The 57,671-nt window shown below is 65.6% G+C and carries 45 protein-coding genes and 1 pseudogene (1 of these 46 running past the window's edge); 33 read left to right on the top strand and 13 right to left on the bottom strand.

Going from position 1 to position 57,671, the window contains the following annotated elements; genetic code table 11:
• Nucleotides 1-139 precede the first annotated feature (139 nt).
• On the bottom strand, nucleotides 140-604 hold the full coding sequence (locus GW587_RS13815; protein ID WP_166103843.1) for a hypothetical protein: 465 nt from the start codon (nucleotides 602-604) through the stop codon (nucleotides 140-142).
• A gap of 291 nt (nucleotides 605-895) precedes the next feature.
• On the opposite strand from GW587_RS13815, the gene GW587_RS31290 reads away from it, so the two are divergent.
• The 3 genes from GW587_RS31290 to GW587_RS13825 are packed head-to-tail and all read left to right on the top strand — an operon-like array spanning nucleotide 896 to nucleotide 2,617.
• The gene (locus tag GW587_RS31290) at nucleotides 896-1,138 is read left to right on the top strand and encodes an oleate hydratase (protein WP_229259445.1); all 243 of its coding nucleotides are present in this window, start codon (nucleotides 896-898) and stop codon (nucleotides 1,136-1,138) included.
• Nucleotides 1,139-1,145: 7 nt separating this feature from the next.
• Nucleotides 1,146-1,943, top strand: a complete 798-nt coding sequence (locus GW587_RS31295) for an oleate hydratase (RefSeq protein ID WP_371875592.1) — start codon at nucleotides 1,146-1,148, stop codon at nucleotides 1,941-1,943.
• A gap of 50 nt (nucleotides 1,944-1,993) precedes the next feature.
• The gene (locus GW587_RS13825) at nucleotides 1,994-2,617 is read left to right on the top strand and encodes a 2OG-Fe(II) oxygenase (protein WP_166103847.1); all 624 of its coding nucleotides are present in this window, start codon (nucleotides 1,994-1,996) and stop codon (nucleotides 2,615-2,617) included.
• 1 nt (nucleotide 2,618) lies between these two features.
• Here the strand turns inward: GW587_RS13825 and GW587_RS13830 are convergent, their stop codons facing one another.
• Nucleotides 2,619-3,089, bottom strand: a complete 471-nt coding sequence (locus GW587_RS13830) for a cyanophycin metabolism-associated DUF1854 family protein (RefSeq protein ID WP_166103850.1) — start codon at nucleotides 3,087-3,089, stop codon at nucleotides 2,619-2,621.
• Nucleotides 3,090-3,101: 12 nt separating this feature from the next.
• On the bottom strand, nucleotides 3,102-5,375 hold the full coding sequence (locus tag GW587_RS13835; protein WP_166103853.1) for a cyanophycin metabolism-associated ABC transporter: 2,274 nt from the start codon (nucleotides 5,373-5,375) through the stop codon (nucleotides 3,102-3,104).
• A gap of 260 nt (nucleotides 5,376-5,635) precedes the next feature.
• Here GW587_RS13835 and GW587_RS13840 point away from each other — a divergent pair, with 260 nt between their 5' ends.
• The 9 genes and pseudogenes from GW587_RS13840 to GW587_RS13880 all read left to right on the top strand — a co-directional run bounded on the left by GW587_RS13840 (nucleotide 5,636) and on the right by GW587_RS13880 (nucleotide 19,217).
• Entirely contained in the window at nucleotides 5,636-7,813 is a 2,178-nt protein-coding gene (locus GW587_RS13840) for a cyanophycin synthetase (protein WP_166103856.1), read from the top strand.
• A gap of 38 nt (nucleotides 7,814-7,851) precedes the next feature.
• The gene (cphA, locus tag GW587_RS13845) at nucleotides 7,852-10,422 is read left to right on the top strand and encodes a cyanophycin synthetase (RefSeq protein ID WP_166103859.1); all 2,571 of its coding nucleotides are present in this window, start codon (nucleotides 7,852-7,854) and stop codon (nucleotides 10,420-10,422) included.
• A gap of 121 nt (nucleotides 10,423-10,543) precedes the next feature.
• Nucleotides 10,544-11,197 carry a DUF3304 domain-containing protein gene (locus GW587_RS13850; protein WP_166103862.1) on the top strand — a complete coding sequence of 218 codons (654 nt, stop codon included), beginning with the start codon at nucleotides 10,544-10,546 and terminating at the stop codon, nucleotides 11,195-11,197.
• Between the two features lie 176 nt (nucleotides 11,198-11,373).
• A pseudogene (locus GW587_RS31300) lies at nucleotides 11,374-11,493 on the top strand (patatin-like phospholipase family protein); the annotation flags it as partial.
• Nucleotides 11,494-11,564: 71 nt separating this feature from the next.
• Nucleotides 11,565-14,426 carry a type VI secretion system Vgr family protein gene (locus GW587_RS13860; RefSeq protein WP_166103865.1) on the top strand — a complete coding sequence of 954 codons (2,862 nt, stop codon included), beginning with the start codon at nucleotides 11,565-11,567 and terminating at the stop codon, nucleotides 14,424-14,426.
• A gap of 10 nt (nucleotides 14,427-14,436) precedes the next feature.
• Nucleotides 14,437-15,285, top strand: a complete 849-nt coding sequence (locus GW587_RS13865) for a DUF4123 domain-containing protein (RefSeq protein WP_166103868.1) — start codon at nucleotides 14,437-14,439, stop codon at nucleotides 15,283-15,285.
• Between the two features lie 30 nt (nucleotides 15,286-15,315).
• Nucleotides 15,316-15,966, top strand: a complete 651-nt coding sequence (locus GW587_RS13870) for a DUF3304 domain-containing protein (RefSeq protein ID WP_166103872.1) — start codon at nucleotides 15,316-15,318, stop codon at nucleotides 15,964-15,966.
• A complete protein-coding gene (locus GW587_RS13875; protein ID WP_166103874.1) occupies nucleotides 15,963-18,008 on the top strand; it encodes a T6SS phospholipase effector Tle1-like catalytic domain-containing protein in 2,046 nt (681 codons plus the stop codon). The genes GW587_RS13870 and GW587_RS13875 overlap by 4 nt, the downstream gene beginning before the upstream one ends.
• 138 nt (nucleotides 18,009-18,146) lie before the next feature.
• Nucleotides 18,147-19,217: a patatin-like phospholipase family protein gene (locus GW587_RS13880; RefSeq protein ID WP_166104850.1), complete on the top strand. Its 1,071-nt coding sequence runs from the start codon at nucleotides 18,147-18,149 to the stop codon at nucleotides 19,215-19,217.
• On the opposite strand, the gene GW587_RS13885 is transcribed toward GW587_RS13880, so the two are convergent.
• The gene (locus GW587_RS13885; RefSeq protein ID WP_166103877.1) at nucleotides 19,177-20,097 is read right to left on the bottom strand and encodes a LysR substrate-binding domain-containing protein; all 921 of its coding nucleotides are present in this window, start codon (nucleotides 20,095-20,097) and stop codon (nucleotides 19,177-19,179) included. The two genes, GW587_RS13880 and GW587_RS13885, sit on opposite strands and share 41 nt — an antisense overlap.
• An 87-nt stretch (nucleotides 20,098-20,184) precedes the next feature.
• On the opposite strand from GW587_RS13885, the gene scpC reads away from it, so the two are divergent.
• Genes scpC through GW587_RS13905 form a run of 4 tightly spaced genes read left to right on the top strand, consistent with a single transcriptional unit; the run spans nucleotide 20,185 to nucleotide 23,622 of the window.
• A complete protein-coding gene (scpC, locus tag GW587_RS13890) occupies nucleotides 20,185-21,678 on the top strand; it encodes a succinyl-CoA:acetate CoA-transferase ScpC (RefSeq protein ID WP_166103879.1) in 1,494 nt (497 codons plus the stop codon).
• 33 nt (nucleotides 21,679-21,711) lie between these two features.
• Complete coding sequence (locus GW587_RS13895; RefSeq protein WP_166103882.1) at nucleotides 21,712-22,839, top strand: M14 family metallopeptidase; 1,128 nt, start codon at nucleotides 21,712-21,714, stop codon at nucleotides 22,837-22,839.
• A 2-nt stretch (nucleotides 22,840-22,841) separates the two neighbouring features.
• Complete coding sequence (locus tag GW587_RS13900; protein WP_166103884.1) at nucleotides 22,842-23,306, top strand: CYTH domain-containing protein; 465 nt, start codon at nucleotides 22,842-22,844, stop codon at nucleotides 23,304-23,306.
• Between the two features lie 28 nt (nucleotides 23,307-23,334).
• Nucleotides 23,335-23,622: a hypothetical protein gene (locus GW587_RS13905; protein ID WP_166103886.1), complete on the top strand. Its 288-nt coding sequence runs from the start codon at nucleotides 23,335-23,337 to the stop codon at nucleotides 23,620-23,622.
• 28 nt (nucleotides 23,623-23,650) lie between these two features.
• On the opposite strand, the gene GW587_RS13910 is transcribed toward GW587_RS13905, so the two are convergent.
• Complete coding sequence (locus tag GW587_RS13910; protein WP_166103889.1) at nucleotides 23,651-24,922, bottom strand: DUF2863 family protein; 1,272 nt, start codon at nucleotides 24,920-24,922, stop codon at nucleotides 23,651-23,653.
• Nucleotides 24,923-25,025: 103 nt separating this feature from the next.
• Nucleotides 25,026-25,901 (bottom strand): LysR family transcriptional regulator, encoded by an 876-nt coding sequence (locus GW587_RS13915; protein WP_166103892.1) that lies wholly within the window; start codon nucleotides 25,899-25,901, stop codon nucleotides 25,026-25,028.
• Between the two features lie 105 nt (nucleotides 25,902-26,006).
• Here GW587_RS13915 and GW587_RS13920 point away from each other — a divergent pair, with 105 nt between their 5' ends.
• Nucleotides 26,007-27,821 carry a M61 family metallopeptidase gene (locus GW587_RS13920; RefSeq protein ID WP_166103895.1) on the top strand — a complete coding sequence of 605 codons (1,815 nt, stop codon included), beginning with the start codon at nucleotides 26,007-26,009 and terminating at the stop codon, nucleotides 27,819-27,821.
• A 53-nt stretch (nucleotides 27,822-27,874) separates the two neighbouring features.
• Here the strand turns inward: GW587_RS13920 and acnA are convergent, their stop codons facing one another.
• The 4 genes from acnA to GW587_RS13940 form a co-directional block, all read right to left on the bottom strand.
• Entirely contained in the window at nucleotides 27,875-30,583 is a 2,709-nt protein-coding gene (acnA, locus tag GW587_RS13925; protein WP_166103897.1) for an aconitate hydratase AcnA, read from the bottom strand.
• Between the two features lie 95 nt (nucleotides 30,584-30,678).
• Nucleotides 30,679-31,197: a lysozyme inhibitor gene (locus GW587_RS13930; protein ID WP_166103900.1), complete on the bottom strand. Its 519-nt coding sequence runs from the start codon at nucleotides 31,195-31,197 to the stop codon at nucleotides 30,679-30,681.
• A complete protein-coding gene (locus GW587_RS13935) occupies nucleotides 31,197-32,201 on the bottom strand; it encodes an HpcH/HpaI aldolase/citrate lyase family protein (RefSeq protein ID WP_166103903.1) in 1,005 nt (334 codons plus the stop codon). Before GW587_RS13935 ends, GW587_RS13930 begins: the two co-directional genes overlap by 1 nt.
• Nucleotides 32,202-32,303: 102 nt before the next feature.
• Nucleotides 32,304-33,293: a malate dehydrogenase gene (locus tag GW587_RS13940; RefSeq protein ID WP_166103905.1), complete on the bottom strand. Its 990-nt coding sequence runs from the start codon at nucleotides 33,291-33,293 to the stop codon at nucleotides 32,304-32,306.
• Nucleotides 33,294-33,528: 235 nt separating this feature from the next.
• Here GW587_RS13940 and GW587_RS13945 point away from each other — a divergent pair, with 235 nt between their 5' ends.
• From GW587_RS13945 to gltA, 7 genes are all read left to right on the top strand, one after another.
• The gene (locus tag GW587_RS13945; RefSeq protein ID WP_166103908.1) at nucleotides 33,529-34,338 is read left to right on the top strand and encodes a GntR family transcriptional regulator; all 810 of its coding nucleotides are present in this window, start codon (nucleotides 33,529-33,531) and stop codon (nucleotides 34,336-34,338) included.
• Between the two features lie 219 nt (nucleotides 34,339-34,557).
• Nucleotides 34,558-34,980, top strand: coding sequence for a succinate dehydrogenase, cytochrome b556 subunit (sdhC, locus tag GW587_RS13950; RefSeq protein WP_166103911.1), 423 nt, complete (start codon nucleotides 34,558-34,560; stop codon nucleotides 34,978-34,980).
• Nucleotide 34,981: 1 nt separating this feature from the next.
• Nucleotides 34,982-35,350, top strand: coding sequence for a succinate dehydrogenase, hydrophobic membrane anchor protein (gene sdhD, locus GW587_RS13955; RefSeq protein WP_166103913.1), 369 nt, complete (start codon nucleotides 34,982-34,984; stop codon nucleotides 35,348-35,350).
• Nucleotides 35,351-35,352: 2 nt separating this feature from the next.
• Nucleotides 35,353-37,131, top strand: a complete 1,779-nt coding sequence (sdhA, locus tag GW587_RS13960; protein ID WP_166103916.1) for a succinate dehydrogenase flavoprotein subunit — start codon at nucleotides 35,353-35,355, stop codon at nucleotides 37,129-37,131.
• A 10-nt stretch (nucleotides 37,132-37,141) separates the two neighbouring features.
• Entirely contained in the window at nucleotides 37,142-37,852 is a 711-nt protein-coding gene (locus GW587_RS13965; protein ID WP_166103919.1) for a succinate dehydrogenase iron-sulfur subunit, read from the top strand.
• Between the two features lie 58 nt (nucleotides 37,853-37,910).
• Nucleotides 37,911-38,192: an FAD assembly factor SdhE gene (locus GW587_RS13970; RefSeq protein WP_166103922.1), complete on the top strand. Its 282-nt coding sequence runs from the start codon at nucleotides 37,911-37,913 to the stop codon at nucleotides 38,190-38,192.
• A gap of 68 nt (nucleotides 38,193-38,260) precedes the next feature.
• Nucleotides 38,261-39,562, top strand: coding sequence for a citrate synthase (gene gltA, locus GW587_RS13975; RefSeq protein WP_166103924.1), 1,302 nt, complete (start codon nucleotides 38,261-38,263; stop codon nucleotides 39,560-39,562).
• Nucleotides 39,563-39,612: 50 nt separating this feature from the next.
• On the opposite strand, the gene GW587_RS13980 is transcribed toward gltA, so the two are convergent.
• The 3 genes from GW587_RS13980 to GW587_RS13990 form a co-directional block, all read right to left on the bottom strand.
• Nucleotides 39,613-39,942 (bottom strand): PilZ domain-containing protein, encoded by a 330-nt coding sequence (locus tag GW587_RS13980; protein ID WP_166103927.1) that lies wholly within the window; start codon nucleotides 39,940-39,942, stop codon nucleotides 39,613-39,615.
• Nucleotides 39,943-40,004: 62 nt separating this feature from the next.
• On the bottom strand, nucleotides 40,005-40,412 hold the full coding sequence (locus GW587_RS13985) for a hypothetical protein (RefSeq protein WP_166103930.1): 408 nt from the start codon (nucleotides 40,410-40,412) through the stop codon (nucleotides 40,005-40,007).
• Between the two features lie 61 nt (nucleotides 40,413-40,473).
• The gene (locus GW587_RS13990) at nucleotides 40,474-40,854 is read right to left on the bottom strand and encodes a BlaI/MecI/CopY family transcriptional regulator (RefSeq protein WP_166103932.1); all 381 of its coding nucleotides are present in this window, start codon (nucleotides 40,852-40,854) and stop codon (nucleotides 40,474-40,476) included.
• A 440-nt stretch (nucleotides 40,855-41,294) separates the two neighbouring features.
• Here GW587_RS13990 and GW587_RS13995 point away from each other — a divergent pair, with 440 nt between their 5' ends.
• The 9 genes in view from GW587_RS13995 to GW587_RS14035 are tightly spaced (at most 42 nt apart) and all read left to right on the top strand, a layout consistent with a single transcriptional unit that may run on beyond the window.
• A complete protein-coding gene (locus GW587_RS13995; RefSeq protein ID WP_166103935.1) occupies nucleotides 41,295-42,302 on the top strand; it encodes an AMP-binding protein in 1,008 nt (335 codons plus the stop codon).
• 22 nt (nucleotides 42,303-42,324) lie between these two features.
• A complete protein-coding gene (locus GW587_RS14000) occupies nucleotides 42,325-50,139 on the top strand; it encodes a type I polyketide synthase (protein ID WP_166103938.1) in 7,815 nt (2,604 codons plus the stop codon).
• 42 nt (nucleotides 50,140-50,181) lie between these two features.
• Nucleotides 50,182-51,405 (top strand): 3-oxoacyl-[acyl-carrier-protein] synthase III C-terminal domain-containing protein, encoded by a 1,224-nt coding sequence (locus GW587_RS14005; RefSeq protein ID WP_166103941.1) that lies wholly within the window; start codon nucleotides 50,182-50,184, stop codon nucleotides 51,403-51,405.
• Complete coding sequence (locus tag GW587_RS14010) at nucleotides 51,402-53,345, top strand: 4'-phosphopantetheinyl transferase superfamily protein (protein WP_166103943.1); 1,944 nt, start codon at nucleotides 51,402-51,404, stop codon at nucleotides 53,343-53,345. Before GW587_RS14005 ends, GW587_RS14010 begins: the two co-directional genes overlap by 4 nt.
• A 9-nt stretch (nucleotides 53,346-53,354) precedes the next feature.
• Entirely contained in the window at nucleotides 53,355-54,095 is a 741-nt protein-coding gene (locus GW587_RS14015) for an ABC transporter ATP-binding protein (protein ID WP_166103946.1), read from the top strand.
• The gene (locus GW587_RS14020) at nucleotides 54,095-55,345 is read left to right on the top strand and encodes an ABC transporter permease (protein ID WP_166103949.1); all 1,251 of its coding nucleotides are present in this window, start codon (nucleotides 54,095-54,097) and stop codon (nucleotides 55,343-55,345) included. Before GW587_RS14015 ends, GW587_RS14020 begins: the two co-directional genes overlap by 1 nt.
• A gap of 20 nt (nucleotides 55,346-55,365) precedes the next feature.
• A complete protein-coding gene (locus tag GW587_RS14025; protein WP_166103952.1) occupies nucleotides 55,366-56,121 on the top strand; it encodes an outer membrane lipoprotein-sorting protein in 756 nt (251 codons plus the stop codon).
• A complete protein-coding gene (locus GW587_RS14030; protein WP_166103955.1) occupies nucleotides 56,118-57,419 on the top strand; it encodes a hypothetical protein in 1,302 nt (433 codons plus the stop codon). The genes GW587_RS14025 and GW587_RS14030 overlap by 4 nt, the downstream gene beginning before the upstream one ends.
• Before the next feature lie 10 nt (nucleotides 57,420-57,429).
• A protein-coding gene (locus tag GW587_RS14035; RefSeq protein ID WP_166103959.1) for a glycosyltransferase family 4 protein crosses the window boundary here: on the top strand, nucleotides 57,430-57,671 show its 5' end (the start). 1,117 nt of this gene lie beyond the right edge of the window; only the first 242 of its 1,359 coding nucleotides appear in the window; the start codon lies at nucleotides 57,430-57,432; the stop codon falls past the right edge of the window.

Genomic DNA, 57,671 nt, shown 5'->3' on the forward strand with positions numbered 1-57,671 from the left:
AGGTTGGTTAGCCTTCTGAATGAAGAACGGCCCGGTCGAAGCTTCGACCGGGCCGTCAAGGGCAGACCTAGAAAATATGACGTTCGCGTACTAAAAAAATCTCCTTAACTGAACGGCATTACCCTGCGGGGAGCTTTTTTTACGCCAGCGCGCCGATCAGCTTTTGCATCGGCGTGAGTTTGATCAGCGCCTCCGGTTCGTCGATTTCAAGCACGATGTCGTTGTAGGCGACGGCGCGCAAGGGCTCGACCTCGGCGGCGTCCGATTGCTGCGCTTCATTGAACTGCTGCTGCAAGGTCTTTGCATCCAAAGCGTGTGACTTGGCAAGCAGCGCGCCGTATTTCCGGATGTCGGCCTCGTTCGCGGCGATTTTTTCGGCTGGGCGAATCGCGAGGTTGATACAGCTAAATATGGCGAACACGGCCATCAGCGATGCGGATGGGACAGGTAACTGCGCGGCGAGCGTGGCCACCGCGCTGCTGCCGGCCAGCAAGGTTATAAAGGTGAGCGTGGTCTGCACACGCCGGTAGAGGCGGGCGGTTCTCTGGCACAGGCGTTGGGCGTAGCGCAAGTTGAACTGCACTTCTTCGAGTTCGTCAGTCATTGCGGGGCTCCTTCTTTGCCGGTTGTGGCGTCGGGGCCGGGGGCTTGGCCGGCGCGGGGCGGCGGCGTTCGCGTTTGCGCTTCGGCGCCGGTCTAACAGGGAAGTGTGTTTTCGGCTCTGTGGGTTTCATTTTATGCCTTTCCGGGGCCCCTTGATCGCGTGCCGATTCAATCATGCCGACCTTTTTTCGGCGCTCCGTGCAGTGCGTCAACGGCGCGTGGCGGAACAGTCCGTGTCGTAACGTACGGCGGCGGCAACGCCGACAGCGGCTACACGCTGCGCGGCGGCCGCATGCTCACCACCGATAACTACGAATGCACCTGGGACCTGTTCAAGAGCATCCCGTCGCTGGAACATCCGGGCCGCACCGTCTACGACGAGACCATCGCCTTCAATGAGGTCAACGTCTCGAATTCGAAGGCGCGGCTGGTGGACCGCAACCGCTTCAAGGTCGATGTCGGCTCGATGGGCCTCAGCATGATGGACCGCATCGAGCTGGTGCGGCTGTCGCATCCACTACACGCGCGACGGTGAAATCGGCGTGCAGCGCGTGCGGCCCGAGGACCTGGTGTTGTTCCAGAACGGTTCGATGACCGACGCCTCCAGCTACGGCAGCATGTACGCCGCGCCGCCCAAGCTCGACAAGCATGATAGCCAGGGCTGGGCCTTGTGGGAAAAGCTGGCCGCCGGCCGTCCGCAATTCGGCAATCCGGCGGCGTTCAACCGCAGCATTCCGGAATCGTGGTGGGAGTCGTTCACGGTGACCTTGAAGAGTCCCGCCTTCTTCAACCGCATGCAGCAGTTCAGCGGCAACGTGGCCGGCACCGGCGGGCTGGTGACGTTCAAGGATTCGCGCTGGCTGCTGTCGGTGGTGCTGGCGCATCAGCCGCACTTCGTGAACCAGCCAGAGGGCGTGCAGGTGTTCTGGGGCTATGCGCTGCATCCGGACCGCATCGGCGATTTCGTCGCCAAGCCGATGGCCGATTGCAGCGGCGAGGAGATCCTGCGCGAACTATGCGGCCACCTGAACTTCGACTACGAGGTGATGGCCACCGCCAATTGCATCCCTTGCCGCATGCCCTACATCACCAGCATGTTCATGCCGCGCCATAAGAGCGACCGTCCGCTGCCGGTGCCGCAAGGCTCGCGCAACCTGGCCTTCGTCAGCCAGTTCGTCGAGGTGGCGGACGATGTGGTGTTCACCGTCGAATACTCGGTGCGGGCGGCGCAGATGGCGGTCTACCAATTGCTGGAGGTGAAGCGCGAGGTGCCGCCGGTCAGCCATCACGACGAGTCGCTGAAGGTGAAGTTCGATGCCGTGGTCAAAGCCTTCAAATAAGCCGCCGCCGGCGGGGATGGGTGTTACCATGGACTTTCACCTGGAGTCCTATGCCCAATGAACTCCCCGCCGTCAGCAGCCTGCACCAGCTGACGATGAACGGACTAGCCCTGCACGGCTGGTCCCAGCAAAACCTCTTCCTGTCCGATGAACTGACGCTGGCGCTGGCGGTCGAATGCCGCGACGAGGCGGCCACCGGCGCGCTTGCCGCCGCAGCGGTGGGACGCGGCGCCGCGCGCGCGGTGCATTCGGCGATACGCGGCGACCGCATCCTGTGGCTGCAAGCCGGACGCTCCGAGGCCTGCGACAGCTATCTGCTGATCATGGAAACAGTGCGTGTGGCGCTGAACCGGGAATTCTTCCTTGGACTGGACAGCTACGAAAGCCACTTCGCCCACTACGCGCCGGGCGCCGCGTACCAAGTCCATCTGGACCGCTTTCGCGACGACGACCTGCGCACCGTGTCGGTGGTGATTTATCTGAATCCGGATTGGCCGGTGGAGCAGGGCGGCGCGCTGCGCCTGCATCCCTTGGATGCGCCGGCCAGCGACGTCAGTCCGCTGGGCGGGCGCCTGGTGGTGTTCCTGTCGGCCGACATGCCGCACGAGGTGCTGCCGGCGACGCACGACCGCCTGTCGCTGGCCGGCTGGTTCCGCCGCCGGCCGCCGAACTAGATCACAGGAAGCGGTCGAGGATCTTCTTGCTGTGCTTGTCCAGTTCGCGCACGTCGCGGATCAGGTAGTGGATGCCGTGGATGTCGGAGATCAGCAAGGTGTCCACCGTCAGGCGGCGGATGTCTTCCTCGCCGCGCAGCACGAACTCGGTGTCGCCGCGATCGGTGGCCACCGACCAGGTGCACGGCGTGGCGAAACTGGTCACGCTGTTGATGCGCGAGATCTCCGGCATGAACTCGCGTCCACCCAGCTCCTCGCGCACCAGCGCGCCAATCGCCGCCGGCAGGTCTTCGATGCGGTCGATCCAGCCGACTTCCTTGCCGTCGGTGCTGACCAGCGCGATGCCGTCGTCCGGCGCCTGCACCGGAAAGGCGCGCACCGGCGCCACGCCTTCGTGCACATGGCCTTCGGTGGTGGTCAACACCAGCCGGCCGAAGGGATTGCGGACCAATTCAAATTTACTCGTCGTCATGTGCTTGTTCTCTTATTCTTTGCTGGCGGTGTCATCGAGGTCGGTGTCGACGTTGCGGGCCTGCGCCTGGTACAGGCGGTAGTAGGCGCCTTCGCGCGCCATCAGCTCATCGTGGCCGCCTTCCTCCACCACCACGCCGCGATCCAGCACCACCAGGCGGTCGGCCTTCTGCAAGGTCGACAAGCGGTGGGCGATGGCGATCGTGGTGCGGCCCTTGACCAGGTTTTCCAGCGCGCGCTGGATTTCCTTCTCGGTCTCGGAGTCGACCGATGACGTGGCTTCGTCAAGGATCAGGATCTTCGGATCGATCAGCAGCGCGCGCGCGATCGAGATGCGCTGGCGCTCGCCGCCGGACAGGCCTTGCCCGCGCTCGCCGACCATCGAGTCGTAACCCTGCGGCAGGCGCAGGATGAATTCGTGGGCGTGCGCGGCGCGGGCGGCGGCGATGATTTCCTCGCGCGTCGCATCCGGTTTGCCGTAGGCCAGATTCTCGGCGATGGTGCCGAAGAACAGGAACGGCTCCTGCAGCACCAGGCCGATGTTGCGGCGGTAGTCCGACACCGCGAACGAGCGGATGTCGACGCCGTCGAGCATGATCGCGCCTTCCGACACGTCGTAGAAGCGGCAGATCAGATTGACCAGCGTCGATTTGCCGGAGCCTGAGTGGCCGACCAGGCCGACCATCTCGCCGGCCTTGATATCCAGGCTGATGCCGCGGTTGACCGCGCGGTTCCCGTAACGGAAGCCGACCTCGCGCAAGGTGATGTTGCCGTCCACCTTGGCCAGCTTGACCGGGTTGGTCGGCTCGGGCACCGACGACACGTGATCCAGGATGTCGAAGATGCGCTTGGCGGCCGACGCCGATTTCTGCGTCACCGAGACGATGCGGCTCATCGAATCCAGCCGGCCGTAGAAGCGGCTCGAATACGCGATGAAGGCCGACAGCACACCGACCGTGATGTGGCCCTTGGAGACCTGGTAGATGCCGAACACCCAGATCACCAGCAGTCCCAACTCGGTCAGGAACGAGACCGTCGGCGAGAACAGCGACCACACTTTGTTCAACTTGTCGTTGACGGCCAGGTTATGCTTGTTGGCGGTGCGGAAGCGCGACGCTTCGCGCGACTCCTGCGCGAACGCCTTCACCACGCGGATGCCGGGAATGGTATCGGCCAGCACGTTGGTGACTTCGCCCCAGACGCGGTCGATCTTTTCGAAGCCGGTGCGCAGGCGGTCGCGCACGATGTGGATCAGCCATGCGATGAACGGCAGCGGCAGCAGCGTGAACAAGGCCAGCCACGGGTCGATGCTGAACAGGATCACACCGGTCATGATGATCATCAGGCAGTCGGACGCGAAGTCCAGCAGGTGCAGCGACAGGAACACGCAAATGCGGTCGCTCTCGGAGCCGATGCGCGACATCAGGTCGCCGGTACGCTTGCCGCCGAAGTATTCGAGCGAGAGACGCAGCAGATGGTCGTAGGTCTCGGTGCGCAGGTCGGCGCCGATGCGCTCCGACACCAGCGCCAGCACATAGGTCTTGCCCCAGCCGAGGATCCAGGCCAGCACCGCCGACGCCACCAGGCCGGACATGTACAAGGTCACCAGCGAGGAATCGACCGGCTTGCCGCTCTGGTACGGGATCAGCACATTGTCCATCAGCGGGATGGTCAGGTACGGCGGGATCATGTGCGCGCCGGTCGACAGCAGCATCAGCGCGAAGCCGAAGCCCAGCTGGAACTTGTACGGCTTGGCGAAGCGCCACAGGCGGAACAGGGTCCAGGTCGACGGCGGCGTGTACACCACCTTGGTGCAGATCGGGCATTCCTCCTGATCGGGCTCCAGCGGCGCCTTGCAGCTCGGGCAGACGTTTTTATCGTCGCGCAGCACCGGCTGGCCGGTGGCGTGGCTGTCGAGGTGGGCGTCGAATTGTTCGACCAGGCGGATCGCGGCCAGATTCTGGCCCAGCGTGAAGCGCCAGGCGCCGAGACGGCCGGCGCCGCCGACCAGCTCCAGGTGGCCGACACCGGCGTGGTCGTGGTGTTTCAGCGTCAAGTCCTTGGCGAACGGCCAGGCCTGCCACTGCGATTCGCCCGGCGCGCGCGCCAGCAATCGGCCTTCCGTGACTAAAATTATGCCCTTCGAGAAACGAAGTTGCTGATCCAAGTCAACCTCCAGGGCACTTACAACGTTTTCCCCTTGGGAAAGTTGTGCCTGTATCTCGGAACGCCAACGCTCAGGGAGCTCGCTCAGGCTGGATACGGTGGAAAGTTGTTCGGTTGTCATCGTGCGGCATACTCCTGCGGGGAAAAAGGGCGGAACTTGCACCCGGACTCTAAATAAACGTTTTGCCAGTAAGGTGTTGCGGCTGGTATAAAAGCTTATTTACGGTATTCTGTCAGTTATTAAACATTTGACAGAGATCAAGATTGGTTCGGTGTTTTGTGTTGGCGGCAAGTATAACGCACAGCAGCATGCAGCACTACAGGGTTTAAAATACGGCGCGGGTTGGCTAAGGCCGATAACAAAGTTATAAGAATTGATACATGACCAAGAAGAAAGACATTGAAGTTCTCCGCGTAACCCATTTGCGCGGCCCTAACATCTGGACCTATCGCCCGGTGATCGAGGCGTGGCTGGATATCGGCGAACTGGAGAGCTTCCCCTCGAATTTGTTGCCTGGTTTGTATGAGCGCCTGACGGCGATCCTGCCGGGCTTGATCGTGCACCGTTGCGGTGTGGGCGAACACGGCGGCTTCCTCGAGCGCCTGCGCGACGGCACCTACGCCGGCCACATCCTGGAACACGTGGTGCTCGAACTGCAAAACCTGGCCGGCATGAAGACCGGCTTCGGCAAGACCCGTCAGATCGGCGAAGACACCGGCTTGTACAAGATGGCCTTCCGCACCCGCCAGGAGCAGGTCGGCCGCGCCGCGTTGGCGCACGGCCGCGATCTGCTGATGGCGATGATCGACGACCAGCCCTACGACCTGGAGGCCGTGGTCGCCGAGCTGACCGACATGGTCGAGTCGCTGTGCCTCGGCCCGAGCACCGCCAACATCGTCGACGCCGCCGGCGTGCGCCAGATCCCCTTCATTCGTCTTACCGACGGCAACCTGGTCCAGCTGGGCCATGGCGCCGCGCAGCGCCGCATCTGGACCGCCGAAACCGAAGAGACCAGCGCCATCGCCGAAGGCATCGCCAGCGACAAGGACCTGACCAAAAGCCTGCTGTCCTCGTGCGGCGTGCCGGTGCCGGAAGGTGAACTGGTCACCAGCGCCGAAGCGGCGTGGGAAGCGGCGCGGGACATCGGCGTGCCGGTGGTGGTCAAGCCGTACGACGGCAATCACGGCCGCGGCGTGTCGCTGAACCTGATGACGGAATCGGACGTCACGGCGGCGTACGCGCTGGCCGCGCGCAAGGGCGAAAGCAAGAGCGTCATCGTCGAGCGTTTCATCCCGGGCGACGAGCATCGCCTGCTGGTGGTCGGCAAGCGCCTGATCGCGGCGGCCGCCGGCGAATCGCTGTGGGTCACCGGCGACGGCAAGTCGACCGTGTTGGAACTGTGCGACATCCAGATTAACGTCGATCCGCGTCGCGGCGAGACCGAGGACTTCCCGCTGGGCCGCATCAAGCCGCACGAATCGGCCGAGATCATCCTGGAACTGCAACGCCAGAACATGACGCATGCCTCGGTGCCGGCGGACGGCCAGAAAGTCCTGATCCAGCCGAACGGCAACGTCGCCACCGATGTCACCGACAAGGTGCACCCGCAAGTGGCCGCGATGGCGACGCTGGCGGCGCGCATTGTCGGCCTGGACATCGCCGGCATCGACCTGGTGACCTCGGACATCAGCCGTCCGCTGCACGAGCAGGGCGGGGCGGTGATCGAAGTCAACGCCAGCCCGGGCCTGCTGGCCCACCTGAAGCCGGCCAGCGGCGAGCCGCGCAACGTCGGCGAAGCCATCGTCGATCATCTGTTCGCGCCGGAGCACAGCGGCCGCATGCCGATCGTCGGCATCACCGGCAAGCACGGCACCACCATGGCTTCGCGCCTGATCGCCTGGCTGCTGCAAATCAGCGGCAAGAAGGTCGGCCTGACCTGCGCCGACGGCTTGTTCGTCAACGGTCGCCTGCTGCCGAAGGACGGCTTCAGCGACTGGGAAACCGGCGAACGGCTGCTGCTGAATAAAAATGTCGAAGCCGGCGTGTTCGAAGCCAGCGCGCGCATGATCCTGACCGAAGGCCTGGCCTACGACAAATGCGCGGTCGGCGTGGTCACCGACGTCAGCGACTTCGACGATCTGGGCGAGTTTTACATCGACAGCGCCGACAAGCTGTACGGCGTGCTGCGCACCCAGGTCGACGTGATCCTGCCGAGCGGCGTGGCGGTGCTGAACGCCGCCGATCCGCAAGTGGTGGACATGGCGCGCCTGTGCGACGGCGAAGTGATCTTCTACGGCGTCGACGAGCACAGCGCCGCCATTGCCGAGCACCGCCAGGACGGCAAGCGCGTGGTATTCCAGCGCACCGACGCGCAATCGAGCCGCATCGTGCTGGCCATCGGCCACGACCAGGTGGCGAACCTGCCGCTGTCGCCGCTGGTGCCGCCGGAAGCCGTGCTGGCCGCGATCGCCGCCGGCTGGGCGCTGGGCCTGACGCCGGAGCTGATCGGCGCCGGTCTGCGCACCTTCGACGCGAATCCGAAAAAAACACATCATTGATTCATCACTGACTCATATCACTGAGAGCTAACAGATTTATGGAAGTTATCCGCACCCGCGCCCTTCGCGGCCCGAATCTTTGGAGCCACCACACCGCGGTGGAGGTCATCGTCTCGTGCCCGCCCGAGGAGCAGTCGATCGCGACGCTGCCTGGTTTCGAACAGCGCCTGCACGCGCGCTTCCCCGCCATCGGCGCGCTGCACCCGACCGGCAACGACGACGCCGTGTCGCTGGCGCGCGTGCTGGAAGCGGCGGCGCTGAGTCTTCAGGCGCAAGCCGGCTGCCCGGTCACCTTCAGCCGCACCACCGCCACGCTGGAAGACGGCATCTATCAAACCGTGGTCGAATACAGCGAAGAAGCGGTCGGCCGCCTGGCGGTCGAACTGGGCGAGAAGCTGATCAACGCCGCGTTGACCGACGCCCCGTTCGACCTGAACGCCGCGCTGGAACAGCTGCGCGACCTGGATGAAGACGTGCGCTTGGGCCCGAGCACCGGCGCCATCGTCAGCGCCGCCGTGGCGCGCGACATTCCGATCCGCCGCCTGACCGAAGGCAGCATGGTGATGTTCGGCTGGGGCTCGCGCCAGCGCCGCATCCAGGCCGCCGAGATGGACAGCACCAGCGCCATCGGCGAATCGATCGCGCAGGACAAGGAACTGACCAAGAAGCTGCTGCACGCGGCCGGCGTGCCGGTGCCGATCGGCCGCACCGCCGAAGACGCGGACGACGCTTGGGCGGCGGCGCTGGAGATCGGCCTGCCGGTGGTGGTCAAGCCGAAGGACGGCAACCAGGGCAAGGGCGTCACGGTCAACGTGGCGTCGAAAGAACATATGGCGAAAGCCTTCCACGCGGCCAAGGAATTCCGCGACGACATCATGGTCGAGCGCTATCTGCCGGGCCACGATTTCCGCCTGCTCGTCATCGGCAACAAGCTGGTGGCGGCGGCGCGCCGCGATCCGCCGCAGGTGGTGGGCGACGGCGTGCACACGGTGCGCCAGCTGGTCGACATCGTCAACGCCGATCCGCGTCGCGGCAGCGGCCACTCGACGTCGCTGACCAAGATCCGTTTCGACGACATCGCCATCGCGCGTCTGGCCTTGCAGGACCTGGAGGCTGATTCGGTGCCCGGCGCCGGTCAGCGCGTCATCCTGCGCAACAACGCCAACCTGTCGACCGGCGGCACCGCCACCGACGTCACCGACGACGTGCATCCGGAAGTGGCGGCGCGCGCGGTGGAGGCGGCGCAGATGATCGGGCTCGATATCTGCGGCGTCGACGTCGTGTGCGACAACGTGCTGACGCCGATTGAAAACCAGCGCGGCGGCGTGGTCGAAGTCAACGCCGCGCCCGGCCTGCGCATGCACCTGGCGCCGTCGTACGGCAAGGGCCGCGCGGTGGGCGAAGCGATCGTCAACACCATGTTCGCGCCCGGCGACAACGGCCGCATTCCGGTGGTCGCGGTCACCGGCACCAACGGCAAGACCACCACCGTGCGCCTGATCGCGCACCTGCTGACCGCCAGCGGCCTGCGCACCGGCATGACCAACACCGACGGCGTCTACATCGAAGGCCGCCAGACCGACAGCGGCGATTGCAGCGGTCCGCGCAGCGCGCGCAACGTGCTGCTGCATCCGGACGTCGACGCGGCGGTGTTCGAGACCGCGCGCGGCGGCGTGCTGCGTGAAGGCCTGGCCTTCGACCGCTGCCAGGTGGCGGTGGTGACCAACATCGGCAGCGGCGACCATCTCGGCCTGAACTACATCACCACGGTCGAAGACCTGGCGGTGCTGAAGCGCGTGATCGTGCAGAACGTCTCCGAAAGCGGCTTCGCGGTGCTGAACGCGGTCGATCCTATCGTCGCCGGCATGGCGGCCAACTGCCGCGGCAAGGTGATCTTCTTCGGCGCGGATCGCGGCCACCCGATCATCGCCACGCACCTGGCGCAGGGCTGCCGCACCGTGTATGTGGAGGACGGCCATATCGTCGCCGCCGAGGGCCATGAGCTGAACAAGATCTCGCTGTCGCAAGTGCCGATCACCCGCAACGGCGCCATCGGCTTCCAGGTCGAGAACGTGATGGCGTCGGTGGCGGCGGCGTGGGGCGTGGGCATCAGCTGGGACGCGATCCGTCTCGGCCTGAAGACTTTCGCCAACGATTCCGACAATGCGCCGGGCCGTTTCAACGTTTTCGACTACAAGGGCGCGACCGTGATCGCCGATTACGGCCACAATCCGGACGCCATCCTGGCGCTGGTGCAGGCGGTGGAGACCATGCCGGCCAAGCGCCGCGTGGTGGTGATCTCGGGCGCCGGCGACCGCCGCGACCAGGACATCACGCAGCAGACCGAGATCCTCGGCCGCGCCTTCGACGACGTGCTACTGTACGAGGACGCATGCCAGCGCGGCCGGGTCGACGGCGAAGTGGTGGCCTTGCTGCGTTCGGGCCTGAACGGCGCGCCGCGCACCTCGCACATCCAGGAAATCTACGGCGAATTCCTCGCCATCGACACCGCGCTGGGCCGCCTGCAGGACGGCGACTTGTGCCTGATCCTGATCGATCAGGTGGAAGACGCTTTGGCGCACATCGCCAAGCGCATCAAGGAAGTCTGAGCGCGTTAGTATCGATAGCATCCAAAGCCGGCCGAGAGGTCGGCTTTTTTCATGGGTGGTAAGATTTCAACTAAGCACGCCATTTCTCTAGCTGATGGGATAATATCAAATCGGTAACTCCATGAATCTAAATATCTTGCGTCTTCTTTGCGTGTTACTGTTATCCGTCGGAATAACGGCGTTGATCAGCGCCAGCGCAGAAGTGCACCCCAGCGAACGCGGTACCGTGGGGGTATCTGTGCGCGCGATCAATTATTCTGGAAAAGAGGTCGTCCTGATGGTGCGCAACCCGAAAGATAAGACAAACAGCGGCGGTGGTGATGCGCTGAATCCATACGGCATCGGCGGTTCAGTTTGCTGTTTTGGCATTCCGGCGCAATGGCACCCAGGGTACCAGGTCGTCGTGAAGTACAACTTCTATCCTGACGAAGAATGGCATGAGCAATTGGTGCACGTCCCGCCATACCCGGCCGGCATCGCTGACGATATCTGGCTTGTCATGCGGGAGGATGGCGAGGCGGAGGCGATAGTGTCGAGCTTCGGACCCACTCGGCCGGAATGGCCTGGGCGAACCAAAGGCTGGCCGGTGCCGTCCAGAGCGTACGCAGCCAAGGTCCGTAACGATCAGTTGGCGACCAAGAAGGGTATGTTGCAGCTGATGGAAAGAGGGTTGGCCGATGGCAGCGTGCGCACAAAGGAACAAACTGATCGAATGAAGTCCGCGATCGAATATACGAAAGCGCAGATTCGCGAGATGGACGCGGTGCAGCCATGATGACCACCCGCGCACGACGACATACCCGATGCCATGAGCAGTTGGTGGTCGTCCCGCACTAACTCAACGGCGTCGTCGGCGACATCTGGCAACGGCCGGCTGGGAACTGCACTACGATCTGCCTGTTGCAGCGCATCGTGGAGATATGAGTGAATCCTAGTCCGACTTCGCCGACCATGCCTGGCCAGGTGGTCCTGGTATTGCAGGGCGGAGGCGCCCTGGGCGCCTACCAGCTGGACGTCTACCAGGCCATGCACGAGGCCGGCATTGAGCTGGATTGGGTGATCGGCACTTCGTCAACTGAACACGCCATTTCTCTTGCTGATGGGATAATGTCAAATCGGTAACTCCTGATCGTTGTTCGCTAATGCAAAAAGTACTCGAACAATTGCGTGTGTCGTTGGCTCAGTTCTCAAGCGCCACGAGGCTATATGAACTGATGCTGGACGGCGACCACGATCTCGGCTCGGGCGGACTGCTGGTCGAGGCCTTCGCCGCCGACGACGGCGTGCAGGAGGTCGGCGCGCGTGACGTCATCGTGCTGTCGACCAATGCGCATATCGCGTTACGGCCGTTGCTGGGTCAGCCGGCCAGCCTGATGGTCAGCCTGGCCGATGGCAGCCGCACCACGTTCCATGGCGATATCACGCAGGCGGCGATGCTGGGCAGCGAAGGCGGCCTGGCGCGTTTCCGCTTGCGCTTGACGCCGTGGTTGTGGCGCCTGGGCCAGGTGCGCAACAGCCGCGTGTGGCAAGACAAGACCGTCATCGAGATCGTCGACGAAGTGTTCGAGGGCTACGCGCCGCTGGCGCAATGGCGCTGGAGCGAGGAGGCCGAGCCGTTCATGGCCGATGCGGTGGCGCGCAGCTATTGCTGTCAATATCGCGAATCGGACCTGGACTTCGTGCGGCGCTTGCTGACCGAAGAGGGCCTGGCCTGGCGCTGCGAGCAGTTGGAAGAGGGCGTCGGCGTGGTGCTGTTCGCCGATAGCAGCCAGGCCACCGCGACGCCGGAAGACGCCAGCAGCGCAGCCGGCGGCGGCATCCGCTTCCACGGCGTGCGCGCCGGCGAGGCGTCCGACACCATCCAGGCCTTGAACGCGCGGCGCAGCGTCACGGCATCGCTGACCACTTTGCTGAGTTACGACTACAAATCCAAACAGGCCGTCAACGCCAGCGCGCCATCGCGCCTCACTTCGGGCAAGCTACCGCCGCTGGAAAGCTACGACGTGCCCGGACAATACGCCTACGCGAACGCGGCGCAGGCGCAGCGGTATGCGGATCTACAGATGCAGGGCCGCGAAGCGTCGGCGCAACTGTGGCGCGGCCGCTCGACGGTGCGCACGCTGGCGGCCGGTGCGCGCATCAATGTCACGCAGGGACCGCTGCAATCGACGTCCGAGACGCCGCCGGCCTATGTGCTGCTGCGCGTACGCAGCGTTGGCGTCAATAATTTGCCGTCGCCGGCGCAGCAGGCCTTGGCGGAATTGTTCGGACCGATCCCGGAACTGCTGGAGGAAATCGTCGCCGACGTGCCGGACGACTTCGCGCAGACCGTCGCGCAGGCGCGCCAGACTGGCTACGCCAACAGCTTCGATGCGGTGGCGGCCGATGTCATCTGGCGCCCGCAACTGGCGGGCAGCGACGGCCGCAGCCATCCGAAGCCGACCGCGCGCGGCGCGCAGAGCGCCATCGTCATCGGCGCCGACGGCATCGACCAGCCGTCCGGCGCCGACGAGCTGTATTGCGACCGGCTGGGCCGGGTGCGCATCCGCTACCACTGGCAGGACGGCGGCGACGCGACCTGCTGGGTGCGCGTCGCGCAACGCTCGGCCGGCGGCGGCATGGGCAGCCAGTTTCTGCCGCGCATCGGGCAAGAGGTGCTGGTGCAATTCATCGAAAACGATATCGACCGGCCGATCATCATCGGCGCGCTGTACAACGGCCAGGGCGAGGGCGGCGTGACGCCGACGCCGGCAGGGCAGACCGACGCGGCCAGCGAAGCCAAGCCGTTCAACCCGGCCAGCGACCATGCGCCGTCGGCGCAGGGCAATCTGGCCGGCGGCAACAGCCCGTTGTGGCACGGCGCGTCGGGCGACAGCGACGGCCATCGCAACGGCGCGGCGCAGTGGGGCGTGCGCAGCAAGGAGTTCGGCGGATCGGGCTACAACCAGCTGCTGTTCGACGACACCGATGCGCAGGGACGCGTGCAGCTGCGCTCGACGCACGCGGCCAGCGAATTATCGCTGGGCCATCTGATCCACAGCGCCGACAACTATCGCGGCAGCCTGCGCGGGCAGGGCGCCGAGTTGCGCACCGACGCTTACGGCGCGGTGCGCGGCGGCGCCGGCTTGCTGATCAGCAGCTACAAGATCGATCACAACGCGGGCGAGCGCGATCCGGCCGGCGACAACGCGGCCGGTATCGCGCTGCTCAAGCAGGCGGCCAAGCTGGGCGAGACCTTCAGCGACGCGGCCAAGACGCATGAGACGGTGGCGCTCAGCGGCCACATCGGCGCGACTAAAGCGAACGCGAGCGCGCTCGACGACGCGTCGGCGCCGTTGAAGGCGATGTTGACGGCGGTGTCCGGCATGGTCGGCAACGGCAGCGTGAGCGCGGCCAAGGCCGACGCCGGCGAGAAGAAGACGGCGCCGGGCGACGATCAACTGCCGCACGCCAGTTCGCCGATCATCGCGATCAGCGGCAAGGCCGGCATCGGCGTGACGGCGGGGCAGGCGCTGCAACTGGCGAACGGCGAGACGATCTCGCTGATGAGCGGCGGCGACACGCAATTCATCAGCGCCGGCCAGATGCGCGCGCACAGCGGCCAAGCCATCGGTGTGCTGGGCGGCGCGGTCAAGGCGGGCGAGGGCGGCATCGGCGTGCAGCTGATCGCGGCCAAGGACGTCATCGACCTCCAGGCCCAGGCCGATGTGCTGAAGGTGCAGGCGCGCGATGAAATCAATGTCGTCAGCGCGAATGCCGAGGTGGATTGGGCGGCGGCCAAGAGCATCACCTTGTCGACGGCGGGCGGCGCGAACATTACGATCGAAGGCGGCAACATCACTGTCCAGTGTCCGGGCAAGATCACGATCCACGCAGGCACCAAACACTTCATCGGACCGGACAAGCTGGCCTACGCGCTGCCGGCGCTGCCGCACTCTATCTGCAAGAAATGCAAGCGCGACGCAGCCAAATCAGGTGCCCCGTTTTCACTCGTACAAAGTTAAGGACGCCGATATGCTGATCGATCGTCACCCCGCCGACTGGAAAGAGACCTTGCATGCCAGCCTGGCCGATGCGCGGGGGGCCATATACGCTTTGGTGGACGGCGTGCACAATGAACTGTTCTACCAACAATTGAAGAAGGCGGGTTGCTTCCACTATGAGTCGTTGTATTCCACGGCCCCTTCCGCCGATGAGGAAACGCTGGGCCTCGCGCCGATACTGGTGCAGTACAGCGATGAGCATCGCAATCAATGGGATGCGCTGATCGAACTGACCAACGGCCTGCCGGCGCTCAGCATCATCATATCGCCGGAGCCGATAGAGCAAATGGCGGCGAGGCTGATTCCGTGGTGCGTGGTCGATGCGGACGGCTACACGCTGGCACTGTCCTTCGCCGACACGCGCATATTGCCGGCGCTGGTGAACGCCTTGACGCCGCAACAGCGCGGCCAGTTATTCGGCCCAGCCTCGCTGTGGAGTTACCCTGGCCGGGATGCTGAATGGCAGAGGCTGTCAGTGAAGTCGGAGAATGCACTGCCTCCTGCCGAGAAAGTCGAGTTGTCGGCGCATCAGATATCGGCCCTGATGGCTTCGTCCGAAGCGGACAGCATTGCTTTTCAATTCGGGCAACATATCAGTAAGCCTCTGGTGGCCTACACGCCTGCCGAGTCGCATACGATGATCCGACAATGGTTGCAGTTGGCGGATCGGGCGCAGATCGACGGAAATCAGGACCGGTTTGCTTTGTGCGCGGTCGGCTTGGAGCGGCCCGAACTGGCAACGGATGCGCGCTATCTGGCGCTACTGGAATCGGGCGCCGGCCCGCGCACGCTGGATGAGATACGTGCTTTGCTGGCATAGCACTAAAATCACATAATCAATCCCAAAATTATGAATCTGAAAAATACGCTTCGTTTTGTCTTTCTATGCACCGGATTGACGTCGTTATTGGCATCTTGTGCGCCGGTTGGTGTCGGCAAGCCAAAGGAGTTAAGCGCTGCAGTTCGCTCCATCAATTACTCTGGTAAAGAGGTCGTGCTGATGGTGGTCGATCCAACGAATAAAGACAATGGAGGTGGCGGCGACGTGCTTAATCCCTATAGCAGCGGTGGAACAATTTGCTGTTTCGGCATCCCCGCCGAATGGCGCCCAGGGTTGCAAGTGATCGTGAAATACACAGTCTATCCCGATACGATTTGGCATGAACAACTGGTCGATGTTCCGCCTTATGCGCAGGGCATCGCCGGCGACCTCTGGCTCGCCATGCACGAGGATGGACGCGCGGAAGCCGTGGTGTCGAACTTCGGCCCCACGCGGCCGGAGTGGCCTGGCCGGGTAAAAGGACGACCAGTCCAATCGGAAGGGTACGCAGCGAAGCTGAAAAGCGACCGGTTGCATACACAGAAGGCGATATTGGAGAAAATGGAAAAGGGGTTGGCCGCAGATACCGGTAGCCGAACAAAAGAGGAACTAGATCGGCTGAAGTCGGCAATAGAAAATACCAAGCAAAAAATACGTCTGCTTGAGGAGCAACAGCCATGACTGTCGCGCTTGTCTCGCCCCTCTCTTCCAACACGGATCCTGCATCGGTTCAGGATTTTTTCAGTGATGATGAGTTGTCGCTATTGGACGAAATCGCCAGGGTTCGTGAATGCACCGAAATCGGCGTCATGCCGCCGAAATGTTCGGTGAACCTGGCGTTCGGGTTCTTTTTTGACGGGACGAACAATAATCTTGAGCGGGATTTCCCTACGCATAATCAAAGCAATGTCGCCGGTCTCTACCTGGCTTTTCCAGGGACAGACGGCGAGCTAAAGTGGCCAAGCGCCAAGTCAGTTTACCCTCATTACTTTCGTACCTATGTCCCCGGAGTTGGAACTAAGTTTGGCGCCGTAGGCGACAGCGGAGAGGGAGATATGAAAAAAGATGGCTTGGCCTTCGCCAAGCGCGGTCAGAACAGAATCATCTGGGCCTTGGTTGACGCGATCAATCACGTGCACGAATACTATCTTGACTCGGCTCTTGTCGGCGAGGCCGCATTCCTGAAGGAGTACAACGGACTTGTGTTGCCCAGTTTTAAGGCGACCAAAGGTGGCTGGTTTAATTTCGGTAGCGACGAGTTGGAAAAGTTGACGGTCGCCTTCGTCAAGACATTGCGTGAACTTCATGCCAAGCTCAGCGTATTCCTGCCGGTCGGCGAAGGCAAGAAGAAGGACAAGGGCGTGGCCGAACGGATCTACTATTCGATTTTCGGTTTCTCGCGCGGCGCGGCGGAGGCGCGCGTATTCGCCAATTGGTTTCTGTGGCTATGCAGGCTGGACGCCACGCTGACGAATCGGCCGGCGCCTACCTTGGGATCGATCCCGGTCACGTTCGATTTCATGGGGCTGTTCGATACGGTGGCCTCTGTGGGTCTCGCCTCGTCCGCGCCGCTGCTGGGCGCGCATGGCCACTACGGCTGGGCCGACGCCGACCACTCGCTGAAGATACCTGAAGTCCCGCCCACCAAGTGCCTGCACCTGGTCTCTGCGCATGAGATCCGCCGCTCATTCCCGCTCGACTCGATCATGGACGAAAACAATATGCCAGCAGGCTGCACGGAGATCGTCATGCCAGGCGTGCATTCCGACGTCGGCGGCGGTTATTTGCCGATGGAGCAGGGACGCGGCAAAGACGCACAGGGAGAGGACATGCTGTCGCGGATTTCCTTGTCGATGATGTACCGAGCGGCGCGGCTGGCCGGCGTTCCGGTGAAGCTGGAAGAGGCGCCGGAGCAGGTCAAGCGTGCCTTCCGCATCAGCCCCAAACTGATTGAGACGTTCAATGCCTTCGTTTCCGCGTGCGCCGATACTACTGCAGCGAAGCGGCCAACGCCGCTGCACGAGATCATGGCCAAGCAGCATCAACTTTACATCCAGTGGCGCAAAAAAATGATCGGCAATATGAAGGCGCTGCAAAGTGTGATCGATAGTGACAGTTGTGATCGCGAAGACATCCTCGCGGCCGATAAGGAATTGGCCCATGAGATGAAACTGTTCGAGGAGTGGCGTGCCTGGAAACGTAACATGACCTCGGATGACAAGAATCAGACACCGTTCAGCTATCCCGAGTGGTCGACCATCGAGTCTTACTGGGATCAGCCGCCACCTCCTGCCGCGATCACGGACTTGTTCGACAATTATGTGCACGATTCGCGCGCCTGGTTCAAGCCCTTCGGAACGGACTCGGTGGATTTGCTGGCCGAGATGGAAAAGCTCGCCGCGCGCGAGGAACAGCTGATTGAATGGGAAAAAAAGCCGGTAGGCCCCAAGCCGGCGCCGCTGACCAAGGCCGAGTACGAGAAGGTCACGAGGTATCGGCCGCATCGCAACACTGCCGACGCGTGTACCGCCGCCGGCTTCGTCTCTGAAGGCCGGGAGGGCAGTTTTTTGCATGGTGGCTTCCTGCGGTATCGAAAAGTCTACCTGGGCAGCAATGGCTTCAAACCGAAAGGCGCTGTGTATGCGGAAATCAGCCCACCGGCCGGTGTGCGCCAAGTTGCGGCGAGCGCGTCAAACGCTCAAGCAGCGGCCCATAGCGCCTAGCGGCAAAGTTGTCGCAGTCATTGCCGGGTGCTTGATATGTGACGGTCGCGACAGCGAGTAGCAACGAACTGCACTACAATCTGCCTGTTGCAGCGCATCGTGGAGATATGAGTGAATCCTAGTCCGACTTCGCCGACCATGCCTGGCCAGGTGGTCCTGGTATTGCAGGGCGGCGGCGCCTTGGGCGCCTACCAGCTGGGCGTCTACCAGGCCATGCACGAAGCCGGCATCGAGCCGGACTGGGTGATCGGCACCTCGATCGGCGCCATCAACGGCGCCATCATCGCCGGCAACGAGCCGCGCTACCGGCTGGAGCGGCTGCGCCAGTTCTGGCACCGCATGGAGCAGAACGCGCTGGGCTTCCCGTCGCTGCCGCGCGCCTTCGCCAACGCGGTGACCGTCGGCCGCGGCATTCCCGCTTTCTTCGAACCGAATCCGGCGGCGTGGTGGAATCTCGATGGCCGGGTCGGCGTCGAGCACGCGTCCTACTATCAGACCACGCCTTTGCGCGCCACGCTCAACGCGCTGGTCGATTTCGATTACGTCAACCAGCGCCACACCCGCCTGATGGTCGGCGCGGTCAACGCGCGCACCGGCGCCATGCGCTATTTCGACAACCGCAAGGAGCCGCTGGCGGCGGAGCATGTGATGGCGTCCGGCGCGCTGCCGCCGGCCTTTCCCGCCGTGCGCATCGACGGCGAGCCTTACTGGGACGGCGGCATCTATTCCAACACGCCGATCGAGGCGGTGCTGGACGACGAGCCGCGCCGCAGTTCGGTGATCTTCTCGGTACAGGTGTGGAACCCGGACGGCAGCGAGCCGCAAAGCATGATGGGGGTGTTGGACAAGTACAAGGAGATCCAGTACGCCAGCCGCGCCGGCAACATCGAGCAGCAGCGCAAGCTGCATCGGCTGCGTCACGTGATCCGCCAATTGACCTTGCAGCTGCCGGAGGAGATCGCGATGTCGCCCGAGGTGCGCGAGCTGACCGCGTGGGGCTGCGGCACCAATATGCATGTGGTGTCGCTGAAGTCGCCGCGCATCGGCAACGAGGACCACACCAAGGACATCGACTTCAGCCCGGCCGGCATCCGCGCCCGCTGGCAGGCCGGCTACGACGACGCCAGCCGCTTCATCGCGCTGCGGCCGTGGGACCAGGAGATCGATCCTATCGAGGGGATCGCGATCCACGAACTTCCGGGACGCTAGCCGCGCCCAGGATTTCTTCGCACACCTCCAGCCACGCCCGCGCCGCGTGCGACAGGTAGCTGCCGCGCCACACGTGCGCCGGTTGCCAGTGCAGCGCCGGTTCCACCAGCCGCACCGCGTCCAGCTGGCCGATCGCCAGCCGGTGGATGAACGGCTCGGGCAGCAGCGCCACGCCCATGCCGGCCGACGCCATCGCCACCAGCCAATCCCATTGCCCGCTCTGCGCGGCGATCAGCGGTTCGAAGCCGGCGTCGTCGAAGGCCGTGCGCAGGCTGCGCGTCATGGCGAAATCGTCCTTCAGCAGCACCAGCGGCGTGCCGGCCAGCGCCTTCAGCCTGAGCGTGGTGCGGTGCTTCTGGAAGGTGCCGCTGGCCGCGACCGCCCATATCGGGTAGCTGGCGATGGGCGCCGTTTGCAGCCCAAGCAGCGGATCGGCCGGCAGCACCGTCATGCCGATTTCCAGCTCGCCCAGCGCCACCTGGCGTTCGATCGCCTGGCCGGCGTCCTCCTGCAGGGTCAGCGCGATGTTGGGATGGCGCTGGCGGAAGGCCTTCAGCACCGGCGTGAACAGCAGGTTGATCATCGGCGGGATGCCGACCGTGAGCCGGCCGCGCTCCACCGTTTGCGTGTCGTGGACTTCGACCGCCAACTGGCGCATGGTGGCCAGCATCTCGACGCCGCGCGCGTAGACCACGGCGCCGGTGTCGGTCAGCGTCAGCTTGCGGCCTTCGCGCAGCAGCAGTTGCGCGCCGACTTCCTCCTCCAGCTGCCGCACCATCTTGCTGATGGTCGATTGCGTGACGTGCAGCGACTCCGCCGCCTGCGTGAAGCTGTTCAGGCGGACGGTTTCGACGAAGTAGCGGAGCGAGCGCAGGTCCATGAATAAAACGACTGGAAAGTGAGAATTTAAGTCATAACACGACTGTTTCCCAATTCTATACTGGATCCAAAGAATGAGGAGAACACCATGTATGAAGACCGGATCCGGCGCCCCGCGCTGATGGAAAAAATCATGAGCGCTGCGCAGGCCGCGAAGCTGTTCAAGGACGGCATGAGCGTCGGCATGAGCGGCTTCACCCGCGCCGGCGACGCCAAGGCGCTGCCGCTGGCGCTGGTGGAACGCGCGCGCCAGGCGCCGCTGCATCTGACCTTGCTGACCGGCGCCTCGCTCGGCAACGACAGCGACGGCCTGATGGCCAACGCCGGCGTGGTCGCGCGCCGCCTGCCGTTCCAGTCCGACGCCGCGCTGCGCCGCAAGATCAATTCCGGCGAGGTGATGTTCATCGACCAGCATCTGTCCGAGACCGCCGAACAACTGCGCTCCGGCGACCTGAAGCCGGTCGACATCGCCGTCATCGAGGCGGTGGCGATCACGCCGGACGGCGGCATCATCCCGTCGATGTCGGTCGGGAACTCGGCCAGCTTCGTGCAGCAGGCAAAATTCGTGATCATCGAGCTCAATCTGAGCGCGCCGCTGGCGCTGGAAGGCCTGCACGATATCTACATCCCCGGCGTGCGCCCGCATCGGGGCGCCATTCCGCTGCTGACGCCATGGCAGCGCATCGGCTGGACCTCGATCCCGGTGGACCCGGAACGCATCGCCGCCATCGTCATCACCGACAGTCCGGACAGCCCGTCCAACGCGCTGCCGCCGGACCAGGAGACCGACGCCATCGCGCGCCACGTGGTGGCCTTCCTGAAAGGCGAGGTGAAGGCAGGCCGCATGGGCAAGGAACTGCTGCCGCTGCAGGCGGGCATCGGCACCATCGCCAACGCGGTGCTGCATGGTCTGAAGGACTCGCCGTTTCGCGACATGACCATGTATTCCGAAGTGCTGCAGGACAGCGCCATCGAGCTGCTGGAATCGGGTCAGCTGGCGATGGCGTCGGCGTCGTCGATCACGCTGTCGGCGGCGATGCACGAGAAATTCATCCGTGATATCGACAAGTACCGCGACCGCATCGTGCTGCGGCCGCAGGAGATCAGCAACCATCCGGAGATCGTGCGCCGGCTCGGCATCATCGCGCTGAACACGGCGCTGGAGTTCGACATCTACGGCAACGTCAACTCGACCCACGTCGGCGGCACGCAGATGATGAACGGCATCGGCGGTTCGGGGGACTTCGCGCGCAACGGGCAACTGTCGATCTTCGTCAGCAAATCGGTGGCCAAGGATGGCGCGATCTCCAGCGTGGTGCCGTTCGCCGCCCACGTCGACCACACCGAGCACGATGTCGACGTGCTGGTGACCGAATGGGGCCTGGCCGACCTGCGCGGCCTGGCGCCGCGCGAACGGGCGCCGCTGATCATCGAGCACTGCGCCCATCCGGACTACCGGCCGCAATTGCGCGCCTACCTGGCGGAAGCGCTGCTGGGCGGCGGCCAGACCCCGCACGTGCTGGAGCAGGCCTTGTCCTGGCACGTGCGCTACAAACGGGAAGGGAGCATGCTGGTAAAATGATGGCCATCGGTATTCACTTAATATTGGATCAACATGACCATCAAAATCAGCCAGAACTTCGACTCCGGCGCCATCGAGGTGCTGCGCGCCGACAGCGCGGCCACGATTGAACTGAACCTGCGCAAGGATTCGCACGCCGACATTCATCAGTGGTTCCATTTCCGCTTGCAGGGCGCGCGCGGCCAGCAGACGCAGATGCGCTTCTTGAACGCCGGCCAGGCCACCTACGCGCGCGGCTACGAGAACTATCAGGCGGTGGCCAGCTACGACGGCGAGAACTGGTTCCGCGTGCCGACCACGTTCGACGGCCAGGTGATGACCATCAAGCACACGCCGGATACCGACAGCATCTACTACGCCTACTTCGAGCCGTATTCGTTCGAGCGCCATCTGCGCCTGCTGGGCGAGGTGGGCGAGCATCCGCTGGCGCGCGTGCATGACCTGGGCAGCACGGTCGACGGCCGCGACATGAACCTGGTCGTCATCGGCAAGCCGGAAGCGGAAAAGAAAATCTGGTTCATCGCGCGCCAGCATCCGGGCGAGTCGATGGCCGAGTGGTTCGTCGAGGGCCTGATCGATACGCTGCTCGACGACGCCAACGCGATCTCGCGCAAGCTGCTGCAGCGCTGCGTGTTCTACATCGTGCCGAACATGAATCCGGACGGCTCGGTGCGCGGCAACCTGCGCACCAACGCGGCCGGCGCCAACCTGAACCGCGAGTGGATGACGCCGTCGGTCGAGCGCAGCCCGGAAGTGCTGTATGTGAAGCAGAAGATGCACGAAACCGGCATCGACATGTTCTTCGACATCCACGGCGACGAGGCGCTGCCGTACAACTTCGTGGCCGGCAACGAGATGCTGGAGAACTTCAGCGACGAGCGCCGCGCCAAGCAGCAGGCCTTCATCGACCGCTACAAGAACGCGACGCCGGACTTCCAGGACAAGGTCGGCTACGCCGCCAGCAAATACAAGGAAGACATGCTGACGCTGGCGTCGAAGTACGTCGGCCATCACTTCGGCTGCCTGGCGCTGACGCTGGAGATGCCGTTCAAGGACAACGCCGATCTGCCGGATCCGCACGTCGGCTGGAACGGCGCGCGCAGCGCGGCGCTGGGCGCGTCCATCCTGCAGCCGATCCTGCTGTCGCTGGACGATTACTGATCGTGGGCGTCGAGATCGAGCGTAAGTTCCTGCTGCGCGGCGACGACTGGATGACGCTCGGCGAGCCGGTGTTTTTCCGCCAGGGCTATCTGTCGTCGCACAAGGACCGCGTGGTGCGGGTGCGCATCGAGGGCGATCGCGCGGTGATGACGATCAAGGGCCGCAACGTCGGCGCGGTGCGCGGCGAGTGGGAGTATCCGATTCCGATGGCCGATGCGGCCGAGCTGCTGGATGGTCTGTGCGAGCAGCCGCTGATCGAGAAGTACCGGCGCAAGATTGCGTTCGCCGGCAACGTCTGGGAGGTCGATGAGTTCCTCGGCGCGAACGCCGGGCTGGTCGTGGCCGAGATCGAATTGCAATCCGAAGACCAGCCATTCGACAAGCCGGACTGGATCGGCGACGAAGTCACCGACGATCTGCGCTACCTCAATTCCAGCCTGATAAAGCACCCGTATTCGGCTTGGTAGGCCGCCGGATCTGGTCTATTCTGTAGGGATGGACAGCGAGGTTGCAGCGCTCAAGGCGCACATCGATACTATCGTGCCGACGTTAGCGACGAAGGCCGATATCGAGGTTTTGCGTGCGGAAATGCACAAAATGTCGGCCGAGGGCTACCGCTGGATGGTGGCGTCCATGGTCGGCATGTTTATCGGCTTTGGCGGCCTCTACTTTGCGGCCAACAAGAAGCCTGACGAGCGGCCGGTGGTCGCACAGGCGCCGCCTCAACCGCAGCAACCGATCATCATCTACCTGCCGCAGCCGCAGCAGGCGCCGCAAAAATAAAAAGCCCTCGTCTCCGAGGGCTTTTGTTTTAGTGGAAGTGCTCGGTGCCGGTCGGCGCATCCTCGGGCATTTCGGCGTGGGCCAGTTCGCCCACCGGGTCGGCGAACAGCGGCGCGCCGCAGTCGTCGCAGAACTCGTTCACATAGCGCTCCGCATGCTTCTTGATCTGCGTGACGCCGGCCTCGTTCAGGTAGTTGGTGATCTCTTCCACCGGCGTGACCGGCTTCTGCACCACTCCACCCGGACCGCCCTGCAGCGGACCTTCCGGCGGCGTGCCTTCCTCATCCTCCTGCCCGTACAGCGGCCACACCACGCCGTAGATCACATCCGACGACGAACGCTGGGTGAACGCGACCCGGTACTCGTCGATCTGGCCGTCGGCGTTTTCCTCGCCGAAGCCGGCGATCACCGCGCGCAGCTCCGACGGCTCGATCGCCAGCGTATGCGTCAGGTAATGCACGGCGGCGCGGATCGACACCGGACGAATCAGCTTGTCCGCCTCGCGGCAGGCCATGTAATAGGCTTCCGGCAGCAGCAGCTCGACGCCGCAGCCCGGCAGCAGACGGTTGACGGTCGGCGTCACCTGCGCGCGCCATTGCTCCAGCGCGGTGGCGCGCTCGTTGGCGAACTGCGCCTGGTTGGCCGGCATCTGCCAGCGGAACAGCGGCCCGCCGGCCGGCGTCACCACCGCCACCAGCAGGTAGCGGGTGTCGGCCAGGAACGGCGCGGTCTCAGGCACCTTGGTGTCGGCCTTCAGCACCGTGCCTTTGATGGCGGCCTGCGCCAGCTTGTGCACCTTGCCGTAGGTCTCGACGTGGCTGCGCGGCAGCTGGTCGATCGAGAACAGCGTCGGCGACATCGCCATCTGCGTGCCGTCGGCCAGCAGGTGCGCGGCGAAGTGCGCCGACAGCGTTTGCAGGATGTCGGCCGGGATGGCGCCGGAGGCGATCGCGAAGCGGGTCCAGGCCAGGATCGGCGCGGCCACCAGCAGCACGTCGTACTGCCTGGCGACGCCGTCGGCGGTATCGATGCTGATGCTGCTCGATTCGCTGACCGCTTCCACGCCATCCATCAACACGTCATAGGCGGTCAAGTCTTCCTTGAACAGCGCGTTGAGGGTGGCGTCGATGGTGTCCTGGTGCCCGGTTTTGAGGAGTTTCTGGAGCTGCGCATCGAGGCTGTGTTCCCAGGCCCGCTCTTCGATACGGCTGGCCGCCTGCCCGACTGCCTGGGCGTAGGTGACGAGGCGCTGGCTCTCGGCAGACAATTTATGGGATGAATCTTTAGATGGACGACGCATAGCTAAATAAGAGTCTCATAAAAGTGAAAAAAACGGATCAGTCATGCAGATCATAACCCTTATCAGCCGTATTGTAGTTGATTCGGCAAAGGGACCGCGAACTTCAGTTTTTCAGCCGCCGCGCGTACATGTCGCGGATGCAGTCGGCCATCGCCAGCACCGCCGGCGCGGCCTCCGGCGCGGCGTGCAGCGCGATGGCGAACGGCGGCAGCGCCGGCAGGCCGGACGCCGGGCCGAGGATGTCGAAGGTGGACGGCACGGTCGAGGCCAGCCAGGCGCTGACGGCCAAATCGGCCTGCACGGTGGTGGCGGTGGCCTCCATGCCGGCGTAGTCGGTCACCGAGCGCGCGGCGATGCCGGCGCCGTCCAGCGCCAGGTCCACCGGCTGGCGGAACACGCAGGTGGCCGAGACCAGGCACACCGGCAACGGCCGCCGCGCCCAGGCTTGCCCGCCGGCCGCGCCGACCCACACCGGTTGCTCCAGCGACAGGCGTTCGCCGCCGTCATCGGCCGCCGGTTGCTCGATCAGGGCCAGGTCGACCTTGCCGCCGTCGTAGGCTTGGCGCAACTCGTGCGACGATCCCGGCACCAGCGTCACGTCGACATGCGGATGGCGGCGCGCATAGTCGTGCAGCAGCGGCGGCAGGTGGGTGCCGATCAGGTCGTGCGGAACGCCCAGCCGCACGGCGGGCCGGGCCGCAGCTGCCGGCACCGGCGCCGGCAGCGCGGACAGGATGTCGTCGTTCAGCGCCACCAGCTTGCGCGCCTTGGCCAGCAGCCGCTCGCCGGCGCCGGTCAGTCCCGCGCCGCGCTGGTTGCGCTCCAGCAGCGGGCCGCCGAACAGCTGTTCCAGCCGCTTGATGCGTTGGCTGATGGCGCCCTGGGTCATGTGCAGGCGGCCGGCGGCGGCGGTCATGCTGCCGCAGTCGGCCACCTGGATCAGGGTGCGCAGCAATCCGATATCGAGGTTTCGCGGCATGGCGGGTATTAGCGTTGTTAATGGTAGGCATTATACCTATTCGCTATGCGACGCCGTCCGGCGCGCCTAAGCTGGCCGTACCCTCATTCCGGAAAGCAGGATCGCATGACATCGTTTCTCTCCCTGGCGCTGGCCGCCGTGCTAGCGCCGATCACGCTGTCGGTCGATTTGCGCGACGCCCCTCGCAAGCTGTACCACGCGACCGAAATCATCCCGGTCCAGGCCGGACCGCTGACGCTGGCCTATCCGAAATGGCTGCCGAGCGAGCACGCGCCGGGCCCGATCGCCAACCAGGCCGGCCTGTTCATCAGCAGTCACGGCGGCGCCGAGCAAAGCATACGCTGGACCCGCGACCCGCTCGATCCCTATCTGTATCACCTGACGGTGCCGCCAGGCGTCAGCGCGCTGCGCGTGCGCTCCGATTTCATCACCAGCGACAGCGGCGGCAGCCGTGGCGGCGCCGCCGGCGACGAGCTGGCCGCGCTGAGCTGGAACACCATGCTGCTGTATCCCTACGCCGGCGCGCAAACCCGGGTCGGCGACATCATGGTCACGCCCAGCGTGACGCTGCCGGACGGCTGGCGCCACGTCACCTCGCTGCAAGCCGAGGGCGCTTCCTTCAAGACCGTTTCGCTGGAACAGCTGGTCGACTCGCCGCTGATCGCCGGACGGCATTTCCGCGAGATCGCCATCGCGCCGCGCCACTACCTCGACATGGTGGCCGACAGTCCGGAGCAGTTGCTGGTCGGCGACGCGCAGGTCGCGCAGCTGGCCGCCCTGGTCGCGCAATCCGGCCATCTGTTCCGCAGCCGCCACTACGGCGACTTCCGCTTCCTGATGACCCTGTCGGACCAGGTGAGCGGCGCCGCGGTCGATCATCACCAGTCGCTGGACAACCGGCGGCCGGGGCGCTTCATGGTCGATCCGACGATGCGCATCGCCTACGGCGGCTTCCTGCCGCACGATTTCGTCCACAGCTGGAACGGCAAGTACCGGCGCCCGGCCGGAGTCGCCACGCCCAACTTCCAGGCGCCGATCGACACCGGCGGGCTGTGGGTCTACGAAGGCTTGACCGATTACCTGGGCGGCGTGCTGACCGCGCGCGCCGGCATCTGGACCCCGGAACACTACCTCGGCGCGCTGGCCGAGACGGCGGCCCGCTACAGCCACCGCCCGGGCCGCGCCTGGCGCGACCTGCAGGACACGGCCAGCATGGCGATGACCTTGTGGGAGCAGGGCGGCGGCGCCTACGGCAGTTTGCGCCGCGACGGCTTCGATTTCTACGGCGAGGGCGGGCTGGTCTGGCTGGACGTCGACATCACCATCCGCCAGCGCAGCGGCGGCCGGAAGTCGCTGGACGACTTCGTCGCGCTGTTTCACGGCGCCGGCGGCGACACGCCGCCCAAGGTGCTGCCATATCAATTCGCCGACCTGGTGGCGGCGCTGAACGCGGTGCAGCCCCACGACTGGGCCGGCTTCCTGAACGCCCGGCTGCACGCGCTCGGCCCCGACGCGCCGCTGGGCGGCTTGAGCGGCGGCGGCTACCGGCTGGTCTACCGCGACACGCCGAACGCGCTGGCGCTGCACAGCGGCGCCTCCGGCCTGCTGTATTCGGTCGCGATGGAGGTCGGCGCCGGCGGCATCGTCGCCGACGTGCTGGAAGACGGTCCGGCGCGCCAAGCCGGCCTGGCGCCGGGCATGAAGCTGGACGCGGTCAACGGCCGGCCGTATTCGACCGCGCTGCTGCGCCAGGCGATCCGCGAGGCCGCATCCGACGCCAAACCGATCGCGCTCACGGTGTCTGGCCGCCCCGGCCCGCTGCTGCTGGACTACCACGGCGGCGAACGCTTCCCGGCGCTGGAGCGCATCCCCGGCACGCCGGACCTGCTCGCCGCCATCATCCAGCCGCGCACGCGATAAAAAAAAGCCCTGCGGGCCGAAGCGCGCAGGGCTCTACGATGGTGCTTAAGGTATTAAGCGGCCAGCAGTTGACGCAGCACGAATGGCAGAATACCGCCGTGCTTGTAGTAGTCGACTTCGATCGGGGTGTCGATGCGCAGCAGGACTTTGACGTCCTGGCTGCTGCCGTCGGCGCGGTGGATCACCAGGGTGGCCAATTGCTGCGGCTTGATCTCGCCTTCCAGGCCCTTCAGGTCGTAGGTTTCCTTGCCGGTGATGCCCAGCGATTCGACGCTGTCGTTGCCGATGAATTGCAGCGGCAGCACGCCCATGCCGACCAGGTTGGAGCGGTGGATACGTTCGAACGAACGCACGATCACAGCCTTCACGCCGAGCAGTTGGGTACCCTTGGCCGCCCAGTCGCGCGACGAGCCGGTGCCGTACTCTTCGCCGCCGAACACCATGGTCGGCGTGCCTTCGGCGACGTACTTCATCGCCGCGTCGTAGATCGACAGCTGTTCGCCCGACGGCTGGTGAATCGTGATGCCGCCTTCGACCGCGGAACCGTCGGCCTTGGCCGGGATCATGCGGTTCTTGATGCGCACGTTGGCGAAGGTGCCGCGCATCATGATTTCATGGTTGCCGCGACGCGAGCCGTAGGAGTTGAAGTCCGCCTTCAGCACGCCGTTGGCCAGCAGCCATTTGCCCGCTGGACCGTCTTCCTTGATCGAACCGGCAGGGGAGATGTGGTCGGTGGTGATCGAATCGCCGAACACGCCCAGCGCGCGCGCGCCGGTGATGCCGGTGGCGACCGCTTTCGGGGTCATCTCGAAGCCGTCGAAGAACGGCGGCTCGGCGATGTAGGTCGACGCCGGCCAGTTGTACACCTGGCCTTCGGTCGACGACACGTTTTCCCACAGCTTGCCCGGGTTGCCCTTGACGTCGGCGTAGTTGGTCTTGAACACTTTCGAGTTCATCGCGAACTTCATCAGCTTGGCGATCTCTTGCGAGGTCGGCCAGATGTCGCCCAGGTACACGTCCTTGCCGTTGGTGCCCTTGCCGACCGGTTGCGTCATCAGGTCGACCGTCATGTTGCCGGCGATGGCGTAGGCCACGACCAGCGGTGGCGAGGCCAGGAAGTTGGAACGGATGTTCGGGTGGATCCGCGCTTCGAAGTTGCGGTTACCGGACAGCACGGCCGAGGCGACGATGTCGTTGCTGACGATCGAGGCGTTCAGTTCCGGGGTCAGGTCGCCGGCGTTGCCGATGCAGGTGGTGCAGCCGTAGGCGGTGACGCCGAAGCCCAGTTGCTCCAGGTACGGCAGCAGGCCGGCGGCGGTCAGGTACTCGGTGACCACGCGCGAGCCAGGCGCCAGCGACGACTTGATGTGCGGCGCCACGGTCAGGCCGGCTTCAACGGCCTTCTTGGCCAGCAGGCCGGCGGCCAGCAGCACGCTCGGGTTCGAGGTGTTGGTGCACGAGGTGATCGCGGCGATCAGCACGTCGCCGTTCTTGACGTGCACGCCGTTGGTGGTGGTGTAGGTCTGGTTCAGGTCTTCCGGCTTTTTGTTGAAGCCGTTTTCGGTGGTCGGTTTCGAGAACAGTTCGGTGAAGTTGTTTTTCACGTTGCCGATTTCGATACGGTCCTGTGGACGCTTAGGACCGGCCAGCGAAGGCGTGACCGAGGTCAGGTTCAGTTCCACCACGCGGGTGTAGTCGATCTCGCCGGCTTTCGAAACGCCGTACATGCCCTGCGCCTTGAAGTAGGCGGCGAAGGCGTCGATTTCCGCCTTGGTGCGGCCGGTGCCTTCGAAGTATTCGATGGTCGCGTCGTCGACCGGGAAGAAGCCCATGGTCGCGCCGTATTCAGGCGCCATGTTGGCGATGGTGGCGCGGTCGGTGACCGACAGCGTCTCGGTGCCTTCGCCGAAGAACTCGACGAACTTGCCGACGACTTTCTCTTTGCGCAGCAGTTCGGTGATGGTCAGCACCAGATCGGTCGCGGTGCAGCCTTCGCGCAGCACGCCGGTCAGGTTGACGCCGATCACGTCCGGGGTCAGGAAGTAGACCGGCTGGCCCAGCATGCCGGCTTCCGCCTCGATGCCGCCCACGCCCCAGCCGACCACGCCGATGCCGTTGATCATGGTGGTGTGCGAGTCGGTGCCGACCAGCGAATCAGGGTAGTACACGCCTTCGGCGTTCTTGTGCACGCCGCGCGCCAGGTATTCCAGGTTGACCTGGTGGACGATGCCGAAGCCCGGAGGCACGACGCCGAAGGTGTCGAAGGCTTGCATGCCCCATTTCATGAACTGGTAGCGCTCGTTGTTGCGCGAGAATTCCAGCTTCATGTTCAGGTCCAGCGCCTTCGGCTCGCGGAAGTGGTCGATGGTGACCGAGTGGTCGACCACCAGGTCGACCGGCACCAGCGGTTCGATTTTCTTGGCGTTGATGCCCATCTTGTAGGCGACGTTGCGCATCGCGGCCAGGTCGGCCAGCAGCGGCACGCCGGTGAAGTCCTGCAGCACCACGCGGGCGACCACGAACGGGATCTCGTCGGTGCGCTCGCCGGTCGGCGACCAGTTGGCCACTTGCTTGACGTGTTCTTCGGTGACTTTCTTGCCGTCGCAGTTACGCAGGACGGATTCCAGCACAACGCGGATCGATACCGGCAGGCGGGAGATGTTGGCGCCCAGGCTCTTTTCCAGTGCAGGCAGCGAGTAGAACTTCGCCTTCTTGCCCGAAATGTTGAAATCCTTAAGCGTGTTCAGAGTGTTGCGGGACATGACCTCTCCTTCAGTGGGTATCGTCTATTATTGAAATGAAACCGTGATGCATAAGCGCCCATGGCGGCACGCCAGTTTTGGAACTGTGAAAACTGTTACTGAATGCTGATCTTGGCGCTGGACGGCTCGTTCTCTTTGGTGGCGACCGGTTTGAGCTGCTCGGCGTTGCGGCATTCGTTGGCCAGCTGGCGGTTCAGCTTGGAGTCGAGCAGCATGCCCTTGGCCGGGATGCCGATCCAGATCAGGCCGTACAATTTGTTCTCGAAGCGCTTGGCGCCGGTGGTGGTGCCGACCCGGGTCAGGCGGTGCAGCCGCTTCTTCCAGCGCAGGGCGATGTGCGACTCGTCGTTGTCGTTCTGGTAGATGGTGATCTTGTTGCCCAGTTCGCAGTCGAATTCGACCACGCTGGTGTCGGTGACGACCGGTTCGTCGGCTTCCTCGTCGGGCGCCTTCGGTTCGACCGGCGGCGCGACCACGGCCTTGGCTTTCGGTTTGGCGGCGGCCTTCTTGACGGTTTTCTTGGCCGGGGTATCGGTTTGCGCCTGGGCGGCGGTGGCCACGGTCAGCGTGGCGAACGCCAGGCTGCAGGCCATGAATAATTTGGAGATGGACATCAGTTTGTTTCCTGTGGCAATTCGGTGGAGCTGGCGTTGAACAGCGGAGCCACGGATTCGGGCAAGCTCAGCCCGGCCAGTTTGGCGCGCTGTAGAACGGTCCAATAATATCGGTAGCTGGCGCGGTCGTGCAAGCGGCCGTTCTGGGCGATCGGGCCCCATTGAACGGCGGCCGCCTCGTGCAGGATGGCGGCGGCTTCGCTGACCTCGGACAGGCGCGGCGTGAAGGTCTTGATGATCGGCTTGATCTGGTTCGGATGGATGCTCCACATGCGCGTGTAGCCGAATTCGGCGGCGGCGCGCTGGGCATCGTTGGCGGCGACCGCCGTATCCTTGATTTCGGTGGTGACGTTATGCGACGGCACCTTGCCGTGGGCGTGGCAGGCGGCCGCGATCTCCAGCTTGGCGCGCACCACCAGCGGATGGGTGAACTGGCCCGGGGTGCGCATCGCCGCGCCGGGAATGGCGCCGTAGTGGGCCGAGACGAAATCCATGATGCCGAACGACAGGCACTGCACCTGCGGCAGCGCGGCGATGGCGTAGGCTTCGCGCAGCGCGCCGTGGGTTTCGATCAGCACGTGCACCGGCAGGTCGGCGCGGCCGGCCTTGGCGGCATGGCTTTCGATCAGCGCGATGGCGCGCGCCACCTCGGCCGCGCCGTGCACCTTGGGCAGCACGATGTAGGCCAGGCGCTTGGCGGCGGCGCAGATGATCTCGACGTCCTGCGCGAAGAACGGGCTGTCGATATCGTGCACGCGGGCGCCGATGCGGTTGAACTTGTTGTCGTCGGAGTCGACCAGCGACGCGACCAGGCGCGCGTGCGCCTGCTCGTTGCCGGCGCTGGCGCCGTCTTCGCAATCGAGGGTGATGTCGAACAGCGGGCCAAGTTCTTGTTGCAGGGCGATCGATTTCCGCATCAGCTTTTCGGAGCCGGCGTAGTGGTCGCAAGCCGGCAACAGCAGTGGCTGGCGATTACCCTGGAATAAAACCTCGGATGGATGCATGCGTGAGTGGTCGGGGGGAGAAACGACCGCCGCGCTGCTCTCGGCAGCGCGGCGGGTGCGGCGGATCGGTGGTTTAACCGGTTCCACTGAGGGACGAAGCGATTACGGCAGCAGGTGCTTGACGCCTTCGCGCTCTTCGGTCAGCTCTTTCAGGGTCAGGTTGATGCGCTCTTGCGAGAACGCGTCGATTTCCAGACCTTGAACGATGGTGTATTCGCCGTTCTCGGTGGTGACCGGGAAACCGAACATGGTGCCTTCAGGAATGCCGTACGAACCGTCCGATGGCACGCCCATGGTGGTCCACTTGCCGGCGGTGCCCAGCATCCAGTCGTGGACGTGGTCGATGGCGGCGTTGGCGGCCGACGCGGCCGACGACAGGCCGCGCGCTTCGATGATGGCGGCGCCGCGCTTGCCGACGGTCGGCAGGAACACGTTGGCGTTCCATTCCTGGTCGTTGATCAGGTCCTTGACGGCCTTGCCGCCGACGGTGGCGAAACGGTAGTCGGCGTACATGGTCGGCGAGTGGTTGCCCCACACGGTCAGCTTCTCGATGTCTTTCACGGCGGTGCCGGTCTTGGCGGCCACTTGCGACAGCGCGCGGTTGTGGTCCAGGCGCAGCATGGCGGTGAAGTTCTTGGCCGGCAGCGACGGCGCCGATTTCATCGCGATGTAGGCGTTGGTGTTGGCAGGGTTGCCGACCACCAGCACTTTGACGTTGCGCGATGCGACCGCATCCAGCGCCTTGCCTTGTACGGTGAAGATCTGCGCGTTGGCTTCCAGCAGGTCTTTGCGTTCCATGCCCGGGCCGCGTGGACGGGCGCCGACCAGCACGGCGACATCGACATCCTTGAACGCGGTCAGCGGGTCGGAGTGGGCGGTCATCTCGGTCAGCAGCGGGAACGCGCAATCGTCGATTTCCATCATCACGCCCTTCAGGGCTTTCTGTGCTTTTTCGTCAGCGATTTCCAGCAGTTGCAGGATGACCGGTTGGTCTTTGCCGAGCATGTCGCCGTTGGCGATGCGGAACAGCAGTGCGTAACCGATTTGACCGGCGGCGCCGGTGACAGCAACACGCATTGGGGTTTTAGCCATGATGAATCTCCAAAGTGGGAAGTGAAACGTTCTTGAAGCTGGGACCGGTGCCGGTCCGGGAAACCGTAATCATACTGCAAAATGGACGCTTATAATCTTCTCTGAAAGCGTCTCGCCGGGGAGTGTAGGCGCGTCCCGGCCATATGTCAATCCTATCTTATGTCTTATATAAGACAGATAAGTTATGCGGGTTTTTGCTGGACGGCGCAGCGCTTTTGTGGTGAAATCTCGCCCTATGAATCCCCTCCCGCCCAATCCGACCAGCAGCGCCGCCGCCAACGCGGGCGGCGCCGCCGTCGGCGCCGGGCAGGCGGGGGCGTCCGGCGCGTCGCCGACCTTCTCCCCACTGTATCAGCAAATCAAGGCGCTGATCACGCAGAGCCTGCAAACGGGAGAGTGGAAACCGGGCGAACTGATCCCCAGCGAGGTCGAGCTGGCCAACCGCTTCAAAGTCAGCCAGGGCACGGTGCGCAAGGCGATCGACGAACTGGCCGCCGAGAATCTGGTGATGCGCAAGCAGGGCAAGGGCACCTTCGTGTCGACCCATCATGAAGCGCGCGCCCACTTCCGCTTCCTGCGCCTGATGCCCGACGAGGGCGTGCCGCACTACCCTGAAAGCAAGTTCATCGAAGTCAAGCGCATGCGCGCGCCGGCCGACGTGGCGCGCCTGCTCGACCTCAAGTCCGGCGACGCCGTCATCTTCATCAAGCGGGTGCAGTCGTTCGACGGCGTGCCGACCATCGTCGAAGAGCTCTGGCTGCCGGGTATGACTTTCAAGGGATTGACCGCCGAGCGCCTGGAGGAATACAAAGGACCGATGTACGGTTTGTTCGAGTCCGAATTCGGCACGCGCATGATCCGCGCCACCGAGAAGATCCGCGCCGTCTGCGCCGCCGAAGAAGACGCCGCGCTGCTGCGCGTCGCCGTCGCCACGCCGCTGCTGGCGTCGGAGCGGGTGTCGTTCACGTACGGCGACAAGCCGGTCGAGCTGCGCCGCGGCCTGTACTCGACCGAGCACCATCATTATCACAATGAGCTGAACTGAGTGAGTTGAATTGAAGGAGACCAGCGTTAACAAGGCGTGTGTCACACGCCGGTAGTATTGTTGCGCTGATAATACGTTGAGCTGCGGAAAGTAGCCAAACCCTGGTGTTCCAAAACACTATTTTTGTTCTATGTAACAATAGATATTGGTGGTGCATGCGAAATCGGCGAAAATCGCATTCTTTACCAAATTTTTGTTTAAGCCTGAGGAGGTCTTGTTATGTCAGAAGCCGTAAGGGAAGTCCCTAAAAAAGAACGGCCGGAGTTCCGTAACATTCATGTTACCGAATTGTCCAACTACCGTATGCCATTGGCGAGTATCGTCTCCATCCTGCACCGCATCAGCGGTTTCCTGATATTCGGTCTGCTGCCATTCGTGCTGTACCTGCTGCAAGAGAGCTTGCGCTCCGAGATCTCCTTCGCGCACTACCAAGGGTTCATCACCTATCCGCTGGTCAAGCTGATCATCCTGGCGCTGGTCTGGGGTTATATGCAGCACTTCTGCGCCGGCGTGCGCCACCTGATCATGGACATGCACATCGGCCTGGACAAAGATTCGGCCCGTCAATCGTCGGCCGCCGTGCTGGCCGTCAGCCTGACGCTGACCGCGCTGGTCGCCCTGAAACTGTTTGGAGTGTTCTGAGATGGCTAAGAATAATAACGTCGGACCCAAGCGCCTGGTCGTCGGCGCCGGCTATGGCATGCGCGACTGGCTGGCCCAGCGCGTCACCGCCGTCATGATGGTGCTGTACACCGCGATTTTGCTGATCGCCTTCCTGACCGGCCAGAACTTCAGCTATGAAGGCTGGGCCGGCCTGTTCGCCCAGCAGTGGTTCAAGCTGATCACCGTAGTCACCCTGGCCGGCTTGTTCTATCACGCCTGGGTCGGCATGCGCGACATCTGGATGGACTACGTTAAAGCGGTCGGCCTGCGCCTGACCTTGCAAATGGCCACCATCTTGTGGCTGGTCGCTTGTGCCGCATGGTCGGTACAGATAATCTGGAGTGTGTAATCGTGGCAGCTATTAAAACTGGAATTCCTACCCGCCGCTTCGATGCGGTAATCGTCGGCGCCGGCGGCTCCGGCATGCGCGCGTCGCTGCAGCTGGCCGAAGCCGGCCTGAATGTCGCGGTGCTGTCGAAAGTGTTCCCGACCCGCTCGCACACCGTGGCGGCGCAGGGCGGCATCGGCGCCTCGCTGGGCAACATGGCAGAAGACAACTGGTTCTGGCACATGTTCGACACAGTCAAGGGCGGCGACTATCTGGGCGACCAGGACGCGATCGAATTCATGTGCCGCGAAGCACCGAAGGTCGTCTACGAGCTGGAACACTTCGGCATGCCGTTCGACCGCAATCCGGACGGCACCATTTATCAGCGTCCGTTCGGCGGCCACACCGCCAACTTCGGTGAGAAAGCCGTGCAGCGCGCCTGCGCCGCGGCCGACCGCACCGGCCACGCGCTGCTGCACACGCTGTACCAGCGCAACGTCCGCGCCCGCACCCACTTCTTCGTCGAATGGATGGCGCTCGACCTCATCCGCGACGCCGAAGGCGACGTGGTCGGCGTGGTGGCCCTGGAAATGGAAACCGGCGAAACGATGATCCTGGAAGCGAAGACCACCATCTTCGCCACCGGCGGCGCAGGCCGCATCTTCGCCGCATCGACCAACGCCTTCATCAACACCGGCGACGGCATGGGCATGGCGGCGCGCGCCGGCCTGCCGCTGCAGGACATGGAGTTCTGGCAGTTCCACCCGACCGGCGTGGCCGGCGCGGGCGTGCTGATCACCGAGGGTGTGCGCGGCGAGGGCGGTATCCTGATCAACTCCGAAGGCGAACGTTTCATGGAGCGCTATGCGCCGACGCTGAAGGATCTGGCGCCGCGCGACTTCGTCTCGCGTTCGATGGACCAGGAGATCAAGGAAGGCCGCGGCTGCGGTCCGAACAAGGATCACGTGATGCTGGACCTGCGCCACATCGGCGCCGACACCATCGCCAAGCGTCTGCCGTCGATTCTGGAAATCGGCCACAAGTTCGCCAACGTCGACGCGACCAAGGAACCGATCCCGGTCGTTCCGACCATCCACTACCAGATGGGCGGCATTCCAACCAACATCCACGGCCAGGTGGTCACGCCTAACGGCGACGGCACGCAGAAGATCGTCAACGGTCTGTACGCGATCGGCGAATGCGCCTGCGTCTCGGTGCACGGCGCCAACCGCCTCGGCACCAACTCGCTGCTGGACCTGCTGGTGTTCGGCCGCGCGGCCGGCAACCACGTGGTCGCGTCGAACCTGAAGCAGAAGGAAAACAAACCGCTGCCGAAGGACGCCGCCGACTACGCGATGGGCCGCCTGAACAAGCTGGAAACCTCGACCGGTTCGGAAAAAGTGCAGGGCGTCGCCAACGACATCCGCGCCACGATGCAGAAGTACTGCGGCGTGTTCCGCACCGACGAGATGCTGACCCAGGGCGCCAAGGAAATCATGGTGCTGGACGAGCGCCGCAAGCACGTTTCGTTCAAGGACAAATCCAAGGTGTTCAACACCGCGCGCGTCGAAGCGCTGGAGCTGGACAACCTGATCGAAACCGCGAAAGCGACCATCACGTCGGCGGTGGCGCGCAAGGAATCGCGCGGCGCCCACGCCCACAACGATTTCCCGCACCGCGACGACGACAACTGGATGAAGCATACCCTCTGGTATTCGGAAGGCAACCGCCTCGACTACAAAGCGGTCGTGACCAAGCCGCTGACGGTTGATACCTTCAAACCGAAACCACGTACTTTCTAAGGCTAAGAACATGGCACGCACTCTCAAACTGAAAATTTACCGTTACGATCCGGACCAGGACGCCAAGCCGTACATGCAGGACGTCACCGTCGAGTTGAAAGACACCGACAAGATGCTGCTGGACGCGCTGCAACGCATCAAGTCCGACGTCGACGATTCGCTGGCGCTGCACCGCTCGTGCCGCGAAGGCGTCTGCGGTTCCGACGCGATGAACATCAACGGCAAGAACGGCCTGGCCTGCACCACCAACCTGAACGAGCTGTCGGAGCCGATCGTGCTGCGTCCGCTGCCGGGCCTGCCGGTGATCCGCGACCTGATCGTCGACATGACCCAGTTCTTCAAGCAGTACGATTCGATCAAGCCTTACCTGATCAACGATTCGATCCGTCCTGAAAAAGAACGCCTGCAGACCCCGACCGAGCGCGAAGAGCTCGACGGCCTGTACGAGTGCATCCTGTGCGCGTGCTGCTCGACCTCGTGCCCGTCGTTCTGGTGGAATCCGGACAAGTTCGTCGGTCCGGCCGGCCTGCTGCAAGCCTACCGCTTCATCGCCGACTCGCGCGACGAAGCCACCGGCGCGCGTCTGGACAACCTGGAAGATCCATATCGTCTGTTCCGCTGCCACTCGATCATGAATTGCGTCGATGTCTGCCCGAAGGGTCTGAACCCGAACAAGGCGATCGGCAAGATCAAGGAACTGATGGTACGCCGCGCAATTTAAGCAGCACGATACGGGCGGCGATGCCGTCGCTCGTTTTAAGATAAAGTAGCACCGCCATATGACTGAAACGAATCATTCTGCGCATCAGTCCGACCCAGCCAACAGAGCGCGCCTGCGCTGGCGCTCCCGCCGGGGTCTGCTGGAAAACGACATCATCCTGACGCGTTTTCTCGATGCGCATGAAACCGAATTGACCGACGAAGAAGTGGACGCGTTCACGCGGCTCCTCGATTTGTCGGACAATGACCTGATGGATCTGGTACTGGCCCGTAAAGAGCCGGAGGGCGAGGTCGACCTGCCGCATGTGCACGCACTGCTGCAGCGGCTGCGCCTGGCGTAACGCAGTATTTACACACCCAGAATTTCGCTTTTTTTATAAGTAGCATCTCTCCAAAGAAGGAAGAGTCCATGAACATCTCTGATAACAAAGCCACTCTGTCGTTCTCCGATGGCAGCCCAGCGGTCGAATTCCCGATCTACAAAGGCACCGTCGGCCCGGACGTCATCGATATTCGCAAGCTGTACGCCGGCACCGGCAAGTTCACCTACGATCCAGGCTTCATGTCGACCGCGGCATGCAACTCGTCGATCACCTACATCGACGGCGACAAGGGCGAGCTGCTGTACCGCGGCTACCCGATCGAGCAACTGGCGGTGAACGCCGACTTCATGGAATCGTGCTACCTGCTGCTGAACGGCGAACTGCCGGACGGCGTGCAGAAGCAGAAATTCGTCGACACCGTGACCCAGCACACCATGGTGCACGAGCAGATGCAATTCTTCTTCCGCGGGTTCCGTCGCGACGCGCACCCGATGTCGGTGCTGGTCGGCACGGTCGGCGCGCTGGCCTCGTTCTACCATGATTCGCTGGACATCAACGACGCCCAGCAGCGCGAAATCTCGGCCATCCGCCTGATCGCCAAGATGCCGACCCTGGTCGCGATGGCCTACAAGTACTCGATCGGCCAGCCGTTCATGTACCCGCGCAACGATCTGTCGTACAGCGCCAACTTCATGCGCATGATGTTCGGCAATCCTTGCGAAGAATACAAAGTCAACGACGTGCTGGTGCGCGCGCTGGACCGTATCCTGATCCTGCACGCCGACCACGAGCAGAACGCATCGACCTCGACCGTCCGTCTGGCCGGTTCGTCGGGCGCCAACCCGTTCGCCTGTATCGCCGCCGGTATCGCTTGCCTGTGGGGCCCTGCCCACGGCGGCGCCAATGAAGCCGCGCTGACCATGCTGAAGGAAATCGGCAGCGTCGAGAACATCCCTGCGTTCATCGCCCAGGTGAAAGACAAGAACTCCGGCGTCAAGCTGATGGGCTTCGGTCACCGCGTCTACAAGAACTTCGACCCGCGCGCCAAGCTGATGCGCGAGACCTGCTACGAAGTGCTGGAAGAGCTGGGCCTGCAGGACGACCCGCTGTTCAAGCTGGCGATGGAACTGGAAAAGATCGCGCTGAACGACGAATACTTCGTCTCGCGCAAGCTGTACCCGAACGTCGACTTCTACTCGGGCATCGTGCAATCCGCCCTGGGCATCCCGGTCTCGCTGTTCACCGGTATCTTCGCTATGGCCCGTACGATCGGCTGGATCGCCCAGTGGAACGAAATGATCGCCGATCCGGAACAGAAGATTGGCCGTCCGCGCCAGTTGTTCGTCGGCTCCACCACGCGCGAAGTCAAGCCGCTGGACCAGCGTTAATCCGGCGCCGCGACGCCGCACATGAAAAAACGGGCTTCGGCCCGTTTTTTTTATTTCTCCCGCATCAGCTGGTCGAACACGGCGACGCTGTCGTTGTCGATGCGCAGGAACTGCACGCCGGTCTTGTAGCCCAGCTCCGCGTCGGGGTCGCTGTAGACCACCTGGCCCATCGCCAGCACCTTGTGGCTGGTGTCGCCCAGCTGCACCTGGAACGAGACGGCGCAGTATTGCGCCAGCCGGATCCGGCTGTCGGTCTGCAGGCTGATGCCGCCGTGCGACAGGTCCAGCGTCTGCACCTCGTGGCGGCTTTCGTCGGTCATGGTCAACGTGGCCGGCTGGCGGACGCTGTGGCGGAGGGCGGTTCGGGCTTTCTGCGTCATGGCGCAACCTAATAGTGACTTTGGGAAAAGATTATCACAATTGCGCCGAGGCCACACGATCGCTATGGCCGATGGCGGCGATCGGGGCGCAGCACCAGCAGCCACCAGCCCAGGACGCCGAGCGTCATCTGCGGCAGGTTGAACAGGAATTTGTCGAGGGTGGCGTCGCGCCGTTGCGGCCAGGCGCTGTTGGCGGTCTCGGCGATGATGTTGGTGTGGTAGAAGCACAGCGCCAGCAGCAGCAGCGCGGCGATGACCCAGATCGCCGGCAGGCTGGTGACACGATGCCGCAGCAGCGCCGCGACCGGATACACCAGCACGCAGCAAAACACATACGAAAACAGGTTGGCCGCCAGGTTGGCCAGGCCGGCGTGCGGCAGCAAGATGGGCACGGCGCAGATCGCCACCGCGAGCATGACGGCGATGACGGGATGGGCGTGTTCCGGCCAGGAGTTGAAGCGGCTGTTCATGGAGGAGGGCGCGGTTGAGAGGGCACCATTGTAGTGCCATTCCCCGGTTCTCCGCTGCGGCTTATTTTTCCTGGTCCAGCAAGGCCTGGATTTCTTCGCGTTCCTTTTTGCTGACATGGCCGCCGCGCAGCGCGGCCAGCACCAGGGCTTTCCCCGAACCGGAGAAGGCTTTCTGGATCAGCTCCTTCAATAGATTGGTTTGCAGCGAGTCCTGCTCCTGCGCCGGTGCGTAGACGTGGGCGCGCTGGCTTTCGTCGCGCGTCAGCAGGCCCTTGGTGTGCATCACCTGCAGCAGCCGCAGCACCGTGGCGTAGTTCATGTCGGGACGCGCCTGCATCGCCGCCTGGTGCACTTGCTTGGCGGTGGCCGGGCCGCTTTGCCACAACAGGCGCAGCATCTCCAGCTCGGATGGCGTCGGCTTGGGTGGGGCGGGCTTGGTCATGGTTGCGTCGATTTCAGGTACATACGTCTAGAATAAAATATCTAGACCGGTTTGTCTAGTCCGACGTGCGGTTCACACTCCTCAATTTCCCCTTCTTTGTTGCGCCGATTTGTATTTCATCCCTTGCTTGGGCATGAATCGGCGCGCAAATGACTTTAATCAAATGCTGCGGTGCGGCGGCCAAGCATATTTACTACTTGGTATTAATATTATTAAAAAGACTGATTAATAATCAGTGGAATTATTTATTTTAATAAACTTCATAAGTGCCTGATTTTTATAATTATTTTTTCATGGCTATGCTATGCGTAATTGCGCACTCAGTTGGTGAATAAAGAATCCAGTTTGGTGCGTCGCACTAAAATAGTTTGATTTTAAATTGGTGATAATTAGTATTAATTAATTCCGTTGGTAATTCCTTATTCGCTGGGGAGGTCGTCATGAACGCAATTGTGAATTTATATTCACGACAGCAACATGAAGCTCCCGCGCCGCTGGCGCGAGATGCTGTGCTGTATCGCTTGCAACGCTCGCGCAGCGATGCCGCACCCGAGCGGGACGCCGGTTGGCTGTCGTACTGCGGCGAGCAGCTGCTCGACAGCGTCAACGACGATGCGGCCGCCGCCGCCTTCGCCGCCGACAACCAGCTGACCGATACCTTGCAGCGCCGCTTCGAGGTCTACGCGCAAATCAATCCGGGCGCGGTGGCGGTGAAGACGCCGGGTATGCAAGTGACCTTCGGCGAACTCGACGCCCAGGCCGACGGGCTGGCGGTGTTGCTGCAACAGCGCGGCCTCGGCCCCGGCAGCCTGTGCGTCATCGATATCGCACCGTCGGTGGCGTTGGCGCGCGCCGTGGTCGCGGTGCTGAAGGCGGGCGCCGTCGCGGCCTTGCCCGGCGCCGCGCCCGCCGCCGGCAAGCCGTTGCTGGTGTTGACCGTGGCCGCCGCCGAGGCGTCGGATCCCTTGTGCCGCGGTTGCGCCGAAGACGGCGCCGGCCTGCCGTACGCCTGGCCGCAGGAATATCCCACCCATCGCCTATCGCCGGCGTTCGCGCTGCGCAGCGCCAGCGCCAACGGCACGCCGCAGCTGTCGACCCGCAGCCACCTGGCGATCATCGGCGACCTGCTGGCCTTGCAGCGGGTGCAGGCGCTGGGCCACGGCGACGCGCTGCTGCTCAATCCGGACATCACGCCGTCGACCTTTCCGTGGGAACTGTTATGGCCGCTGTCGCACGGCGCACGGCTGGTGGTGCCGGCGGCGGCCGAGCTGGCCGACCCCGGCCAACTACGGCGCCTGATCCGGCGCGAACGCATCACCGTCATGCATCTGGTCCCGGTCCTGCGCGGCCTGCTGCGGCAGGCGCCGGAGGAACTGGCCGACCTGGACTCGTTGCGCGCGGTGTTTTGCGCGTCGCCGGCGGCCGCCGACCCGGCGCCGTGCCTTTAAACAGCAATAGGAGAGTGGTTCAATGCAAACTTCAATCAATTCCATCAAGGTCATCGCCGTCACGCCGGCGCACCGGCTGGCGCCGGAGATCGCGATCGCCGCCTGTCGCGCGCAAGCGGTCGGCATCCTCGATCTCGGCCTGGGCGCCGAGGCGACGGCGCGCCGGGCCGCGCTGTCGGCGCTGGCGCGCGGCGCCCAGACCCGGGGCGGCTGGGGCGTGCGCTGGAACCATGCCGGCCGGGAGCTCGCCGCTCTGGCCGAGCTGGTGCGCTTGAGCGACGACCCGGCCGCACCGCTCCAGCTGCCGCTGCTGGTGCTGGCGGGTGTGCGCGACGATCAGATGGACGCCGCGCGCGTGGTGGCGGCTGGCGTGGCGCGCGCGGTGCTGCTGGAAGTGTGCGACCTGGACGGCGCATTGGCCGCCGCCCGCGCCGGCTACGACGGCGTGATACTCAAGGGGCACGAAGCGGGCGGCCGGGTCGGCGCGCTGTCGTCCTTCGTGCTGTTGCAGGAATGCGCGGGCAAGCTGGACCTGCCGTACTGGATCCAGGGCGGCATCGGCATCCACACCGCCGCCGCCGCCGCTTTGGCCGGCGCCACCGGCGTGGTGCTGTGCGAGCAGCTGTGGCTGGCCGCCGAGGGGCCGTTCGACGCCGCCGCGTCGCGCCGCGTCTGGTCGCACCTGGACGGCAGCGAAACGGTGCTGGCCGGCGCCGGCGCGGAACGGCACCGGCTGTTCGCCCGCTCCGGCCGCGCCCGCCTGCGCGAGGTGGAACTGGCGCAAGCGGCGGGCGAATCCTGCTGGCCGCTGTTGAGCGCGCATTTGTCCGCGCCGGACGACGGCCTGATCGCGCTGGGACAGGAAATCGCCTTCGCCGCGCCGCTGGCGCAGCGCTACGGCACGGTGGGCCGCATCATCACCGCCACGGCGGAAAGCATGGCCGACGCCGCGCGCCTGGCCGAGGCGAAGCGCGCGCTGGCGCCGGGCGCGCCGCTGGCCGCCGCGCTCGGCACGCGCTATGCCGTGGCGCAAGGCCCGATGACGCGCGTCAGCGACGTCGCGCCATTCGCGCGCGCGGTGGCCGGCGGCGGCGCCTTGCCGTTCCTGGCGCTGGCGGTGATGCGCGGTGCGGAGGTGCGGACCATGCTGGAAGCGACCCGCGACGCCATCGGCGCGCTGCCATGGGGTGTCGGGTTGCTCGGTTTCGTGCCGCTGGCGCTGCGCCAGGAACAGCTGGACGTGGTGCGCGAGTTCCGTCCGCCGTATGCGGTGATCGCCGGCGGCCGTCCCGGCCAGGCGCGCGAGCTGGAGGCGTTGGGCATCACGACCTGGCTGCATGTGCCGTCGCCCGGCCTGTTGAAGGGTTTCCTGGACGAGGGCGCGCGCCGCTTCGTGTTCGAAGGCAGCGAATGCGGCGGCCACACCGGCCCGCGCGCCAGCTTCACGCTGTGGGAACAGGCGATCGGGGTGCTGCTGGAGAGCGAGCTGAAGGATCCGGAGACGGTGCAGCTGATGTTTGCCGGCGGCATCCACGACGCGCTGTCGGCCGCGATGGTCGGGGTGCTGGCGGCGCCGCTGACGGCGCGCGGCATGCGCATCGGCGTGTGGATGGGCAGCGCCTACTTGTTCACCGAGGAGATCGTCGCCAGCGGCGCGGTGGTGGCGGAATTCCAGCGCCAGGCGCTGGCCTGCCGCGACACCGCGCTGCTGCAGTCCGGCGTAGGCGTCTACACCCGCTGCGCCGAGACGCCGTTCTGCGCCGAATTCGAACAGCTGCGGCGCGAGTTGGTGCGCGGCCCCGGCTCGCGCGAAGAGACGCTGCTGGCGCTGGAAAAGATGAACATCGGCCGGCTGCGGATCGCCGCCAAGGGCATCGTCCGCAATCCCGATCCCGCCGCCGCCGAGCGTTACCTGCAAGTCGACGCCGAGGCGCAGCAGCGCGACGGCGTCTACATGCTGGGCGACGTCGCCCGTCTGCGCGACCGCGCCTGCAGCATCGCCGAGTTGCATGCGGCGGTGTCGGACGGCGCGGTGGCCTTGCTGGAGCAGGCGCAGACTCGGGCTGCCGCGACGGCGCCGGCCCGGCCCGGCACCGGCCGCGACGAGATCGCCATCGTCGGCATGGCCGGCCTGTGGCCGGGCGCCCAGACGCTGCGCGAATATTGGGAAAACATCGTGCGCGGCGTCGACTCGGTGCGCGAGGTCGATCCCGAGCGCTGGAACCCCGAGCGCATGTTCAATCCGAAGCGCGGCACGCCCGACCAGGTGTATGCGAAGTGGGGCGGTTTCCTCGACGACATCGCTTTCGATCCGCAACGCTACGGCATCGCCCCGGCCAGCCTGGCGTCGATCGAACCGATGCAGCTGCTGGCGCTGGAGGCGGCGCGGCTGGCATTGGCCGACGCCGGCTTCGACCGCCGGCCGTTCCCGCGCGAACGCACCGCGACCATCTTCGCGGTCGGCGGCATGGCCGACCTGAGCAGCTACTACAACTTCCGCACGCTGCTGCCGCTGTACCTGGACCGGGTCGCCGGCCTGGCGCCGGAGCTGCGCGGCCACATCGTCGCCACCCTCAACCGCGAGGCGCTGCCGGCGTGGACCGAGGATTCCTTCCCCGGCATCCTGGGCAATGTGGTGACCGGCCGCATCGCCAACCGGCTCGACCTGGGCGGCAGCAACTACACCGTCGATGCCGCCTGCGCCGCGTCGCTGGCGGCGCTGGACGCGGCCGTCAAGCAACTGCGCCACGGCGACGCCGACGTCGCGCTGGCCGGCGGCGTCGATTGCACCAACGGCGCGATCGGCTTCATGTGCTTCGCCCAGACCCACGCGCTGTCGCCGAACGGCCGTTCGCGGCCGTTCGACCAGGGCGCGGACGGCATCGCCATCAGCGAGGGCGTCGGCGTGCTGGTGCTCAAGCGCCTGGCCGACGCCGAGCGCGACGGCGACCGCATCTACGCCCTGATCAAGGGCATCGGCAGCGCCAGCGACGGCCGCAACCGCAGCCTGACCGCGCCGCATCCGGCCGGCCAGGTGCTGGCCTTGCGGCGCGCCTACGAGGACGCCGGGATGTCGCCGTCGGCGGTGACGCTGATCGAGGCGCACGGCACCGGCACCGCGCTGGGCGACAAATCCGAGCTGGCGGCGCTGGCCGCGTTCGCCGGCGACACGATGGCGCGCCAGGGTTGCGCGCTCGGCTCGGTCAAGTCGATGATCGGCCACACCAAGGTGGCGGCCGGCATGGCGGGGTTGATCAAGGCCGCGCTGGCGCTGCAACAGCGGGTGCTGCCGCCGACCATCGGCGTCGAGCGGCCGACCAGCGCCATCGATCTGGCCAACTCGCCGTTCTACCTGAACACCGAGGCGCGGCCGTGGCTGCACGCGGGCGATGCCGCGCGTCATTGCGGCGTCAGCGCCTTCGGTTTCGGCGGCACCAATTTCCACGCCGTGCTGGGCGAGTACACCGCCGGCTACCGCGGCGCCGACGCCGCCAGCCTGCATCCGCGCGGGATCGAACCGTTCGCCTTCGCCGCCGCCGACCGCGAGCAGATCGGCATCAGCGTGCGCGCCCTGCTCGATGGGCTGGCGCCGGCGCGCGACGCCGACCTGGCGCCGCTGGCCTACGCGGTCTATCGCGAGCAGCACGTGGCGCGCCGCGCCAACGGTGGTCATCCTTGCCGCCTGGTGGTGCTGGCCGGCTCGATCGACGAGCTGCGCACCCGCTTGCAACGGGTGCTGCAACTGCTGCCGGAACACGCCGAGATCCGGCAGCCGCCGGCGATTTTCTACCGCGAAAGCACGGCCGATATCGGCGGCGTGTGCTTGTTGTTCCCGGGGCAGGGATCGCAGCGGGTCAACATGCTGCGCGAGCTGCTGCTGGGGCAGCCGGCGTTGCAGGCCGGCTTCGCCGAGGCGCCGGCGGTCGCCGGCCTGGTGTATCCGCCGCCGGTGTTCAGCGACGCCGAGCGCGAGCTTCAGCAACGCGCGCTCAACGCCACCGAAGTCGCACAGCCGGCGCTGGGCCTGGTCGGCATGGCGGCGTTCGACCTGCTGTCCTGCTATGGACTCAGGGCGGACTTCGCGGCCGGGCATAGCTATGGCGAATATGTGGCGCTGTGCGCGGCCGGCGTCATCGGCCGCGCCGATCTGCAACGCCTGTCGGCGGCGCGCGGCCGGCTTGCCGCCGGAGCGCCGGCCGGCGCCATGGCGGTGCTCGACGGCGATGCCGTACAGGTGGGCGCGCTGCTGCAACGGCATAGTCTGGAGGCCGGCATCGCCAACCTGAATTCGCCGACGCAGACCATCATCGCCGGCAGTGTCGAGGCGATCGACGCGGCGTTGCTGGCGGCCGCCGGGGATGGGGTGCGCATCCGCAAGCTGCCGGTCAGCGCGGCCTTCCATTGTCCGCTGATGGCCGGTGTGCGCGACGCGTTGGCGGCGGAGCTGGCCGAGGTGGCGTTCCTGCCGCCGCGCATGCCGGTGTATTCGAACACCAGCGCCGCGCCGCACGCGGCGGACGGCGGCGAGGTGCGGGCCTTGCTGGCGCGGCATATCGCCGAGCCGGTGCGTTTTGTCGAGCAGGTGGAGGCCTTGTACCAGGCCGGCGCGCGCATCTTCATCGAGTGCGGGCCGGGCTTGGTGTTGAGCGGGCTGGTGGACCAGATCCTGGCGCAGCGGCCGCACACCACGCTGGCGCTGGATGCGCCCGGTCGTCCGGGATGGCAGCAGCTGGCGCAGCTGCTGACCCAGGCGCTGGCGATCGGGCTGCCGGTCGACCTGGCGCCGTGGTTCGCCGGACGCGGGCTGGAGCAGGGCGACGTGGCGCAGGTGCTGGCCGGCGCCCGGCGCCGCGCCGAGCCGCCGGCGCTGGCATGGCGCGTCAACGGCGGCCGCGCGTTGCCGTGGCGCACGGCGCCACCGCGCCTGGCACTGGCGCCCGCCACGCCCGCCACGCCGGCCACGCCCGCCGTTCCCGGCCCGGCCGCCATGCCGGTAGTCGCCATGCCGGTAGTCGCCGCGCCGGCGGTCGCCGACGCCGTGCAGGCGGCCGCCACGCAGGCCGTCGTCTCAGCCGTAGCGCCGTCGGCCATGGCGGCCACCATGGCGGCCGCTGCCCCCGCGCTGTTACAGGTGGTTCCGGCCGCCATCGCGCCGACTGATTTACTGGCGGTGGCCGCGTCCGCGCAAGCATCGGCCACCGTCACCCCCGTGCTGACGCGCTCGGCGCCGGGTCGTTTTCCCCGCAGCGTAGCGCCCAGCAGCCCCCGACCTTTGTTCCCCGCCCATTACAGGAGAAGCATGATGAAACTTGACGACCATGTACCGGATGACCGGCTTGCCGGGATTCCCGGCTCGCCGTCGCCGGTGAACCAAATCCAGGACAGCCTTAGCCGCCTGCTGGATCTGCAACGCGAGCAGCAGTTCAGCCTGCGCCATTTCCTCGACTTCCAGGCGCAACTCGCCGGCCTGGGCACCGAGCGCTGGGCCGAGACGCCGGCAGCGTCGTTGGCGGCGCCGCAGCAATCAGCGCAGCCCATGCTGGCGCACGCCGCGTCCGCCGCCTTCGCCGTCGCCGCCGCGCCGGCATCGGCGACCACGCACGCCGCCACCATTCCGGCGGCGCCACTTGCGGCATCCGCGCCGCAAGCCGCCGTGTTTGCGGCACCCCCGGCGACGGCCGCGCCGGCCGCCACCGCCCGGCCAGCGGCGCCATCCGCATTTGCCGCCGAAGCCGCCGCCGCTCCGCCACTGGCGGTCGCGCCCGCCGTCACCGAGCTGGGCGCGGTCAAAGCGCCGCAATTGCCGCCCGAACTCGCCGCCATCAACGGCGCGCCGCACGACGCGACCGCATCGGCCGGCGGCCTGGCCGTTCCCGACGCCGCCCAGTTCAAAGCCGAACTGTTGCAAGCGGTGGCCGACCGTACCGGTTATCCGACCGACATGCTGGACATGGACGCCCACATGGAAGCCGATCTCGGCATCGACTCGATCAAGCGCATCGAAATTTTCAGCGGCCTGACCACGCGCTACAACCTGATCGGCGACCGCGACGAGGAAACCGTGATCGCCGAGCTGTCCGGCTACAAATCGCTGAACGAGATCGTCGCCTGGTACGCCCGCTCGCTGGAGCCCGCGCCCGCCGACGGCATCGCGCTGGGAGACGTATCGCCAAAAAAAGCCCAGGCTCCATTGCCGCCGTCGTTTGAGGCAATGGAGCCCGGCATGACCGACACCGCCGCCGCGGCAAGCGGCGATCCGGTCCGCTGTTACGAGTTGCAGGCGATCCGCGCCGACCTCGGGCTGGACGCGGCCACCACCGAGTTGCCGGCGGCGGCGGCGGTGCTGCTGCTCGGCGCCGACACGCCGCTGAGCGCAGCGCTGGACGAGCTGCTGGCGCGCCTCGGCCACCCGGTGTGGCGGCTGCTGCCCGCCACCACCACCCGGCCGCTCGACGCGCACCGGCACGAAGTCGACTTGTCCACGCCGGAAGGCATCGCCGCCTGGCGCGCGCTGGCCGACCTCGACCTCGCGCACGGCCTGATCCTGGTCAACCTGATGGGATGCGACGACGCCGCTGCGGCCGCCCACCTGGGCGACGCGCGCGCGCTGTTCCTGCTGCTGAAGGCGCTGGCCACCGAGCTGCAAACGGCGGCGGCGGCCGGCGCCGGCTGGCTGCTCAACGCCACCCGCCTGGACGGCCAGTTCGGCCTGAGCCGCTCGCGGCCGCTGGCAGTGGGCAGCGCCGGCACGCTGGGCGTGGCCAAGACCGCCGCCCGCGAGTGGTCGGCGCTGCGGGTGCGCTGCGTCGACACCGCGCCGGGGCTGGAGCCGCAATGGCTGGCGCTGCAATTGTTGCGCGAATTGCGCAACGCCGAGCGCGACATCGAAATCGGCTACACCGGCGCCGGCCGCTGGCGCCTCGGCCTGCGCGACCAGCCGCCCGCGCCGGTGGCGGCCCTGGCCGGCATCGCGCTGGAGCCGGGCTCGGTGCTGCTGGTGACCGGCGGCGCCTACGGCATCACCGCCGACATCGCCTGCACGCTGGCGGCGGCCTACCGGCCGACGCTGGTGCTGCTGGGCCGCAGCCCCTTGCCCGGCGCCGAGGACAGCGATACGCGCGGCATCGCCGACCCCGCCGCCTTGCAGCGGATGTTGATCGGCCGCATGCGCGCCGGCGACGCCGCCGTCACGCCGGCCCAGGTCGGCGGCGCGTTGAAGCGGATCCTGAAGGAACGCCGCATCCGCGCCAACCTGGCGGCGATGCGCGCCGCCGGCGCCGAGGTCGAATATCACTGCCTCGACGTGCGCGACGCCGAAGCGCTGGGCCGGCTGATCGACGATGTCCACGCGCGCCACGGCCGCATCGACGGCGTGCTGCACGGCGCCGGCGTGATCGGCGACAAGCTGATCGTCGACAAGACGCCGCAGGGCTTCGACGCGGTGTTCGACACCAAGGTGGCGCCGGCGCTGGTGCTGGCCGAGAAGTTGCGGCCGGAAGGCCTCAAGTTCATCGCCTTTTTCTCGTCGGTGGCGGGGCGCTACGGCAACGCCGGCCAGTGCGACTACAGCGCCGCCAACGAAGTGCTGAACAAGCTGGCCGACGACCTCAGCCACCGCTGGCCCGGGGTGCACGCGCTGGCGATCAACTGGGGGCCGTGGGACGCCGGCATGGTCGATCCCGGTCTGAGAAAACTGTACGCGGCGCGCGCGATCCAGCCGATCGCGGTGGACGAGGGGCGGCGCCAGTTCATGCGGGCGCTGAACGGCGGCGCGCGCGGCGCGCCGGAATTGGTGATCAGCGCCAGCGTGCGCCAGATCGCCGCACTGGCGCGCTGACGCCGCATCCCATTTTAATGATGATTCATCAGGAGAAAAACCATGAACGCCAGTCCCGTGTTGTTCGATTTCAAGCCCGCGCAGTTGTCCAAGCCGGTCGGCCAGCGCATCGCGCTGGAAATCTCCGCCTTCGGCCTGGCCAAGGGCCATTGCAAGGCCCATGGCCTGGAACAAAAGGACGACATGCGCGGCGCGCTGCGCCACATGCGTGAAAAGATCGCCAAGTATGCGGTGTCGTCGGACCAGATCAACCGCCGCCAGCTGGTGCTGTTTCCGCGCCTGCGCGACATCCGTTACGCCGACGGCGAGCTGTACCTGACCGAGTCGTCGGTGCCGCATCTGCGCATGTTCAAGGACGCCGACGACACCAAGGGCTTCGATCTGAAGCAGCGCCACGCCACCTACGCCACCGTGGTCGGCGAATGCCTGGAGGAGCTGTACCCGGACCGCAGCGCGCCGCCGGACGACCTGATCCACGTGACCTGCTCCGGCTATCTGGCGCCGAGTCCGGTCGAGCGCATGGTCGCGCACCGCGAGTGGTACGACACCACCGTCACCCACAGCTACCACATGGGCTGCTACGGCGCCTTCCCCGCGATCAAGATGGCGCACGGCTTCCTGGCCTCGTCGATGGGCTCGGAACACGTGCCGCCGCGCGAGCGGGTCGACATCGTCCACACCGAGCTGTTGTCGGGCCATCACAACATCGAGGATTCGGGCATCGAGAACATCATCACCATGAGCTTGTTTTCCGACGGCTTCATCAAGTATTCGGTGGGCTCGGCCGAGTATGTCCGCCAGCATGGCCAGCACGGCTTGCGCATCCTGGCGGCGCACGAGCACCTGTTGCCGGACTCGGCCGACGACATGACCTGGGTGCCGGCCTCGCACCAGTTCCAGATGACCTTGTCGGTGATGGTGCCGGTGGTGATCAAGCGCCACGTGCGCAGCTTCGTGCTCGGCTTGCTGCGGCGCGCCGGCGTCGATTTCGAGAACATCGAACAGCGCGAGCGTTTGATGTTCGCGATCCATCCGGGCGGCCCGCGCATCGTCGAGCATGTGCAGAGCGAGCTGGGCTTGCGCGACGACCAGGTCGCGATCAGCAAGAAGGTGTTTCGCGAGAACGGCAATATGTCGTCGGCGACGGTGCCGCACATCCTCAAGGGCTTGCTGGAGGAAAAGGCGGTGCCGGCCGGCACCCGCATCGTCGCGCTGGGCTTCGGCCCCGGCCTGACGGTGACCGGCCTGGTGCTGGAGAAAATATGATGCGCGACGCCGCCCCGCTGGCGCCCCGGCTGCCATTCGTCGAGCGCATCGCCAGCCATCTGCCGCTGCGCCACATCGTGGTCGAGCGCACGCTGAGCCTGGCGCGCGATCTGCATCTGGCCGATCATCATTTCGTGCCGGCGCGGCCGCACAAGCCGCTGGCGGAGTGCTTTCCGGTGTTGCCGCTGACCTTCAGCCTGGAGGCGATGGCGGAGGTGGCGGCCTGTCTGGCGCCGGGCATGGGCTTGACCGGTTTCGACGGGGTCGGCGCGGCGCGCTGGATCGCGCTGGCCGATCAGACCGAGTTGCCGTTGCGGATCGAGGCGCGGCTGGTGGACGAGGATGCCGCCGGCCCCGGCTCCGGTCCGGGCTTGGCGCCTGGGGTTGACGCCGGCCTGGGCGCCGCCGGCAGACGGGTGGCGGTGACGATCCGCGCCGGCGGCGATCCCCGGCCGGCGATCTCGGCGACGGTGCGTTTCGGCCGGCATTACCGGCTTGGGCTGCATCCGGTGTTTTCGCCGCTGGCGGCCGATGTCGGGCTCGACAGCGCGGCGATTTACGCCAGCCGGCAGATGTTTCATGGACCGAGCCTGCGCTGTCTGGAGGGGGAGGTCGCGGTCGGTGCGCAAGGGGCGGCCGGGACGCTGGTGGTGCGGGCGCCGGACCGGCTGTTCGCGGCGATGTCGGCGCCGCAGTTGCTGACCGATCCGGCGCTGATGGACGGCATCGGGCAGTTGATCGGCATCTGGGCGATGCGGCGGCGGCAGCGTGTGACGTTCCCGATCGGGATCGAGCGGCTGGAGTATTACGCCGCCACGCCGCCGCCCGGCACCCGCGTGCCGCTGCGCATCGACACCACGGTGCTGGGCAAGCTGCTCAGCACCGTGGTCGAGATCGGCGACGGCGCCGGCGGCGTGTGGATGCGCATCGCCGGCTGGAAGTCGTGGCAATTCCTGTGGGAGCCGCGCTTGCTGGCGTTCCGCCGCCGGCCCGGCGCGCACCTGCTGAGCGTTGAACTCCCCCTGCCGGCATCGCTCGCCGAGGCCGACGCCGACACCGCCCCAGCCCCCGGCGCCAGCGGCGATCCCGCCCCGGGCGCCACCGTCGCATCCGGTCTCGGTGCCGCTGCCGCGCCCGGCCTCGCCGCTGCCGCCGTTCCCGGCTCTGGCGCCAGCGGCGATACCAGCCCCGGCGTCGGCGGTGGTCGCGGCAAGCCGCCGGTGTGGCAACTGATGGACGCCGCCGTGGTGGCCGATTTCGACCGCACCTTGCTGGCCCGCCACTATCTGCGGCGCGACGAGATGGCGGCGTTCGAGGCCAAGGCGGCGGTGCCGCCGCGCCAGCTGGAATGGCTGCTGGGCCGCATCGCCGCCAAGGACGCGGCGCGGCGCTGGGCCGCCGGCCCCGGCGCTGAGCTACTGCATCCGGTCACATTCGCCATCGACAACGACGCCGCCGGCCGCCCGCGCGTGACGCACTGGCCGCTGCCGTCGCCGCCGCCGCAACTGAGCATCGCCCACAGCCACGGCCGCGCGCTGGCCGCCGCCCACCACGCAGCCATCGGCGTCGACATCGAAGCAGTCGCGCCGCGCGACTCACTGTGCGTGGCCGCCTTCAGCGACGCCCGTGAACGCCGCTGGCTGCGCGCCGGCGACGGCGTCGACGCCGACGAATGGCTGACCCGCCTGTGGTGCGCCAAGGAAGTGCTGGGCAAACTGATGGGAACGGCGGTGCGGCCGTCGCCGCTGGCGTTCGCCGCCGTCGGCCGCGACGCCCACGACTGCCTGCTGATGCGCCACCGCCCCGACGGCGCCGGCGCGCGCGTGGCCGCCGTGCGCGACGGCCGATTCATCTACGCGCTCGGACTGGCGCTGGCCACCGCGCCGCAGCCCGCGGCCACCGCGCCAGCCGCCGCCACCACGTCAACCTCGCCATCTTAAGGAGACCTCATGTCGCACCTACTCTCACGGCCGCTGGTGGAACTGCACGGCGTCGTCAAACGCTACCGGCTGGGCGGCGCCGCCATCATCGCGCTGGCCGGCATCGACCTGCGCATCGGCGCCGGCGAATTCGTCGCGGTATGGGGGCCGTCCGGCTCCGGCAAATCGACCCTGTGCAACATGATCGGCCTGCTCGACGCCCCCACCTCGGGCAGCGTCAGCTTTCGCGGCCAGGACGCCGCCAAGCTGTCCGACAACGCCCGCAGCGATCTGCGCAACCAAGGCATCGGCTTCGTGTTCCAGGGCTTCAACCTGGTGCCGGTGCTGTCGGCGCTGGAGAACGTGATGCTGCCGTTGCAGATCGGCGGCGCGTCGGCGCTGGTGGCGCGGGACGCCGCCCGGCTGCGGCTGGAACAGGTCGGCCTGGGCGCGCAGCTGACGCAGCGGCCATCCTCGCTGTCGGGCGGCCAGCAGCAGCGGGTGGCGATCGCCCGCGCCCTGATCGGCGCCCCGGCGCTGGTGGTGGCCGACGAGCCGACCGCCAATCTCGACACCGCCAACGCCTTGCTGATCATCGAGCTGATGCGGCGCATCAGCCGCGAGGAGGGCACCACCTTCGTCTTTTCCACCCACGACCAGCGGCTGCTGGAACGGGTCGACCGCCAGGTCATGATGCGCGACGGCTGCGCGGTCGAAGACCGGCTGCACGCGGCGACCGTCGCGACGCCGCTGGCGGCGGGAGGCTACTGATGATCACCTGGTTCAAGCTCGGCCTGCGCAACCTGCTGCGCAACGCCCGCCGCTCGCTGGTGACGGTGCTGGCGATCGGCCTCGGCTTCCTGGCGGTAAACACGCTGGGCGGCTTCACCGCCTACATCTTCACCAGCCTGCAGGACAGCTACATTTATGGCGAAGGCAACGGCCACCTGACGGTGTTCAAGGCCGGCTTCCTCGACAAAGGCAAGCTTGACCCGCTGGCCTTCCTGCTCGACGCCGACGAACTGGCGGCGGTGCGCAAGGTGCTGGCGGCCGATCCGGATGTGGTGCTGGCCAGCCCGGCGCTGCACATTTCCGGCCTGCTCAGCAACGGCAAGGTGTCGACCATCTTCGTCGCCGCCGGCCTGGTGCCGGAGGACATGCGCAGCATCGCCGCGCACGCGCCCGACCCGGGCGGCAACGGCAGCCGCTTCGACGGCCTGCCGCTCAGCACCGCCAAGCCCTACGGCATCGGCGTCAGCCGCGGCCTGGCGCAGCAGCTCAATCTGGCGCTGGGCGAGACGGCGGTGGCGATGGCGCCCACCGTCGCCGGCCAGGTCAACGCGCTCGACGCGCAGTTGCTGCAGGTGGTCGACGCCCCGGTCGAGGCGCTGGAGGACAAGCTGGCGGCGGTGCCGCTGGCCTTCGCGCAGAGCCTGTACGACACCGCCAGCGTCGACCGCGTCACGGTGCTGTTGCGCGGCGAGGAACAAACGGCGGCGGCCTGCGTCCGGCTGCGCGCCGCGTTCGCCCGCGCCGGGCTGGCGCTGGAGGTACGCACCTGGCAGCAGATGGCGCCGTTCTACACCAAGGTCAAGAAGATGTTCAACGTGATCTTCCTGGTGACCTTCCTGATCGTGTTCCTGATCGTCGTCATGAGCGTGCTCAACACGGTGGGCATGGCGGTGCTGGAGCGCACCCGCGAAATCGGCACGCTGCGCGCGCTGGGCCTGCGCCGCGCCGGCATCGTCAGGTTGTTCGCGATCGAAAGCATGCTGCTGGGTGCCATCGGCTCGCTGTTCGGCATGGCGCTGATGTTGCTGTTGTTGTACCTGGTGCACCTGCTGCATCCGACCTGGGTGCCGCCGCAGATCGCGCGCGAGGTGCCGCTGCGGATCTACCTGGTGGTGCCGTACTGGCTGGCCAGCGTCTCGCTGTTGCTGGCGCTGTCGCTGGCGGCCGCCGTCTTCCCCGCGCGCGCCGCCGCGCGCAAGGAAATCACCCACGCCTTGGGCTTCGCCTGAGCGACAACTATCAAGGAGCAATGATGAAGCTGAACCGGTTTTCTCCCCTAATGACGGTGTGCGCCGCCTGGCCGGCGCTGGTGCTGGCGGTCGCGGCGCCGGCCTCGACCACGGATATCCTCCGTTCCGCGGACGAGGCGCGCGGCAACGTCGAGGGCATCGCCTGGAACGTCACCGTCGAATCGACCGAGAACGAACGCGTCAGCGACACCATGGTGTACGACATCAAGGCGCGCGGCTTCAACGTGGCCGGCATCAGCCAGGCGCCGGCCAAGTACAAGGGCAACAAGCTGCTGATGCTCAACACCAGCATGTGGTTCTACAAGCAGGGCCTGAGCAAGCCGGTGCCGATCTCGCAGCGGCAGAAGCTGATGGGCGACGCGTCCTACGGCGACATCGCGTCGACCAACTACGCCGACGGCTACGCCGCCACCGAGTTGCCCGACGAGCGGGTGGGCGAAGAGGAGTGCCATGTGTACGACCTCAAGGCCAAGAGCGAGAAAAGCACCTACGACCGGATCCGCTACTGGGTCTCGAAGGAGCGGCTGGTCGGCGTGCGGGCCGAGTACTACACGGTGTCGGGCAAAAAATTCAAGTCGGCCACGATGGAGTACGACAACCATATCCAGCTGGCGGGCCAGCGCCGCGCCTTCCTGTCGCGCATCGTCATGCGCGGCGAATTGATGAACGGGGCGGTGACGTATCTGAGCCTGCGCGAGCCGCGCCTGGCGCCACTGCCGGATTCGGTGTTCGACCTTAACCTGTTGATGCGATGAGCGCGCCGACCCTCACCGCCGCCGCGCTGTTGTTGGCGCTGGCCGGCGCGGGCGCGCGGGCGCAGTCCGAGGCGCCGGCGGCGGACAAGGAGCCGGCCGCCGGCGGAGCGCTGGGCGACGAGCTGCGCGAAGGATTTTATTCGCGCCTCAACGTGCTGGCGTTCGGCGTCTACAACGACCTGCGCGATGGCCAGCGCGCCAGCAATGTGCTGGGTTTCCCGCGCAGTCAGGCGGAGATCGATTTCCGTCCCGACTTCAGCCTCAGCCTGCGGCGCTTCGACTTCGGCCTGAAGCCGCGCCTGCTCTACGCGCGCGACCGGCTGTACGAGCGCGTCGGCGAAGACGACACCGACACCCGCCACCGTGGCTACATCAACGAAGCCTACGTGCGCTTCCGCGCCACCGAGAACGTGACCGCCATCCTCAGCCGCGAGAACCTGCAATGGGGCCCGTCGGCGCTGGTGTCGGCGTCGAATCCGTTCAATCCGAACAACGGCAAGGGCAATCCCAATGTCGAGCTGCCCGGCCTCGACTACGTGCGGCTGGTGGCGGTGCCGAGTCCGGAGTGGACGGTTTCGCTGATCAGCAACTTCCGCCCCGGCCGGCTCAACAAGGACGACCAGGTGGCGACCACGGGTACCGGGTTTCCCGCCTCCGCGCAGCTGGCGCCGCCGGTCGGCGTCGACTATTCGCTGCTGCAGCGCGAGCCGTTCGAAAAGACCCACGCCGTCAAGCTCGACTACACCGGCGACGGTTATTACGCATCGGCGATCGTGTCGCACCGCCGGCGCGGCGCCAACCGGTTGGGGCTGTTCGGCGGCTGGAACGCGTCGGACGCGCTGATGCTGTACGCCGAAGGCAGCGCCGAGCGCGAACAGGCGGCGCAGCGCGCCCAGGGCGCCGGGGGCGCGCCGAGGCGCCTGCTGGCCGGCGCCTCCTACACGCTGGAATCGGGGCCGACCTTCAGCGCCGAGTACTTTCACAACCGCAGCGGCTGCACGCTGGAGCCGCTGCTGGCCTGCGGCGCCGCCGCGCCGCCGCGCCTGCCGCTGTTGCGGCGCCGTTACGCGCTGCTGCAATACGTCGACACCAAGCTGCTCGGCAGCGTCAACCTGGTGGTGCGGGTGATCCGCAATCTCGACGACCACTCGACCCTGTCCACCGCCAACGTCGAATGGGAAGTGGGCGAACACGTGCAGCTGTATCTGGTGCCAACCGTCTCCAGCGGCCACGACGGCGCCGAATTCCCCAATTTGCCGAAACGCTCGCTGTTCTTCGGCCTGTCCTACACTTACTAAGGAGACCGCCATGCAAACGACGCCCAGCTTTGCCATCCTGACCATGGGCAGCGGCGACTATCTCGGCTCGACGGTGCGCGACCTGACGCTGGCCAACAGCCTGCACCGGCGCGGCTTCAAGGTGGTCATCTACTGGATGATGGAGGAGAACCGCGACCTGGCCGACGCCGGCATCGAGCACCGCATGCTGTGCCACGGCACGCGCTACCACTTCCAGCGGCCGTCGCAGGTGCTGGACCGCTGGCTGGGTTC

The sequence above is a fragment of the Duganella aceris genome (assembly GCF_011090165.1).
Taxonomy (GTDB): Bacteria; Pseudomonadota; Gammaproteobacteria; order Burkholderiales; family Burkholderiaceae_D; genus Rugamonas; species Rugamonas aceris.

What these genes read in the sequence shown, in the direction of transcription:
- GW587_RS13935 (WP_166103903.1), bottom strand. Translation starts at nt 32,201, where the DNA reads ATGCATCCATCCGAGGTTTTATTCCAGGGTAATCGCCAGCCACTGCTG.
- GW587_RS13870 (WP_166103872.1), top strand. Translation starts at nt 15,316, where the DNA reads ATGAATCTGAAAAATACGCTTCGTTTTGTCTTTCTATGCACCGGATTG.
- GW587_RS14020 (WP_166103949.1), top strand. Translation starts at nt 54,095, where the DNA reads ATGATCACCTGGTTCAAGCTCGGCCTGCGCAACCTGCTGCGCAACGCC.
- GW587_RS13965 (WP_166103919.1), top strand. Translation starts at nt 37,142, where the DNA reads ATGGCACGCACTCTCAAACTGAAAATTTACCGTTACGATCCGGACCAG.
- GW587_RS14010 (WP_166103943.1), top strand. Translation starts at nt 51,402, where the DNA reads ATGATGCGCGACGCCGCCCCGCTGGCGCCCCGGCTGCCATTCGTCGAG.
- GW587_RS13930 (WP_166103900.1), bottom strand. Translation starts at nt 31,197, where the DNA reads ATGTCCATCTCCAAATTATTCATGGCCTGCAGCCTGGCGTTCGCCACG.
- GW587_RS13835 (WP_166103853.1), bottom strand. Translation starts at nt 5,375, where the DNA reads ATGACAACCGAACAACTTTCCACCGTATCCAGCCTGAGCGAGCTCCCT.
- GW587_RS13990 (WP_166103932.1), bottom strand. Translation starts at nt 40,854, where the DNA reads ATGACCAAGCCCGCCCCACCCAAGCCGACGCCATCCGAGCTGGAGATG.
- gltA (WP_166103924.1), top strand. Translation starts at nt 38,261, where the DNA reads ATGAACATCTCTGATAACAAAGCCACTCTGTCGTTCTCCGATGGCAGC.
- GW587_RS13980 (WP_166103927.1), bottom strand. Translation starts at nt 39,942, where the DNA reads ATGACGCAGAAAGCCCGAACCGCCCTCCGCCACAGCGTCCGCCAGCCG.
- GW587_RS13920 (WP_166103895.1), top strand. Translation starts at nt 26,007, where the DNA reads ATGACATCGTTTCTCTCCCTGGCGCTGGCCGCCGTGCTAGCGCCGATC.
- GW587_RS14025 (WP_166103952.1), top strand. Translation starts at nt 55,366, where the DNA reads ATGATGAAGCTGAACCGGTTTTCTCCCCTAATGACGGTGTGCGCCGCC.
- cphA (WP_166103859.1), top strand. Translation starts at nt 7,852, where the DNA reads ATGGAAGTTATCCGCACCCGCGCCCTTCGCGGCCCGAATCTTTGGAGC.
- GW587_RS13970 (WP_166103922.1), top strand. Translation starts at nt 37,911, where the DNA reads ATGACTGAAACGAATCATTCTGCGCATCAGTCCGACCCAGCCAACAGA.
- GW587_RS13995 (WP_166103935.1), top strand. Translation starts at nt 41,295, where the DNA reads ATGAACGCAATTGTGAATTTATATTCACGACAGCAACATGAAGCTCCC.
- sdhD (WP_166103913.1), top strand. Translation starts at nt 34,982, where the DNA reads ATGGCTAAGAATAATAACGTCGGACCCAAGCGCCTGGTCGTCGGCGCC.
- GW587_RS13815 (WP_166103843.1), bottom strand. Translation starts at nt 604, where the DNA reads ATGACTGACGAACTCGAAGAAGTGCAGTTCAACTTGCGCTACGCCCAA.
- GW587_RS13860 (WP_166103865.1), top strand. Translation starts at nt 11,565, where the DNA reads ATGCAAAAAGTACTCGAACAATTGCGTGTGTCGTTGGCTCAGTTCTCA.
- GW587_RS13945 (WP_166103908.1), top strand. Translation starts at nt 33,529, where the DNA reads ATGAATCCCCTCCCGCCCAATCCGACCAGCAGCGCCGCCGCCAACGCG.
- GW587_RS13915 (WP_166103892.1), bottom strand. Translation starts at nt 25,901, where the DNA reads ATGCCGCGAAACCTCGATATCGGATTGCTGCGCACCCTGATCCAGGTG.
- GW587_RS13840 (WP_166103856.1), top strand. Translation starts at nt 5,636, where the DNA reads ATGACCAAGAAGAAAGACATTGAAGTTCTCCGCGTAACCCATTTGCGC.
- GW587_RS13875 (WP_166103874.1), top strand. Translation starts at nt 15,963, where the DNA reads ATGACTGTCGCGCTTGTCTCGCCCCTCTCTTCCAACACGGATCCTGCA.
- GW587_RS13865 (WP_166103868.1), top strand. Translation starts at nt 14,437, where the DNA reads ATGCTGATCGATCGTCACCCCGCCGACTGGAAAGAGACCTTGCATGCC.
- GW587_RS13885 (WP_166103877.1), bottom strand. Translation starts at nt 20,097, where the DNA reads ATGGACCTGCGCTCGCTCCGCTACTTCGTCGAAACCGTCCGCCTGAAC.
- GW587_RS14030 (WP_166103955.1), top strand. Translation starts at nt 56,118, where the DNA reads ATGAGCGCGCCGACCCTCACCGCCGCCGCGCTGTTGTTGGCGCTGGCC.
- acnA (WP_166103897.1), bottom strand. Translation starts at nt 30,583, where the DNA reads ATGTCCCGCAACACTCTGAACACGCTTAAGGATTTCAACATTTCGGGC.
- GW587_RS31290 (WP_229259445.1), top strand. Translation starts at nt 896, where the DNA reads ATGCTCACCACCGATAACTACGAATGCACCTGGGACCTGTTCAAGAGC.
- scpC (WP_166103879.1), top strand. Translation starts at nt 20,185, where the DNA reads ATGTATGAAGACCGGATCCGGCGCCCCGCGCTGATGGAAAAAATCATG.
- GW587_RS13880 (WP_166104850.1), top strand. Translation starts at nt 18,147, where the DNA reads ATGCCTGGCCAGGTGGTCCTGGTATTGCAGGGCGGCGGCGCCTTGGGC.
- GW587_RS13895 (WP_166103882.1), top strand. Translation starts at nt 21,712, where the DNA reads ATGACCATCAAAATCAGCCAGAACTTCGACTCCGGCGCCATCGAGGTG.
- GW587_RS14015 (WP_166103946.1), top strand. Translation starts at nt 53,355, where the DNA reads ATGTCGCACCTACTCTCACGGCCGCTGGTGGAACTGCACGGCGTCGTC.
- GW587_RS13940 (WP_166103905.1), bottom strand. Translation starts at nt 33,293, where the DNA reads ATGGCTAAAACCCCAATGCGTGTTGCTGTCACCGGCGCCGCCGGTCAA.
- GW587_RS13985 (WP_166103930.1), bottom strand. Translation starts at nt 40,412, where the DNA reads ATGAACAGCCGCTTCAACTCCTGGCCGGAACACGCCCATCCCGTCATC.
- GW587_RS14005 (WP_166103941.1), top strand. Translation starts at nt 50,182, where the DNA reads ATGAACGCCAGTCCCGTGTTGTTCGATTTCAAGCCCGCGCAGTTGTCC.
- GW587_RS13825 (WP_166103847.1), top strand. Translation starts at nt 1,994, where the DNA reads ATGCCCAATGAACTCCCCGCCGTCAGCAGCCTGCACCAGCTGACGATG.
- GW587_RS14000 (WP_166103938.1), top strand. Translation starts at nt 42,325, where the DNA reads ATGCAAACTTCAATCAATTCCATCAAGGTCATCGCCGTCACGCCGGCG.
- GW587_RS13905 (WP_166103886.1), top strand. Translation starts at nt 23,335, where the DNA reads ATGGACAGCGAGGTTGCAGCGCTCAAGGCGCACATCGATACTATCGTG.
- GW587_RS13830 (WP_166103850.1), bottom strand. Translation starts at nt 3,089, where the DNA reads ATGACGACGAGTAAATTTGAATTGGTCCGCAATCCCTTCGGCCGGCTG.
- sdhC (WP_166103911.1), top strand. Translation starts at nt 34,558, where the DNA reads ATGTCAGAAGCCGTAAGGGAAGTCCCTAAAAAAGAACGGCCGGAGTTC.
- GW587_RS13910 (WP_166103889.1), bottom strand. Translation starts at nt 24,922, where the DNA reads ATGCGTCGTCCATCTAAAGATTCATCCCATAAATTGTCTGCCGAGAGC.
- GW587_RS13850 (WP_166103862.1), top strand. Translation starts at nt 10,544, where the DNA reads ATGAATCTAAATATCTTGCGTCTTCTTTGCGTGTTACTGTTATCCGTC.